This is a genomic window from Microbispora sp. ZYX-F-249 (assembly GCF_039649665.1).
Classification (GTDB): Bacteria; Actinomycetota; Actinomycetes; order Streptosporangiales; family Streptosporangiaceae; genus Microbispora; species Microbispora maris.
In genome coordinates, this window is the sequence record NZ_JBDJAW010000022.1 from 57,672 (window position 1) to 115,342 (window position 57,671).

Below are 57,671 nucleotides of genomic sequence, written 5' to 3' on the forward strand. Positions count from 1 at the left end.
CGCTGTACGACCGGATCCGGGCCGACGGCCCGGCGGCCAGGACGGCAGTCGTGGCCTGGCTCGGCTACACCCCGCCCCATCTGGTCGGCACCGGCGTACTGACGACCGGCCCGGCCGACGAGGGCGCCCGCGCCCTGCGCGCCTTGGTCGCGTCACTGCGCGCGGCCGTGCCGTCGGCGCGGGTGTCCCTGCTGTGCCACTCGTACGGCTCGGTCGTCTGCGGCCGGGCCGCTCCCGGCCTCCGGGTGTCCGACATCGCCCTGTTCGGCAGCCCGGGCACCGGAGCGGCGTCGGCGGCGGCGCTGCGCACCCCGGCCCGCGTGTGGGCGGGACGCGGCGCGCGCGACTGGATCTCCCGCGTCCCCCACGTCAGCCTCTCCCTGTTCGGCGCCACGATCGGCTTCGGCGCGGACCCCGTCGCGGGGGGCTTCGGCGCCCGCGTGTTCGGCGCGGGCGGCGGCGGTCACAGCGACTACCTCGCGCCCGGTTCGGCCTCCCTCGCCAACCTCTCCCGCATCGCGCTGGGCCGCATCACGGAGGTGACCCGGTGACCGGCCCTGCGGCACCGCCACTCGCGAAACGGACCACGGACCTGCGAAAGCTGGTCCGGAGGGTCGACGCCGCCACCCCGGCCGGCCGCGACCGGGCTCTCGACACCCTGCGCGGCCTGGCCGTGCTCGGCGTCGTGACCGGCCACTGGCTGGTCACGGCCCTGGTGGACACCGGGCACGGCACGCTGACCGGCGACAGCCCGCTGCGGCACCTGCCGTGGCTCGCGCCGGTCTCCTGGGTCCTCCAGACCCTCGCGGTGTTCTTCCTCGTCGGCGGGCACGTCGCGGCCAAGGGCCTCGCGGGGGCGCGGCGGCGCGGCGTTCCGTACCACCGGTGGCTGCGTGAGCGCCTCGCGCGGCTGTCCCGCCCGGTTGTCCCGCTCGCCGCCGTCTGGACGGTGGCCGCCGCCGTGCTGGTCGCCGGCGGCGCGGAGCCCGGCACCCTCGGCGCCCTGCTGCGCCTCGTGCTGTCGCCGTTGTGGTTCCTCGTCGTGTTCGCCGCGCTCACGGCGGCCACGCCGATCGCCGCGTGGATCGGCCCGTTCCGGCCCCTGCTCGCCGTCGCCTGCGTGGACGCGGCCCGCTTCGCGCTGGGCGCCCCGGCGTGGCTCGGCTGGGTGAACGTGGCCGCCGCCTGGCTGGTGCCGTACGCGCTGGGCGCATGGTGGGCCGAGGGCCGGTTCGAGCGGCGTGGAGCGCTGTGCGCGCTGGTGTGCGGAGCGGTGGGCGCGGCCGCCCTCGTGGTGTGGGGCGGCTATCCCGCGTCGATGGTCGGCGTTCCGGGGCAGGCGGTGTCCAACCTCAGCCCGCCCACGCTGGCCGCGGTCGCGTTCGGGCTGGCCCAGTGCGGCGCGGCCGTGCTGCTGGCCGATCGGCTGCGCCGCCTCGCCGCCCGCCCGGTGGTATGGGCGGCGGTGGCCCTGGTCAACCTCTTCGCGATGACACTCTTCCTGTGGCACCAGACAGCCATGATCGTGATCACCCTGGCGGGGCTGCCGTTCGGCCCGCTGCCCGGCCTCGGCGCCTCCCCTGACGGCCTCGGCTGGGTCGCGGCACGGCTGTGCTGGCTGCCGGCCTTCGCACTGGCGCTCGCCGTCTGCTGGGCCGCCTTCGGTCCGGCGGAACGACGACCGGAAGGTGCCTGATGTCTAGGATCGAGATCGTGAAGGAGGCCCGCCCAGAAGAGCGAGCCGGTGGGTCGCGCGGCCGGCGGATGACCACGGGCGCGAGTGAGCGCCCCCACGGCGAGCGGGGATCCGGCCTCGCGGGAGCGCTGCGCGCCCTGCGGGCGGACCTGCTCACCCTCGCGCCCCAGCCGCTGCCTCCCCTGCGCAGGCCGCGGCCGTTCAGGCGACTGCCGCACGTGGCGATCGTGGTCGTCGCCGCGCTCCTCGCCTCGGCCGCCCAGGACACGCCCGCGCTGCCGTTCGCGATCGCCCACGCGGCCGTGCTGGTCGTGGCCCTGCGCTGGCCGCTGCCCGCGTGGTGGCTGTCCACCGCGTTCCTGGCCTGCACGGTCACGAGCACCTACTCTCCCGCGCACTCGGGCGAATCGTGGCCATGGACGGTGCACGCGGGCGTCCTGTTCCTCGTGGCGTTGCGCAACCGGCCCCGGGTGGCCGCCGAGACGCTGCTGCTCGGCGTCCCTCTGGCCTGGGGCATGGGGTCGGTCGCGGGCGACACCACGATCTGGCTGGACGTCACCTTCCCCTCGTTCGTGGTCGAGGTGCTGCCCGTCTTCGCGGCCGCCGTGCTCGCCGGCGCGGCCGTACGCGCCCGGCGGGTGGCCCGCGAGCGGCTGGCCGAGCAGGAGACGGCGGTCATCCGGGAGCGGGAGCGGCGGACCCTGCTGGAGGAGCGCGCCCGGATCGCCAGGGAGCTGCACGACGTCGTCGCCCACCACATGTCCGTCATCTCCGTGCAGGCCGACGCCGCGCCGTACCGTGTCCCCGACCCGCCGCAGGAGCTGGTCGCCTCCTTCGCCGTCATCCGGCAGAACGCGCTGGAGGCGCTCACCGAGCTGCGCCGCGTGCTCGGTGTGCTGCGCGCGGAGAGCGCGCCGGACCCGGCCGCTCCCGGTGCTCCGCAGCCCACACTGGACGATCTCGGTGATCTCGTTACGAACGTGCGCGCCGCGGGGCTGCGCGTGGAGACGGACGTCCGCGGCACGCCCGGCGCACTGTCGCCGGGGGTGGAGCTGTCGGCCTTCCGCATCGCACAGGAGGCGCTGAGCAACGCCCTGCGGCACGCGCCGGGCGCACGGGTCCACGTCGAGATCGCCCACACCGCCACGGCGCTGCGCCTGACCGTGCGCAACGGCCCGGGCCGGCACGCCCCCGCACCGTCGCCGGGCGCGGGCCACGGCCTGCTCGGGATGCGCGAGCGGGCGGCGATGCTGGGTGGCGACCTCGCCGCCGGTCCCGTGCCCGGCGGCGGTTACGAGGTCACCGCCGTGCTGCCGTTGTCCGCGTCCGCCGCCGATCCCGCCGACCACAGCGACACCGCTGACCACGCCGACACCGGGAGGGAAGTCCACCCGTGACGATCCGCGTCGTGATCGCCGACGACCAGGCCATGATCCGTGAGGGGTTCTCCGTCCTGCTCGCCGCCCAGCCGGGCATCGAGGTCGCGGGCGTCGCGGCCGACGGGCTCGAGGCCGTCGCCATGGCGGCCGAGCTGCGCCCGGACGTCGTCGTGATGGACATCCGCATGCCGGGCCTGAACGGCATCGAGGCGACCCGCCGGATCACCGCCGACCCCGCGCTGGACGTCAAGGTTCTCGTGCTGACCACGTTCGACCTGGACGAGTACGTGTACGACGCCCTGCGCGCCGGCGCCTGCGGGTTCCTGCTCAAGGACGCCTCCGGGGTGCAGCTCGCCGAGGCGGTGCGCGTCGTCGCCGCCGGTGACGCCCTGCTGGCTCCGAACGTCACCCGGCGCCTGATCGAGGAGTTCTCGCGGCTGGGCGGCAGCCCCAGGCCGCCCGCGCGGATCCGGCTGGAGGGCCTCACCGAACGGGAGACCGAGGTGCTCACCCTCATCGCCCACGGCCTGTCGAACGCGGAGATCGCCCGCCGCCTCGTCGTGGCCGAGCAGACCGTCAAGACGCACGTGGGCCGCATCCTGGGCAAGCTGCACCTCCGGGACCGCACGCAGGCCGCCGTCTTCGCGTACGAGACCGGCCTCGTCTCGCCCGGCCACACCACCGCCTGACCCGGCCGGGAAAAAGCGAAAGGGGCGGGGAGGAAGCATGCGCTTCCTCCCCGCCCCTCTGGCAGACAGTGGAGGTGGCGGGAATCGAACCCGCGTCCTTCAACACCAAGACAGGGCTTCTCCGGGTGCAGCCTGTTGCGCTTTTCTCGGCCCCGGCAATCTCACAGGCGAGTCGCCGACGGGCCCAGTCACTGTTTGATTTCCCGTACGGCCCCGTGACCGGGCCGGACGGTTGAGCCTTCTAGCGATGTCAGTTCCGGGCCGAAGGCACTCCCGGGCTGACAGAGGTTTCTCGCTGCTTAGGCGGCGAGAGCCAGGGAAGCCTGGCTGACCTCAGTGCTCTTGTTATTGGCACTTATTTGTTCGCGGTCACAGTGTTGACGGGGTTATGTCCGCAGTCCCCGACCCGCTTCCCCTGACTTGCAATGTCGAAGTCGAAACCGGTCACCCCCTGTGCAGTTGTCAACCCGGCCCCGGAGGGCCGACGTCACAAGCTTACTCAAGACAACACCGGTGACGCGACTCCAATTCCGCCCGGCCGGCGGGACGCCGAAGCCCCCGGGACGCGGCCTGCGGCGCACGCCCCGGGGGCCGACCGGCAGGGTCGAGCCGGTCCGGACGGCAGGGCTCCCCCCGAGATGGAGCCCTGTCCTCATCACGGCGACTGGGCCCGCAACCCCCCAAGCGGGTCCCAGTCACCTAGAAAGACGCCGGTCATCGCCTCGATGGTTGCTCGCCCTCGCGCCTTTTTCAGGTCTGGGGCTGAGCGGTGCGGAAGAAGCTCCCGGCGATCGCCGGAGCGGCCGACAGGTCGCCGCTTTTGGCCAGCACGGCGACCGCGACGTCCCCCTGCCAGCCCACGAACCACGAGAGCTTCGTGCGCTCCTTCTTGTCCGTCTGGGTGACCTCGGCGGCCACGCCGTACACGGGATCACCGGGGGCGGAGGCTGCGGAGGCCGCGCCGGACGACACACCGGCCCGCATGAGCGTGCGCAGCTTCGCGGTGACCGCGGGGTCGAGCGTCACGGGCTGCGCGGCGGCCGCGGCGGTGCCACCCTCGGCGCCCGGATCGGGCGCGGTGGGCGAGACCACCAGCGTCGGCGGCCGCCACGTGCCGGACCTGACGGCCGCGGCGACGAGGGCCATCGCCAGCGGGCTCACCCGCGCGCCCTGTCCGGCGATGATCTTGGCGATGGCCGCGTCGCCGTCCGGCTCGGCGATCGATCCGCTGAAGGTCTTCAGCGGCAGCTTCCAGTCGCTGCCGATGCCGAACTGGTTCGCGCTGGTGGCCAGCCGCTGGCCGCTGATCCGCCGGGCCAGCGACGCCAGCGCGGTCACGCAGCCCTGCGCGAAGTCGGCCTGGAAGGTGGGCGTCGTCACACCGTCGACGCCGGGCTGCTGGAAGCGCGCCCCGCCCACGGTGCGGTCGGCGCTGCACGGCACCTTCTGCTTCGGGTCGAGGCCCGACTGGAGCAGTCCCTCCGCGGCGATGATCGAGAAGGCGCTGCCCGCCACGTACTTGCCGGCCAGCGCGTCGTCCTCCTGGTGCAGCTGGTTGGTGGAGACGGCGAGCACCTCGCCGGTGGACGCCTGCACCGCGACGAGCGCGGCCGGGCGGGACCCCGCGACCGCGGCGTCCCCGGCGCTCTGCAGCCGGCTGTCGATCGTGGTCTGGACCGACGAGTTCTCCCGCCCCGGCCACGCCTTGAGCTCCTTGACCTGCTGCCCGGTGGCGTTGTCGAGGATGACGACCCGGGTCTCGGTCGAGCCGGTGAGCTGGTCCTGGTAGGCCTGCTGCAGGCCGTCCCGGCCCAGCGTGTCGCCGGCCCGCTGCGGTCCGCCGAGCCGCTGCTCCGCCTCCGGGGTGATGGCCGAGACCACGCCGACGATCTGGGTGGGCGACTTGGGCGCGACCGGCGGATTGTCGGTCTGGAACTCCAGCCCTCTGATCGCCTCCAGCTTGGACCTGATCTGGGCGAACTTCGTCCGGCCGAACGTCGCGAGGGGGACGAAGTCCTGCGGGGGCGACGACAGGATGCGGCTCAGCAGGCGGTCCTGGGCGAAGCCGGTGATCTTCGACAACTGGTCGCAGAGCCGGCCGGGGTCCTTGACCTTGGCGGGGGTGACCCCGGCGACGTGCAGCACGGTCTCGTCCTGCAGCGAGTTGCCGTTGCGGTCGAGGATGGGCTTGCGGCCCTTGGGGACGGTGGCGACCGCGAGCCGCTGCCCGGGGTGCAGGTCGGGGTGGATGACGCTCGGCGACCACCGCACCTTCCACTGGCCGCCGACCAGGTGCAGGGGCAGGTTGCCGTCGTACTGCCAGAGGGGGTTGTTCTCCCCGAGGTCCACCTCGGCGTGGTAGCCGGCCTGCGCCGCGTCGCCGTCCTGGGTGATCCCCCGCAGGGAGAAGCGGACCGAGGCGGCGTCCAGCTGCAGGCGGGCGTCCTCCAGCGCCTTGCGCACCGCCGCCTGGTCGCCGTCGGCCCGTCGCGCGGCGGCCGCGTAGTCCCCCGTCTGCCAGCCGACGAGGAAGTCGCGCACCGCCTCGTGCGGCGACGGCTCCTCGAAGCAGCCGGTCAGCAGGGGTGCGGTCAGGCCCAGCGCGAGCGCGGCCCGTACGGCTCGCGCCCGGGCGACCCCGAATCTTCGGAAGGACACGGCCTAACGGCCCCCCCGGCGGCGGACCGCGTTCGACATGGCCCGCGCCATCTCCCGGTTCGCCTGCTTCTCCATCAGCGTCTGCCGCTTGTCGTAGTCCTTCTTGCCTCTGGCGATGCCGATCTCGATCTTCGCCCGGCCGTCCTTGAAGTACATCGACAGCGGGATCAGCGTGAGGCCCTTCTCCTTCAGCGACGCTTCGAGCTTGCCGATCTCCTTGCGGTGCAGCAGCAGCTTGCGCGTGCGCCGCGCGGCGTGGTTGGTCCAGGTGCCCTGGCTGTACTCCGGGATGTACACGTTGATCAGCCAGAGCTCGCCGCCCTCGACCGAGGCGTAGCCGTCGGTCAGGTTGGCCTTTCCCGCCCGCAGGGACTTGACCTCGGTGCCGGTCAGGACGAGCCCGGCCTCGTAGGTGTCCTCGATGAAGAAGTCGTGCCTGGCACGCTTGTTCTGGGCGATCAGCTTGCGCCCGGTCTCACGTGGCATAAGGGGAGCCTACCGTTGCCGCGAGGGGCGGAAACGAGCTGCGCGACCGGTGCCGGGTCACACCCGCAGGTAGCGGCGCAGGGTGACGAACGAGGCGAGCACACAGATCAGCACGCCGATGGCCATGGTGCCGGTGATCACCCCGGCGACCGTGTCCCAGCCGAGGGGCGCGGCCATGTACGTCTGGATCGACTCGAAGATGAAGACCTTGACGATGATCAGAATCACGCCGGACAGGACGCCGCCGATGAGGCCGGCGATCAGGCCCTCCATCACGAACGGCAGCTGGATGTAGATGTTGGACGCGCCGACCAGCCGCATGATGCCGGTCTCCCTGCGGCGGTTGTACGCCGACAGCCGGACCGTGTTGCCGATCAGCAGGATGGCCGCGAACAACATGAGGGCGGCGATGCCCAGCGCCATGTAGCGCAGCTTGTCCATGAAGCCGAAGACCGATTCGAGCAGGTCGCGTTCGTTGACGACGTTGGAGACGCCGGGCTGCCCCTTGAGGCTCGCCGCGACGGCCGCCGCCTTGTCCGGGTCCTTCAGCTTCACCCGGAACGACTCCGGCATGTCCTCGGCCTTGGTCACCGACAGCAGGGTGCGGTTGCTCTCGGTCTCCTGGAAATGCTTGTACGCCTCGGCCTGGTTCTCGAACTGCACCCGCTCGACGTCCGGGAGCGCCTCGATCGTCTGCTTGAGGTTGGCCTTCTCCTCCTGTGTCACCGCGCCCTTGTTCTTGCAGGGCTCGAAAGGCGCGTTCTTCGTGCACAGGTAGACCGACAGCTCGACCTTGTCGGTCCAGAAGCCGGTGAGCTTCGAGACCTGGGAGTTGATCATCATTCCGACGCCGAGCAGCGCCATGCCGACCGCCACGGTCACGATCACCGCGATGGTCATCGTGAGGTTGCGCCGAAGGCCGATCCAGACCTCGGAGAAGATGAAGTTGGCCCGCATGGTCCCAGTTACTCCTAATACGCCTGGCCGTACACGCCGCGCGACTGATCGCGGACGATCTTGCCGTCCTCGAGCTCGACCACGCGCTTGCGCATGGAGTCGACGATCGCGGCGTCGTGCGTAGCCATGAGGACGGTCGTGCCGGTCCTGTTGATTCGGTCGAGCACCTTCATGATGCCGATGCTCGTGGCGGGGTCGATGTTTCCGGTGGGCTCGTCCGCCAGCAGGATCATCGGCCGGTTGACGAACGCGCGGGCCATGGCGACCCGCTGCTGCTCGCCGCCGGACAGCTCCTCCGGCATGCGGTGCGCCTTGCCCTCCAGGCCGACGAGCTCGATGACCTCGGGCACGACCTTGCGGATGAACCGGCGCGGCTTGCCGATGACCTCCAGGGCGAACGCCACGTTCTCGTACACGTTCTTGTTCGGCAGCAGCCGGAAGTCCTGGAACACGCAGCCGATGCGGCGGCGCAGGTGCGGCACCTTGAAGTTGGACAGCTTCGACAGGTCCTTGCCGGCCACGTGGATGGAGCCGCTGTTGGGCCGCTCCTCCTTCAGCACCAGCCGGAGGAAGGTGGACTTCCCCGACCCTGAAGGACCGACCAGGAACACGAACTCGCCCTTGTCGACGTCCACGCTCACGTGGTCGAGGGCAGGCCGGTTTTGGTTCGCGTAGACCTTGGTGACATTATCGAAATGGATCACGGGCGCATCACGGCTAGCCAGTCTAGGGGGTGGGACGGCCGGTCCGGGGGTCGCCGGTCACTTTGCTCTGGATCGACGTTCCGTTTGGCCGAAGGCCAGTCTAGGGGTAACACTGGCATGGAACGTCCATAACGGAAACAAAACGATTAGCCCTTGGGCGATGGGGCGGTAAAGCTGCTATGAGCTGCGAACACTTGATCTGCGCCGCGTGCGCCGGCCCCGTGGTGGAGGGGCGCTGCCCCGTCTGCCGGGAGGGCCGCGCCAAGGTTCACCACCACGGGTTCATGGGGCTGTCGCCCCTGGTCATCGCGCTGATCGTGCTGCTCGTCGTGGTGCTGGTGGCGCTCGGCCACATCAGCGGTTACTGATACGCCTACTGGGCGGCGTCGCCGGACTCCTGGCGGCGCATCCAGCGGATCTCGCCCTCGATGAACTCGTCGAGGTCGCCGTCCAGCACGGCGGTGGGGTTGCCCGCCTCCACGCCCGTGCGCAGGTCCTTCACGATCTGGTACGGGTGCAGCACGTAGTTGCGGATCTGCGTGCCCCACGACGTGGTCGCCTCGCCGCGCAGCTCGTTCATCGCCGCGGCCTCCTCCTGCCGCTTGCGCTCCAGCAGCTTGGCCTGGAGGACGGCCATCGCCGTCGCGCGGTTCTGCAGCTGGGACCGCTCGTTCTGGCAGGAGACCACGATCCCGGTCGGCAGGTGGGTGATCCGCACGGCCGAGTCGGTCGTGTTGACGCCCTGGCCGCCCGGACCCGACGACCGGTAGACGTCGATGCGCAGGTCGTCCTCGTTGATGTCGATGTGGTCGGTCTGCTCGACCACGGGCACCACGTCCACGCCCGCGAAGGAGGTCTGCCGGCGGCCCTGGTTGTCGAACGGGCTGATCCGCACCAGCCGGTGGGTGCCGTGCTCGCCCCTGAGCGTGCCGTACGCGTAGGGGGCCTTGACCGCGAAGGTGGCCGACTTGATGCCGGCCTCCTCGGCGTAGGAGGTCTCGTAGACCTCGGCCGGGTAGCCCTTGCGCTCGGCCCACCGCAGGTACATGCGCAGCAGCATCTGGGCCCAGTCGGCCGCGTCGACGCCGCCCGCCTGCGCGTTGATGGTCACCAGGGCCTCGCGGGCGTCGTACTCGCCCGACAGGAGCGTGCGGACCTCCAGCGCGCCGACCTCGGACCTGAGCGCGGCGAGCTCTTTTTCGGCCTCGGCCAGCGCGTCCTCGTCGCCCTCCTCGGCGGCCAGCTCGAACAGGACCGGCAGGTCCTCCAGGCGGCGGCCCAGGCCGTCCACCCGGTTGACCTCGGCCTGCAGGTGCGAGAGCCGGCTGGTGACCCGCTGCGCCTGCTCGGGGTCGTTCCACAGGTCGGGCGCGGCAGCCTGCTCCTCCAACTCGGCGATCTGCTTGCGCAGAGCGTCGAGGTCGAGCACGTCCTGAATGCTCTTCAGCGTGCCGCCAAGCTCGTTGATCTCTTCGGCTGGATCGATGACTGCCACGTCTGTAAAGGGTACGCGAATCGGAGACCCTGTCAGGCAGCGCGCCTCGGTAGCATGTGAACCGATTGCATGGGGAGGCTGGCGTGAACGGGGTCGTTCGGAGCGCGCTGGCTCTTGCCCTCCTCACCTGTACGGCCGTCGCCTGCTCGGGCGGGGAGCCCGTCCGGTCGCCGGCCAGCCCGGCGGCGGCCACCTCCGCGCTGCCGAGTCCCGCCGAGAGCCCGTCGCCGTCGCCCAGCCCCCCGGCCGTGACCCTGGAGGAGGCGTCCGAGGCGCTCGACGCGTTCCTGGACACCGACGACGTGCTGCGGCTGGCCGGGGCCGACCGGTGGGCGCTCCTGCTCACCCAGGACGGCCAGCGGCCCATGACGATCGCCGGCATCCACTCCCAGAAGGGCAAGCCCGCCCGCTACACGTGGGACCGCCGCACGGTGCTCGTGCCCCGGCAGAGCGCCCGCCCGGCCGTCTGGTTCGCGGCCACCGCCCGGCGGCGCGACGCGTCCGGCGAGGTCCGCACGGCCGTGTTCACGTTCGTCCGGCAGAGCAAGGACGGGCCGTGGCGCAACAGCTTCGCGTCCCTGCTCTACCCCGGCGAGCAACCGCCCTCGGTCGCCCTCGACGCGGACGGGTACGCCACGGCGCTGGAGTCGCGCGACGCCACGGTGGCCATCAGCCCCAACCTGATGGGCCCGCTGCACGCCACGGTCGCGGAGGAGGGCCCCAAGGGCTACGCCTCCGGGCTGATCGCTCCCGGCCCGCAGACGACGGGCTTCTACGACGAGATCGTCGAGACCAAGGAGAAGGCGAAGACCGACGACTGCATGGTCTACGAGTCGCTCTTCGCCTCGGCGCCCAACTACCCGATCTTCGCGCTGCGTACGCGCGACGGCGGCGCGATGATGCTGTACACGCTGACTCGCACGTCCTCGTGGACCGCCAGCGGCCAGCCGCAGGGCCAGCCCCAGGGGCTCAAGTGCGGCGAAGGGCGTCCCGTGACGGTCCCCGCCGCGGCCCGCTGGCTGCTGAGCCCCACCAAGGACCTGTTCATCCGGCAGAAGCGGCAGATCGTCGAGACCCAGCAGTACGTGAGCGCGGTGCCGCCCAGGGCGTCCACCGCGCCCGCGCACGTCGTCGGCTACGAGGGCATCGTCACCGGCGGCTCCAACCGCTGATCGCCGGGCGTGATCACGCCTCCGCGTGCGGGAGGTTGCTGGTGGAGACCAGCGTCCGCACCGCGCGCAGCGCGACCGACAGCGTCGCCAGGTCGAAGGTGTCGCTCTCCCAGATCTCCGACAGCGTCTGCCGCGACCGCGTCACCGCGGCCTGGTTGGCCTCCGTCCAGCTCGCCAGCCGCTCCTCCGGCGACAGGCCCGGCCTGCTGTGGATCAGCACGTCCCTGGTCAGCGTCGCGTGGGCGGCGTACAGGTCGTCGCGCAGCGCGGACCTGGCCATCGAGTTCCACCGGCTGTCGCGCGGCAGCGCGATCACCCGTTCGCGCAGCCGGGCGAGCTGGAGCCGATCGGCCAGGTCGAAGTAGACCTCGGCCACCTCGCTCACCGGCCTGCCGGTGTACGCCGCGATCTCCACGAGGTCGAACGTGGAGTAGGCCGGCACCATCGCCGCGACCCGCTCGGCCAGCTCACCGGGCACGCCCCTGGCCGCGAAGGAGTCCCTGCGCTCCTCGTACGCCACCAGGTCGGGGCCGGTCAGCAGCTTGGGCAGGTGCGGCAGCAGGCCGCCCGCGCCCTCGACGAAGTAGCGGACGGTGGAGGCGAGGTCGAGCGGCGGGCGGCGGTTGCCGAGCAGCCAGCGGGTGCCGCGCTCGGACAGCTTGCGGCCCTCCAGCAGCATGGCCAGCTGGGTCGCGGTGTCGACCTCGTTGTCCAGCTCCTCGATCTGCCGGGCGAACGACGGCAGGTCGAAGACCTCCCGGGTCACCAGGTAGGCCCGCACGATGTCGGGCGCCGACGCGCCGGTCTCCTCGCCGAAGCGGTAGACGAAGCTGGTCCCGCCGAAGTTGACCACGTCGTTCACGATCCGGGTCGTGATGATCTCCCGGCGCAGCGGATGGGAGTCCATGTACGCGCGGAAGCGGTCGCGCAGGGCCGAGGGGAAGTACGACACCAGCCACGACGCCAGCGACGGGTCGTCGGGGATGTCCGACTGCAGCAGCTCCGCGTCCACCACGAGCTTGGTGTAGGCGAGCAGCACCGCGAACTCGGGGTTCGCCAGCCCGAGCCCGGCCTGGCGGCGCTCGGCGAGCACCTTGTCCGACGGCAGGAACTCCAGCTCCCGGTTGACCAGTCCCTCGCGCTCCAGCTTCCGCAGGTAGCGGGAGTGGATGTGCAGCATCTCCGGCGCCTGGGCGCGGGCCGCCGCGAGCACGACGTTCTGGGCGTAGTTGTCCTCCAGCACCAGCCTGCCCACCTCGTCGGTCATGTCGAGGAAGAGCTGGTTGCGCTGCTTGTCGGTCATGTCGCCATCGCGGACGACCTGGTCGAGCAGGATCTTGATGTTCACCTCGTGGTCGGAGGTGTCCACGCCGGCCGAGTTGTCGATGAAGTCGGTGTTGATCAGGCCGCCGTTCAGCGCGAACTCGATCCGCGCCCGCTGGGTGAAGCCGAGGTTGCCGCCCTCGCCGACGACCTTGCAGCGCAGGTCGGCCGCGTTGATCCGCAGCGCGTCGTTGGCCTTGTCCCCCGCGTCGGCGTGGGTCTCCGCCGACGCCTTGACGTACGTGCCGATGCCGCCGTTCCACAGCAGGTCGACGGGGGCCCGCAGGATCGCGCTGATCAGGTCGTTCGGCGCGAGCGCGGTGACGCCGTGCGGCAGGCCGAGCGCGGCGCGCGTCTGCGGCGAGACGGGGATCGACTTCGCGGTGCGCGGCCACACACCGCCGCCCGCCGAGATCAGTGACCTGTCGTAGTCGTCCCACGAGCTCCTGGGCAGCTCGAACAGCCGCCGCCGCTCCGCGAAGCTCCGCGCGGCGTCCGGGTCGGGGTCGACGAACACGTGCCGGTGGTCGAAGGCCGCCACGAGCCGGATGTGCTCCGACAGGAGCATGCCGTTGCCGAACACGTCGCCGGACATGTCGCCGATGCCGACCACGGTGAAGTCGGTGGTCTGCACGTTCACGCCGAGCGTGCGGAAGTGGTACTTCACCGACTCCCAGGCGCCCCTGGCGGTGATGCCCATGGCCTTGTGGTCGTAGCCCACCGAACCGCCGGAGGCGAAGGCGTCGCCGAGCCAGTAGCCGTACTCCTTGGCCACCGCGTTGGCGATGTCGGAGAACGTCGCGGTGCCCTTGTCGGCGGCGACCACGAGGTAGGTGTCGTCGCCGTCGTGCCGCACGACGTCGGGCGGCGGCACGACCTGCCCGGCGACCAGGTTGTCGGTCAGGTCGAGCAGGCCGGAGATGAACTGGCGGTAGCAGGCCACGCCCTCGGCCAGGAACTCGTCGCGCCCGCCGCCGCCGTCCTTGAGCACAGGGGGCTGCTTGACGACGAAGCCGCCCTTCGAGCCGGTCGGCACGATGACGGTGTTCTTCACCATCTGCGCCTTGACCAGGCCGAGGATCTCCGTGCGGAAGTCCTCCATGCGGTCCGACCAGCGCAGGCCGCCGCGGGCGACCTTGCCGAAGCGCAGGTGCACGCCCTCGACGCGCGGCGAGTACACGAAGATCTCGTATTTCGGGCGGGGCAGCGGCAGCACGCTGATCGCCTGCGGATCGACCTTCAGCGAGATGTACGCCTTGCGCCTGCCGGTGACGAACTGGCTGCCGGCGGCCCCCGCCTCGCGGCCGTCCTCACGCGCGGCCTGGAAGACGTTGGTGCGCAGCGTGGCCTGGATCATCTCGAGGTAGGCCCGCAGGATGCGGTCCTCGTCGAGGGACGCCACCTCGTCCAGCGAGGCGAGGATCTCCTCGGTCAGCGCGTCGCAGACCTCCGCCCTGCCGTCGTCCGGCCGGCGCGGGTCGAGCCTGGCCTCGAACAGCCGCACCAGCAGCCGGGCCAGCCGCACGTTGCCCTGCAGCACCCTTTCGATGTACGACTGGCTGAACGTGGTTCCGGCCTGCCGCAGATACTTGGCGTACGCCCGGAGGATCTCGGCCTGCTCCCAGGTGAGCCCGCCGGCCAGCACGAGCGCGTTGAAGCCGTCGTTCTCCACCTCGCCGCGCCACAGCACGGCGAACGCGTCCTGGAACAACCGCTTGAACTCGTCGCGGTGCACCTCCTCCGAGGGGGTGTACCGCAGGCCGAAGTCGTAGATCCAGGCGTCCTTGGTCTGGGGGTCGTGGTCGCGGTCGACCTCGTACGGCCGCTCGTCCACCACCTCGACGCCCATCCGCGTGAGCAGCGGCAGCACCCGCGACAGCGAGATCGGCGCGCCCAGCCGGTAGAGCTTGAAGCGCCGCTCCCCCTCCGCCGCGCCGTACGGCTCGTAGAGGTTCATGCCGATGGCGTTCGGGTCCTCGCCGAGCGCCTCCAGCCGCTTGAGGTCGGCCACGGCCGTACGGGCCGGGAAGTCGGCCTTGTACCCCTCGGGGAAGGCGGAGCCGTAGCGGCGCAGCAGCCGCGGCGCGTCCTCCTCCGGGCACAGCTCGGCGATCGCGGCGGCGAGGTCGTCCTCCCACGTGCGGGTGGTGGCGGCCAGCCGCGCCTCCAGCTCCTCGACGTCGACCGGCGTCTCGCCGAGCGGCTTGCCGCGCTCGCCGCGGATCACGATGTGCAGCCGGGCCAGGGCCGACTCGCCGATCATCGTGCTGTAGTCGAGCGAGGTGCCGCCGAGCGCCTTCATCAGGATCCGCTGCATGTGCAGGCGGACCTTGGTGGTGTAGCGGTCGCGCGGCAGGAAGATCATGCAGGAGATGTAACGGCCGTAGTCGTCGCGGCGCAGGAACATCTTGACCTGCTTGCGCTCGCGCAGCCGCAGCACGCCGAGCGCGATGGGCAGCAGCTCGTCCACGGAGATCTGGAAGAGCTCGGTGCGCGGGTAGGTCTCCAGGATCTCCATCAGATCCTTGCCGTCGTGGCTGTCGGGCGACAGCCCGGCGCGCTCCAGCACCTCGGCGAGCTTGCGCCGCAGGACCGGGATCCGGGAGATCGACTCGTTGTACGCCACGTGGGTGAACAGCCCGAGGAACCGCCGCTCGCCGATGACCTCGCCCTCGGGCGAGAAGACCTTGAGCCCGACGTAGTCGAGGTAGTGGGGCTTGTAGACGGTGGCCCGGCTGTTGGCCTTGGTGACGATGAGCAGCTGCTTCTCCCGCGCCTTCGCCCGCACCTTCGGCGGCAGGGCCGCGAAGCTGGCCGATCCGGCCTTGTCGGCCCGCAGGATGCCGAGCCCGGTGCCGGGCAGGCCGCGCAGCGCGGCGCCGCCGTCGGTGTCCTCCAGCCGGTACTCCCGGTAGCCGAGGAAGGTGAAGTGGCCGTCGGCCAGCCACCGCAGCAGCTCCATGCCGTCCTCGACCTGCGCGGGGTCGAGCGGCGGCGGGTTGACCGCCAGGTCCTCGGCGGTCTGCACGGCCAGCGCCCGCATCTTGGCGAAGTCCCCGACCGCGCAGCGCACGTCGAGCAGCACCCGCTGCAGGTCGCTCTCCAGCTCCTTGAGCACGCCGTGATCGGCCTGCCGGTCGATCTCGATGTGCATCCAGGACTCGCGGACGACCTGCCCGGTCACGTCCTCCTGGCCCGCGACGAGCAGTTCGCCGGTCATGTCGCGGCGCACCCGCATCTGCGGATGGACGATCAGGTGGGTGCCGATCTCGTGCCGGTCCAGCTCGGTCGTCACCGAGTCGACCAGGAACGGCATGTCGTCGGTGACGATCTGGACCACGGTGCGGCCCGGGTCCCAGCCGCACTCCTCGAGGGTGGGGGTGTAGACGCGGACCAGCGCCCGTCCCTGCGGCCGGTGCTGGGCCAGGTGGCGGTGGGCCATCGCGGGGCCGTACACGTCCACCGGGTCGCGGTCGATCAGGTCCTCGACGGGGACGTTGCGGTAGTACCGCCTCAGGAAGGCCAGGGGGTCCTCGCCCTCCACCTGCAGCGCTCCCGGCGCGTGCGCGCACCTCTCGGCGGCGATTCGGAGAAGCTCATCCAATGCTTCATCCGATTCCTGCCGATCTAGCGCCATTTCGAGCGGCATGTCGCTACTCACTCCCTTGTGAGGATTCAAAGCCAGGCCCGGAGTTCCCACAACAGGGGAAAGAAGTGCAAACGCGTCCGTCCCCTCAAGTACGGTGCCCCGGACGAGCCTCCCGTACCGGATTTCGTGCCGATCTGGCGCTCCACCATCTGCACGTGCCTCATCCGCCAGAGGGCGGTGGTCTCGTCGTGCGTGAGGAGATCTTCGGCCAGGTCCCACAGGTCGTCGTACGATCCCCGGTCCCGGGCCACGGCCAGCAGGGATTCCATGATCTCTTCGTCGGAGACCGGCAGGCCCCGCCGGGAGAGGGCGAGGAGGTAGGCATCCCACAGGGTCGGTTCGGCGAGCCGCCGCCGCAGCCTGGCGATCTCCGCGTCGCCGGCGTCCCTGAGCCGGCCCAGATATGAGGGGTCCTTGACGCCGGAGAGGAACTCCAGCTCACGGAACTGGACCGACTGGAAGCCGCTCGCGGGGGCGAGGACCGACCGGAACTCGAGGAAGTCCTGCGGCGTCATCGTCTCCAGCACCTGGACCTGGTCGACCATGACCTTCTCCACCGCGTGGACGCGGCGGAACAGATGCCTCGCGCGCCACAGCGCGCCCTCGATCATCGCGTCCCTGATCCGCTCCAGCTCGTGCAGCAGGAGCTTGAACCACAGCTCGTAGACCTGGTGGACGGTGATGAACAGCAGCTCGTCGCTCGCCCCGGACCGCTGCTCCTGCTGGGCGAGCAGCTCGGGCAGGCGCAGATAGTCGCCATAGGACAGGCGCCCGCCCTCCTCGCCGAAGCTGCGGGGCGGGGGCAGCACGTCCCCCGATCCAGCTCGGCCGTACGGCGTCGCAGGCATGCGCCACTCCTCCACGATGGGCGCGTCCCTTCCGATCCCCATTGATCGGAAGCCCGGCACCACCGCACCCGATACCACCCCATAACAGCACAAACGTCAACTTCGTCCATGCGTTCACAGCAGGGGCCGGTGCTGCGCCCATTTAACCAGCCCCACCCCCGCCGGGAGCCTCAACTCAACGCATCGACCGGACCCGCTCCCGGCGACCGCGGCACGGCCCTGCAATGCCGGAGGGCCCGCCAGGCGATCTGCCCCAAGCAGAGACCCTCGCCTTCTCCTTGGGCTTCCGCCCTCAGGCCGACCGCCGCTGCTCCGTGTGCGGGTGCCGTAGCCGACCCAGGTCGAGTTCTATACGCCGCCCCCGCACGGTGACCACGATGCCGGCGCTTTCCGCACCCGTCGCCATCAGGTAGTCGAACAGGGTGGAGAGCAACATGTCGCCGCAGTTCTCAAGCCTGGACACCACACCCTGACCCACCCCCAGCTTCTTGGCCACCTCCACTTGCGTCATCCGGCCGGCTTTGCGGATCATCGCAAGGTTCATGGCGTAGGTGCGGTCCATCTCTTCGGCGGCTTCGTGCGCCTGTGCGACCCCGGCGGCGATGTCCGGATCGGAGAGGATCCTGTCCAGGTGCTCATTGCCTCGCACGAATGAACTGCCCTGAGGCTCGGTCATGGCTTCTCCTCGTAGGACGTCTCCCGCCCACACCGAGGGAGTATCGGGAAAGCCGGAACCCTCGGATTACGAAATGGTTCGAACTTCTCGAAGCTGCTTTCGACTCGCGTACGATCATGATTCGTGGAAGATCATCACCCGGCGCGTACGGCCGTCTTCGTGGACCAGAGCGGACGCCGGGCCAAGATCTTGACAGCCGCCGCGGTCGGCGGGGCGATCGTCGTCCTCGCGCTGACGCTCACCCTGGTGAGCGGAGCACTGACAGGTCCCGAACTCCCCCCGATGGGCTGGGTCGGCACGCAGGGACGGCAGGTCGTGGAACGCTCCTCCACGGGCTCCCCCACCCCGTCGCCCAGGTCGGAGCACAGGTCCGAGCACCGGCGTGTCCCCCTGGCGAGCGGCACGCCGCACGCGACGACGGCCCCGGCGCGGCGGGTGACCTCCGGCCGCGGCCTGCCGAGCAGGGTTCCCTCCGCCTCGCCTTCCCCGCGGCGCCGGAGCCCGAAGCCGAGCACGACGCCTCCGGCGGGGCGTGAGCCGGACGTGGAGATCTCCTCGTCCGGACAGGCCGCGCCGCCGCCGTCGCCCGAGCCGGAGGTCTCGCGGACCACGGCGCCGTCCGGAGAGGTCACGCGGACCCCCGCGCCGGAGCCCAGCGCGGTCCAGACGCCTCCCGGACAGCCCGGGCAGACGCCCGGCGCGGCCCAGTGAGACGCCGGCGCGGACCGGCCCAGCACAAGCCGGCCCAGCACAGGCCGGCCCAGCGCGGATCGGCCCAGCGCAGGCCGGCTCAGCGCAGGCCGGCTCAGCGCAGACCTCCCGAGCCGCGCGGTCACTGGCTCCTCGTCGCGATCGCCGCGCTGCTCATGGCCGGAGCGCTGCTGCTCAACGCGTACGCGCACAACGTCGTCGGTGAGACCAAGCCGCCCCCGGCCGACTACGGCGACTCCGCCGAGCTCGAACGGATCCGCTCCGGCGGCCCTCTGGTCAACGTCTCGGGGGCGCGGCCGCTCAGCGCGCGGCCCAAGCCGCGCACGGTGGCGCTCACCTTCGACGACGGTCCCGATCCGCGCTGGACTCCCCGGCTGCTCGACCTGCTCCGCGAGCACCACGCGAAGGCGACCTTCTTCGTGCTGGGGGCGCACGTGGCCGAGCACCCCGAGCTCGCCCGCCGGCTGGTCGCCGAGGGGCATGAGATCGGCAACCACACCTACACCCACGCCGACCTGGGCGCCGTGCCGGCCTGGCGGGCCCGCGTGGAGATGTCCCTGACGCAGAAGACGCTGGCCGCGGCGGCGGGGATCCACACCCGCCTCGCCCGCATGCCCTACTCCTCGGTCCCCGGCGCGGCCGGGTACGGGCAGCTCGCGGCGATGCGGCTGCTCGGCGACGAGGGATACCTGGTGACGTTCACCGACGTGGACACCAGCGACTGGAGCCGCCCGCCGGCGGACGAGATGGTCCTCGCGTCCCTCGCGCGCACGGTCGACGGCGAGGGCGCGGTGATCATGTTCCACGACTCGGGCGGCGACCGCACCCGGACACTGGCCGCCGTCGACCGGCTGCTCACCCGGCTGGAGAAGAAGGGATACGCCGCGACCACGCTCACGGACGCCGTCGGGCTCCCCACGGCGCACACCGCCGCCTCCCCCGGCGAGCGCGTCCTCGGCACGGTGCTGACCTTCGCCCAGCGCGCCTCCTTCGCCCTCGTCGAGGCGCTCGGCTGGTTCCTCGCCGTGGCCGGCGCGCTCACCCTGCTGAGGTCGGCCCTGTTCGCCGCGCTGGCCTGGGCGCACGCCCGCAGGACGCGCGGACGGCCCGCGACCAGCGGTGTCCCCCAGTGGGCGGCCGCGCCGCCGGTCTCGGTGATCGTCCCCGCGTACAACGAGAAGGCGGGGATCGAGGCGACGGTGCGGTCCCTGGTCAGGACCGACTACCCCGGCCAGGTCGAGGTCGTCGTCGTGGACGACGGATCGACCGACGGGACGGGACCGATCGCCGCCTCACTCGGACTGCCGGGGGTCCGGGTGATCCGGCAGCCGAACGCCGGCAAACCCGCCGCGCTCGCCACCGGGATCGCCCACGCCGCCCACGACGTCCTGGTCATGGTCGACGGCGACACCGTCTTCGAGCCGCCGACCATCGGCCACCTCGTACGGCCGCTCGCGGACCGGACGGTCGGCGCGGTCAGCGGCAACACCAAGGTCGGCAACCGGCGCGGGCTGATCGGGCGCTGGCAGCACATCGAGTACGTCGTCGGGTTCAACCTGGATCGCCGCGCGTTCGACCTGCTCGGCTGCATGGCGACGGTGCCGGGGGCGATCGGCGCGTTCCGCCGCGAGGCCGTGGCCTCGGCCGGGGGCGTCAGCGCGGACACGCTCGCCGAGGACACCGATCTGACCATGGCGATCTGCCGCAGGGGCTGGCGGGTGGTCTACGAGGAGCGGGCCCGCGCGTGGACCGAGGCGCCCGCCTCGCTCGGCCAGCTGTGGCGGCAGCGGTACCGGTGGTGCTACGGCACGCTGCAGGCGATCTGGAAGCATCGCGGGGCGATCGTGGAGCGCCGGCCCTTCGGCCGCCGATGCCTCGGCTATCTCGCGCTGTTCCAGGTGATGCTGCCGTTGCTGGCCCCCGTCGTCGACGTCATGGCGCTGTACGGCCTGCTCGTCGGCGACCCTCTTCCGGTGGTCGCGGTGTGGGCCGGCTTCGTCGCGCTGCAGGCCCTCACCGGCTGGTACGCGTTGCGCCTGGACGGCGAGCGTGCCTCGGTGCTGTGGGCGCTGCCGCTGCAGCAGTTCGTCTACCGGCAGCTGATGTATCTGGTCGTGATCCAGTCCGTGGCCACCGCGGTCCTGGGCGCGCGGCTGCGCTGGCACACGGTCCGCAGGGAGGGCACGTTCGCCATGGCGGGCCCGGCCGTCGCGAAGCCTGCCGCCGGGAGACCCGCGGTCCGCCGGGGCAGGACGGTCAGGGGTGCGAACGCTCCGAGGAGACGGAGCCGTCCTTGACGGCGTCGAGCATGCCGGGCAGCTCCTGGGTCTCCAGCGGTTCCGCCCGGCACGGCGCGCATTCGTCCAAGCGCCGGTGGAAGACCGGGTGCGCGATCACGCTTTCTCGCCGAGGGTGACGCGCCGGCGCCGGTACACGTCGGTGCTGAGGTATTTCAGCCCCGAGTCCACCAGCAGGGTGACGATCCTGGCGCTTGGCCCGAGGCGTCGCCCGACCCGGATCGCGGCGAGGACGTTCGCGCCGGACGAGGTGCCGGCGAACAGCCCCTCCTCCCGGGCCAGACGCCTGGCCATCTCCTCGGCGTCGTCGGTGGGGATCGGGATGATCTCGTCCACCGGTGCGGGATCCCACATGGGCGGCAGGTAGCCGATGCCGATGCCTTCGATGCGGTGGGCGCCGGGCCGGCATCCGGACAGCACGGCCGACTCGGCCGGTTCAACCGCTATCACCCGAAGCTCCGGGTTGCGGCGCTTGAGCGGGGCACTCGCTCCGCGCAGCGAGGCCGCCGTACCGATCGACTGGACGAACGCGTCGAGGCGCCCGCCCGACTGCGCCCAGATCTCCTCTCCCATCGGGTGGTAGCCGGCGATGCTGTCGGTGTTGGTGAGCTGGTCGGTCCAGTAGGTGCCCGGCCGGCGGCCGAGCTGCTCGGCGGTCTCGATCATGCTGAGGATCAGCGGCTTCGTGATCAGCCCTCCCTCGCTGGGAATGAGGGTGAGCTCTGCGCCGAACGCCGCCATCTGGGTGAGCTTGTCCTCACTGAAGGCGTCCGAGCTGACGATGCGCAGGCGATATCCCTTCACGGCGCAGACCAGGGCGAGGGAGGCGCCGGTGCTGCCGCCCGTGTATTCGACGACGGTGTCGCCCGGACTCAGCCGCCCGTCGTCCTCGGCCCCGGCGATCATCGCCTGCGCCATGCGGTCCTTCATGCTGCCGGTGGGGTTCCGGCCTTCGATCTTGACGAAGATCTCCGCGCACCCGGGCGGCACGACGCTGGTCAGCCTCACGAGCGGAGTGTTGCCGATCGTTTCCAGTACACCGCTGCCGATGCCCATGACGCCGCCGGTCCTTTCGTCGATGCCCGCGCTCACGGCTCCGATCGTCGAACCCGCGCACCGCCCGCGACAGTTCAACTTCTGAACCCCCCGGCTCCGGCATCCGCGCCTACCATGCACCCGTGAACGGATACGGCCAGTTCTGCGCGGTCGCGCGCGCTCTGGAACTTCTGGGCGAACGCTGGACGCTGCTGATCGTGCGGGAGTTGCTGCTCGGCGCGTCGACCTTCACCGACATCCGCCGCGGCCTGCCCCGCATCCCGCGAGCGACGCTGGCCGCGCGGCTGCGCGCCCTGCGCGCCGCGGGCATCCTCGACGATTACCGGCTCACCGAGGCGGGCGCCGCCCTGGCACCGGTGGTACGGGAACTCGCGCGATGGGCGGTCGCCACCGACAGCGTCGCTCTCTCCGAGGACGATCTCGACACCGCCGCGCTGACCTGGGACATGCGACGCCGTGTGAACCCCGCCGCGCTGCCGGAGCGCACCGTCGTGCTCGCGATCGAGTTCACCGACCGCCCGCCGGCCGACCGCAGATACTGGCTGCACCTGTCCCGGACGAGCGTCGATCTGTGCCGGCAGGACATCGGAGCACCCGTCGACGTCTGGCTCTCCGCGCCGACCGCCGCGGTGACCCGGTGGTGGCTCGGTGACCTCTCCTGGGCGCGATTGCTGCGCCAGCCGGGCGTACGGGTCGACGGCGACCGGACGCTGCAGCGCCAGATGCACCGCTGGTTCGAACGCTATGTGTTCACTCCGGAAGCCCTCGGCCTGCGGCAGGCGTCCCCTTCCGGCTGACGGCGCTCGGCCGCCGGGGAGCGGTGCGGCCACCGGCTTCACGTGACAGGGGCCCGCGAGTAGGAACGAAGTGATGACTCTGTAACCAACCAGTGCGGATGACCCGGCGTCTCAACGAGGTAGATCACCACCTCGGGAGTACGACCATGATCGACAGACGGAGTTTCCTTCGAGTCTCGGCGCTGGCCGGGGCCGGTGCCTTCGCGGGCACGGCTTTCGCGCCCGCGGGCCCCCGTCCCGCCGACTGGTCCGCGCTCGGCCGGGGGCTGGACGGCAAACTGATCCGCCCCGGCGACGCGTCGTACGACAACGCGCGCCGCGTGTTCAACTCGGCCTTCGACTCCGTACGGCCGTCCGGGGTGGCCTACTGCAAGACGGCGGCGGACGTGTCGGAGTGCCTGGCGTTCGCCCGGCGCTACGGCGTGCCGGTGACCTCACGGTCGGGCGGCCACAGCTACGCGGGCTGGTCGACCGGCAGCGGCCTCCTGATCGACGTGTCGCCGATGAGCGGCGTGTCGTATTCGGGCGGCCACGCCACGGTCGGCGCCGGAGCGCGGCTGGTCGACGTGTACGCCAAGCTGGCCGCGCACGGTGTCAGCATCCCGGCGGGCTCCTGCCCGACGGTCGGGGTGGCCGGGCTCACGCTGGGCGGCGGCATCGGCGTGGTGTCGCGGCAGTACGGCCTGACCTGCGACGTGCTGGAGTCGCTGAAGGTCGTCACGGCGGACGGGAAGGTGCTGACCTGCTCCCCGACCTCGCACCCGGACCTCTACTGGGCCTCGCGCGGCGGCGGTGGCGGCAACTTCGGCGTGGCGACGTCGTTCACGTTCCGGACGCATCCGACGCGTTCGGTGACCCTGTTCTTCCTGCACTGGCCCTGGTCGAAGGCCGCGGCCGTGCTGAAGGCCTGGCAGGCGTGGGCGCCCGCCGCGCCCGACGCGCTGTGGTCAAACTGCCATCTCGGCCACGACCCGTCGCCCGACGTGATGGTCGGCGGGCTGTATCTCGGCGGCAAGGCGGCGTGCGAGAACCTGCTGGCCAAGCTCGTCGACCGCGTCGGCTCCGGCCCCGCGAACCGGTACGTCGCGGTCTCGGCGTACGACCACGCGATGATGGTCGAGGCGGGCTGCGCGTCGATGTCCGTGGCCCAGTGTCACCGTCCCGGCACGCTGCCGGGGCAGAACCCGAGCGGCAGGCTCGTCCGCGACTCGTTCTCGGCCAAGTCGCACTTCGCCTACACCCCGCTGTCGTCCGCCGGGATCAAGGCGCTGCTGGCCCAGGTCGCCGCGCCGGGACGGCACACCGTGATGCTCGACGCGATGGGCGGCGCCATCGGCAGGGTCCGCCCCGACGCCACCGCCTTCCCGCACCGCAAGGCGCTGTTCAGCGTGCAGTACTTCTCGCATTTCAGCGGCGCCGCCGCCTGGGCCCGGGCCGCGCACGCCGCCATGCGGCCCCACTTCGGCGACCACGCGTACGTGAACTACGTCGACCCCGAGCTGAAGAACTGGCGGCAGCAGTACTACGGCGCCAACGCCGCCCGGCTGGCCCAGGTCAAGGCGGCGTACGACCCGAACCGCCTGTTCCGCCTCCCCCAGGGCGTCTAGGAGACCGGCGGGCGAGAGACGCCGGGCACGCCTTGCCCTCTCTATCGAATATCGATAGATTTTTATCGTGCTTCGATGGAAGGAGAGGCGATGAGAAAACTGACAGTGCTCGCGTTGCGAGCCGTGCTCGTGGCGCTGCTCGCGGGCTCGGTGTTCGTGCAGGCGGTGATGGTGCCGCTGCTGGCCTCCGACCTGGAGGGGCTCGACCCGGAGTACGCGTACCTGCGCAGCCCGTTCCTCCTGATCACGTTCCTCGGGGTCGTGACGGCCGAGGTCGTCCTGGTCTGCGTCTGGCGGCTGGTGACGATGGTGCGGCGCGACACGGTGTTCTCCCACGCCGCCTTCCGCTGGGTGGACGTCGTGATCGGCGCGTTCGTGGCGGCCGCCCTCCTGATCTTCGCGCTCGGGTTCCTCCTGGCGCCGGGCGAGGCCGTCCCCCCTGGCGTGGTCCTCCTGGTCGGCGGGGTCGGCGTGGCGGCCCTCGGGGTCGCGCTCGTCGTGCTCGTGCTGCGGACGCTGCTCAAGCAGGCCGTCGCCCGCGACGTCGAGGCGGCGCAGATGCAGGCCGAGCTGGACGAGGTGATCTGATGCCGATCATCGTCGACATCGACGTGATGCTGGCCAAGCGGAAGATGTCCGTGGGCGAGCTCGCGGACCGCGTCGGGATCACGCCCGCCAACCTGGCGGTGCTCAAGAACGGCCGCGCCAAGGCGGTGCGCTTCACGACTCTCGCCGCGCTCTGCGAGGCGCTCGACTGCCAGCCGGGAGACCTGCTGCGCTGGGAGTCCGGCACCTCCGCGAACGCCTGAGCCAGCCCTTTCGCGGCTCCCTGACGTTCACGCCTCGGCTACATGTCGTCCGGCAGCGGCCGGAATGCACCACCCTCCTCGTTGCCGATTGTGATAGGTAGATTACCGTCGGCAATCAGTCGGGGGGATAACCATGAGCGTTTCTCGATCTCGTACGTACCTGGCCTGTGGTCTCGGGGCCGCGGGAGCGGCCGTGCTGGGCCTGGCCCTGACGGTCGTCCCGTCGGTGGCCGAGGGGGCGTCGGGCGGTGGTGCGCCCACCAGGCCGGTCGCCGACCCCTCGCCGAAGCAGCCGGGCGGCCACACCGTGCTGACCTGCGCGGTGAGCACCGGCGGTCAGCCGATCACCAGCGACCCGGCCGTGAGCAAGGACGCCCGCACGGTGACCGCCAAGGGGGTCCTGACGCTCACCGGCTGCGCGTCCCCCGACGGCAGCTTCCCCAACATCCGCTCGGGGACGGCCACCCTCCAGGGCAGCGCGCAGGCGTCCTGCACCGGCGTCCAGAACGTCACCGGCGTGGGCACCATCGCGTGGAAGGACGGCCAGGGCCAGTCGCTGGGCAGCTCCACCATCCGCCCCAACCTCGACGCGATCAACGCGTACAACCCGGGCGACATGATGCTGGTCGGCGAGGTCACCGACGGGAAGATGAAGGGCAAGCGGATCGCCGGGAAGGCGGCGCCCACGTCGGACGTCAGCCAGTGCTCGAGCAAGGGCGTGAGCAGCGTCCAGGGCAGCGGCACGGTCGCCTTCATCGCCGTCGACGCGCCGAAGTAGTCGATGCCGTCGGATGAGCCCGTGCTGCGGGTGCGGGACGTGTGGAAGGGCTACCGGGGCGGCCCGGTCCTGCGCGGGGTGGATCTCGACCTGCCGCCCGGCCGGGTGATGGGGATCGTCGGGGAGAACGGCGCGGGCAAGACCACGCTGCTGCGCGTCCTCGCCGGCGACCTGCGGCCGGACGGCGGGTCGGTGCGCCACGGCGGGCGCGTGGGTCACTGCCCGCAGGAGACCGTGCTGCACGAGGCGTTCACGGTCGAGCAGCACCTGCGGTTCTTCCAGGTCGCCTACGGCCTGGAAGACCTGCGCAGGGCCGAGGAGCTGATGGAGGCGCTGCGCTTCTCCGGCTCCCGCCGGGCGCGCCCCGCCACCCTGAGCGGCGGCACGCGGCAGAAGCTGAACCTCGTCCTGGCCCTGATGCACGATCCGGACGTGCTCCTGCTCGACGAGCCCTACCAGGGCTTCGACTGGGAGACGTACGTGCGGTTCTGGGACCTGGCCGGGGAGCTGCGCGCGCGTGGCCGCTCGGTGCTGGTGGTCTCCCACCTCGCGTACGACGCGGCGCGCCTCGACGCCCTTCATCGGCTGGAGGGCGGCGTGCTGCGGGTCGCGGACAGAGCCACGGACAGAGCCACGGACAGAGCCACGGACAGAGCCACAGACAGGGTCGCGGACAGGACCGGTGTCTCATGAGGGGTCACTGGACCTGTTACGCCACCGCCGTACGCATGACGTTCGTGGAGCACCTGCGCAACCGGCTGGCACTGGTGATCGTCGTGGTCTTCATCCCGGTGTGGGCGGTCCTCATCTATGCCCTGTCCCTGGAGATCGCGCTCCCCTTCCACCTCCGGGCCGCCGGCCGGACCGTCACGCTGCCGGCCAACGTCCTCAACCAGCTCGGCGGTGCGCTGCAGATCTCGGCGCTGATCACCGGGTTCATGATGTTCGTGACCACCCTGGACTCGGCGTCGTTCGACCGCCGGCTGGTGCGGGCCGGATTCCCGCGGCTGTGCCTGATCGCGGCGAAGCTCACCGCCCTGGTGGTGGTCGCGCTCTGCGTCGCGCTCTACGCCACCGGCCTGATCTGCCTGACCCACCCCACCGCGCAGCCCCTCCTGCTCACCGCCGCCCTCGCCGGTGGCGCGCTGATCTACGGCGGGATCGGCATCGCGCTCGCCGCGGTGCTGACCACCGATCTGGCCGGCCTGGTCCTCGTCACCGTGATCTGCTCGATCGACCTGGCCCTGCAGAGCCCGCTCGCCACTCCGGCCGCGGCCAGCGTGATCGTGCGCTACCTGCCCGACTACGGGCCGATGCAGTGGGCCGTCTCGTCCGTGGCCCTGGACACCGTGCCCTGGAGCGCCGCGGGCCCGGCCGCGTGCTGGGCGCTGGTCACCGCGGCCCTCGGCGTCTCCGCGTTCGCCGCCCGTACGCGTGTCCACCGGCCGCTCGGTGAGCCGGCGTCCGTGAGTCCCGTCAGGAGCCACCCATGACTACGCAGTCCTTCCCCGCCGTGGAATCCGACCTGGGGCGAGTGCGGGAGATCCTCGGCCTGACCGGGGTGCCGGGCCGGCCCGAACTGGCCACGCTGACCAGGCAGCCGCCGGGCGGCCACGGCCGCCTGATCCGGCCCACTCTGGCGCTGCTGTCGTATTACCTGCTCGCCGGTGCGGACCGGGCCGCCGGCGTCCGCGCCGTACGCGCCGCGGCGGCCGTCGAGCTGCTGCACATGGCGTCCCTCTATCACGACGACGTCATCGACGACGCGCGGCAGCGCAGGGGCAGGCCGAGCGTCAACAGCGTGTGGGGCGCGCGCATGGCGGTCCTCGCCGGTGACCTCCTGGTCGTCAGCGCCAGCCGGATCCTCGCCGAGCTGGGCGAACGCGAGGCGCTGCTGGCCGCGGAGGCCGGCGAACGCGCCTGCTCGGGGGTGATCGCCGAGACCGCCGACCGCTTCCTGCTCTCCCGCACCGAGGACGCCTACCTGGAGGTGACCGGCGCAAAGACCGCCGAGCTGCTGTCCCTGGCCTGCCGCCTGGGCGCGATGCAGGCCGGGCGTGGTCCGGAGGAGGAGGACGCGCTGGCCCGGTTCGGCTGGCATCTCGGCATGGCCTATCAGGTGCGCGACGACATCCTCGATCTGACCGCGACGGCCGGAAGCCTCGGTAAACCGGCCAACTCCGACATCGTGGAGGGCGTCTACACGCTCCCCGTGATCAGGACCCTGGCCCGCGAGCCCGCGCTCGCCCGGCTGCTGCGCCGCGGCCTGACGGCGGCCGAGGCCGAGACCGCCCGGCGCCTGGTCCTGTCGTGCGGGGCGGTGGACGAGGCCCGGCGAGTCGTCGACGTGCACATGGAGGCGGCTCTCGGCCGGCTCGAGGGCCTCGGCGATCCGCGATCGCGGGACGCGCTGGCCGGGTACGCGTTGTCGATCATGAACACGGACAGGCATGCCGCGCCGGCTCTCGCCGCCGTGCCCGGGCCGTCCCCCGCTCCGGCGGGCGTCGCCGGGCAGCTGCGAGAGCGGGTGCAGGAGCGGCTGGACGCCTGGTTACTGGAGACCGGGCTCGCCGCAACCCCGGAGGAGGCCCGCCATCCGCGGTGGAGCGGCATGGCCTCGGCCGCCGCGCGGTTGTGGCCGGACGCCGACGCCGGGCAGCTGGAGAGGCTGGCACGGTGGATGCTGGTGTGCTACGTGCTCGACGACCTCTTGGAGGACCCCGGGCTCACCGACCCCGCAGAGGTCGTCCGGCTGCGGCACCGGCTCACCCGTCTGATCCGCGAACTCGACAAGCCCCGCGAGCTCGACAAGCCCCGCGATAAGCCCCGCGAGCTTGGCGAGCCCTGCGATCTCGGCGAACTCGGCGAGCCATCCGGACGTGGCGAGCCCTGCGGGCTTGGCGAGCCTGGCGACACCCTGCGGGGTGGTGGGGCGGTCGCCACGGCTCTCGCCCAGGCCTGGGCGGGGATCCGCGCGGCGCAGCCGCCCTCGTGGCGGGCACGCGCACTCGACCACCTGGCCGAATGGCTGGAGGCGTGCGAGCGTGAGGCGTGCCACCGGCTCAGCGGGTTCGTCCCCGGCCTGCGTGACCAGCTCCCGCTCCGCCTGCGCAGCGCCGGTCCCGACCTCGCCCTGGACCTCTTCGAGGTGACGTACGGCAGGCGGATCGACCCGGCCGTACGCGACCATCCGCTCTTCCGCCGGGCGCTCGACCTCGGGCTGGCCACCGCGCTCACCGAGAACGACCTGCGGACCCTGGAGCAGGACGAGGCCATCGGCGCCCCCTACAACCTGGTCAGGGTGCTCCGCCACGAGACCGGCTGCACCAGGCGGGAGGCGATCGACGAGGTGACCCGGCAGATCGAGGACGGCCACGCCCAGCTCGACGCGATGCTCGCCGCCGCCCCCGCGTTCCTGCGGGCCGCCGCGGGCGGCACGGCCTCCGGCCCGGACTACGGTCTCCTGCACCTCGTCCAGGAGCGGCTGCCCGGTTGGCGCGGCTTGCACGGCACCGACCGCTACAGCCGTACGGCGACCGGAAGCGGACCCGACCTGGCCCGGCTGCGCCGGGAACTCCTGCCCGAGTACGCCGAGACCGGCCTGACACGCTGACGCCGCCGCCGAGATCTCAGCCGGATCGGTCGGCGGCCAGACGGTCGAGCCATTCGCCGAGCACGTGACGTTCACCGTCGGTGAGAGCCGTGGCGTCGGGCAGCGCGGCGCGCAGTGCCATCGCCGCCGCGGCGGGCCCGGGGGCCTCGACCACGGGGACGTCGGTGGTGATGGCGGCTATCGCCGCGTCGCGGGCCACCTCGGACAGGCGCGGGTCGCGCCGTTCCTCGGGCATGGCGAGCAGCGCGAAGACCGTGCCGCAGCCCGCGGCGTGCACGAGGTCGGCCGCCAGGCGCTCGCCGACCCGCAACCGGCCGGCGGCGGCGATGGCGCGGATGCGCTCCCCCAGCATGCGGAAGGCGGCGACGGCGGCGGGCGACCGCCGATCCGGCGTGGGATCGCCGTACATGAGCGAGAACAGGGCGGGGTTCGCCAGCCCGAACCCGACGTGCAGGTCCCATCCGGCGCGCAACCCCTCGACCGGGTCCCCGGCGGGCGGGCTCGCCTTCTTGTCCCGCAGATATGAGCCGAAACCATACTCGGCGACCGCGTCGAGCAGGCCCTCCTTGTCGCCGAACAGGCGGTAGATCGTGGGCGCCTGCGTCCCCGCCGCGGCGGCCACCGCCCTGGTCGAGAGGGCGTCGCGCCCGCCGCTCGCGAGCAGCCGCGCCGCGACCGACACGATGTGCGCCCGCGTCCTGTCGCGGCCGCTCGCCGTCTCGCTCTCGGGATCACTCATGCTTCCAACGATAGCAGCGTGTTGCTATCGATGAATTTCCAGTGTTAGCGTGCGCTCGATATCAGCGATAGCAATGGAGTGAGATCATGATCATCATCACCGGAGCGACCGGTCAGCTCGGCCGCGGCGTCGTCGAGCGGTTGCTCGCACGCGTTCCCGCCGACCGGATCGGCGTCAGCGTCCGCGACGTCTCGCGGGCCGAGGACCTCGCCCGGCGCGGCGTCCGCGTCCGGCAGGGCGACTTCGACGACCCCGCGAGCCTGGCGTACGCCTTCGAGGGCGCCTCACGGGTGCTCGTCGTCTCCGGCCCGGCCGACGCCCGCCCGCACCGTACGGCGATCGAGGCGGCCCGGGCGGCGGGAGCCGGGCGAATCGTCTACACCAGCCACATGGGCGCGAACCCGGCCTCCCCCTTCCGCCCGATGCCGTCCCACGCCGAGACCGAGCAGGACCTGCGCGCATGCGGGGTGGCGTTCACCGCGCTGCGCAACGGCTTCTACGCGACCACCGCGCTCCACTTCGTGCGGCAAGCGGTGGAGACCGGCACGCTCGTCGCGCCCGAGGACGGCCCGGTCTCCTGGACCGCCCACGCCGACCTCGCCGATGCGGCCGCCGTCGCGCTGACCGAGGAGGGCCGGCTCGACGGGGTCACGCCCCCGCTGACCGGCCCGGAGTCGCTCGACCTCACGGACGTCGCCGCGATCGCCTCCGAGCTGACGGGTCGCAGGATCACCCGCGTCACCGTCCCGGACGACGAGTGGGTCGCGGGCATGGTGACACGCGGCGTGCCCGAGCAGCAGGCCCGGTTCCTGCTGGGCATGTTCGAGGCCAGCCGCCGAGGGGAGTTCGCCGAGGCCGGCCCGGCGCTCGGCGACCTGCTCGGCCGTAAGCCGACCCCGCTCCGCGACCTGCTCGCGAACCGATAAAAGGGTTGCCTGCCGGGCCGGGCCGCGCCACCCTTCGGCGTATGAGCGAGGAGCGGCGGAGGTTGACCGACGCTGAGGGCGTCGTGGTGCTGAGCTACCGGGAAGGCGTCCATGACGGCCTTCCCTGGGCCTACGCGCTCGAGGACATCGGCCCGGGCGCCGCTGCCGTTATCACGTCACGGCTCAAGGGCTGGGCGGTTTCCGCGCCGGTCGAGCTCGGCCGGGAACTGGTGGAGCGAGGCGCCCGGCTGCAGCGGCACGCCACCGTTATGCGGTGTGATCTGCCGATCGCCCGGCCCGTCGAGGGCGCCGCCCCCGACGGCTTCCGGCTGGTGCCCTGTGACCGGGCGCCCGCCGACATCTTCCCCGCGTGGTTCGCGGCCTACCCGCCCGGCCATCCCGACCACCGTCCCCGGGACCCCGGGAAGGCCCTCGAGGAGGAGCTCGTCCCGCTGCTCAACGGCGAGGAGATCGGCCCGCTGCTTCCGTGCAGCGTGCTCGCCGTACGGGACGGATCTCCCGGCGAGGTGGTGGGCGGCGTCTTCGTCAACGACTCGGCCCGGGGGCCGGGAATCGCGGACGTGTTCCGGCACCCCGAGCGGTCGCCGCGGGGTCTCGGCGCGCTCATGCTGTCGACCGCCTTGGTCCGTGCGGCCGCGGACGGGCTGACCTCGCTCGGCCTGGCGGTGACCGAGGGCAACCCCGCCCGCCGCGTGTACGAAAGGCTCGGCTTCCGCGTGGTCGACGTCTCGATGACGGTCCTGATCTGAACCAGCCGGCCCCGTTTCGATTCCACGACATCCCGAGACCTCGTCAAGGTCCGGATATACAGTGTCAGCGGATCTTGTAAGGAGGCCGGGAATGCTCGAATGGCTGGCAGCGGCGGTCGCGGCGGGCGGAACCGCGGTGGTGCAGGCCGCGGGCACGGACGCGTGGGTGATCGTGCGGCAGCGGGTGGCGAAAGTGCTCGGCCGCGACGATCCCGAACGTGAGCAGGCGGAACTGATGCGGCTGGACCAGACCGCGATGGACCTCGCCGAACTCGCGCCGGAGCGAGCGGCGCTGGTGCGGGCACGGCAGGAGGCGTCCTGGGCGGCCCGATTCGAGATGCTGCTGGAGAGCCTCGGCGAGGCCGAACGCGAACGGGTCGCCCGCGAGCTGAACGACATCGCCGAGCAGGCTCGTCAGGCGTCGGTGGGGGGAGTGTCGGGCAACGTCTTCCACGGACCGGCCGCATTCCAGGTCGGCAACGACAACCGGCAGGACAACCACTTCGGGCCGGGGGCATGACCCGCGACGCCGAGCCGGGAAGAGACGAGCCGGGAAGAGACGCAGTGTCGGGAAACGTCTTCCACGGCCCGGCCCCCTTCCAGCTCGGCGATCGCAACGTCCAGATCAATCACATCCACCATTCGGCGCCGCCGCGCCGGCCGCTGGTCCTCGCGGGTGCGGCGGTCACGACCCGGGAAGAACTGGCCGCCGCCATCCGCGGCGACTGGGCGGCCGCGAGGCGTCAGTTCTTCGAGGGCGCGCGCACGAGCGGCGCCCCCTCCGACGGGTGGCTCGGCCTTCTCACCTGGCTGCGCGAGCTCGACGGTCTCACCGCCGACGACCTGACCGCCCAGATCGAACTCATCGACCATCGGCTCCGGGACGACGGACTCCCTGCCGACCTCAAACTGCTTCACCTGCTGGGCTGGCTGGATCCACGGGGCGAGGCCGTCTGGCGAGGAAGGGTCGTGACCCCGAAGTCGCTTTCCGAGGCATGCAGGATCGGTCGTCTGCGGGAAAGCGGCCCGGAATGGGAGCTCTACCGCGACCTCTGCGAGGGCGGCGTGCTGGAAGCCCTGGCCGGGTTCACCGGTCTGAGCGCGCTGCGGGGAACGCAGCGGGCATGGGACGAGACCTGGCATTCGTGGCGGCGGTTGGCGGCTCAGGTTCCCGGCCTGCCGCCGGAAGCCCGGGAATGGGCCGAGAGCGGGGCACGCGGGCTCCTGCTGGCCGCCCTCCTGCCCTACCCGGAGAGCACGACGTGGTTGCGCGCCGGCTGCGAGCGCGTGGCGCCTCCCCCCACCGGTGAGATCGGCTGGTACGACTGGTTGCGCGCGCGGGACGGCGGCTCCGACACCCCGATCGGATGGCTCGTACGCGCCGACTTCACCGCCTTCGCCGCGGCGCAGGCGCGACAGCAGCGCCAGCAGGCGGCGGCCGACCGGCAGAACCAGCGCCTGTCGACCGCGCTGGACGCCGCCTCCGCCCTGCGCGACCGGCAGTGGGCCGACTACGAGCGCCGCCGGCTCTCGCCCACCGCCCGATCGGGAGCGGCCGTCCGCGCGGCGCTGTGGCTCGGAGGCTGGGGCGCGGCCACGATCCCGGTGCCCTGGATCATGTGGGGCTGGGCTCGTCCGGACATCGCCGCGACGTTGTCCTGGTATCTCGTCGCGCTGACCCTGGCGGCGTACGCGGGCCTGCTCCCCCGAGTCGTACGGCTCGGCGCGGCGTACCAGCCCCCGCTGCGGCGCGTGCGCGCGTGGGCCGAGGAGTCCCGGACCGACCCCGCGAGCGTCCGGAGGGGTCTGATCAGGGCCGGCAGCGTGGTGGGAGCCGTCCTGCTCCTCGGGGTGCTCGTGCACGACGTGGGCGTCATCGTGACGACGGTCCTCCTCGTTCCCCTGCTGGCCGCGGCCTTCCACTTCGCCCGCATCGGGGCGCTGCGCGACTGGGCGGACGAGCATCGGGACCGCCTGCGGGACTACCGGTCCGGGCGACCCGGTTCCGGCGTCGCCCAGGACATCGCCCGGGGTGTCCGATCGCCGTCGGCCGGAGTCCGGGCCGACGCCTACCAGGCGTACCTGCGGCGGTTCACCGGCCTCGACCACAGCGGGCAGGACGAGACCGACCGAGAGAACGGCCGCCGCGACCACTGATCCGGCGCGCACCGGCCAGGAAAATCGCTATCCCCCGCAACAGCACGGTGGTAGACAGCCGGGGTGGAAAACGCTGTGCAAAGCGCTCTGGAATTCCCCGATCTGCTGCGGCTGATCGACGAACGGTCGACCGCCTTCTGCGCCGCGGTCGCCTCCGCGCCCAGTCTCGACGCGCAGGTGCCGACCTGCCCCGAGTGGACACTGTTCGATCTGGTGCGGCACCTGGGCGAGGGGCGCCATGCCTGGGCCACCATCGTCGCCGCGGGACCGGCCTCCGCCCGCCCGGACACGTCCGCGCCGGAGGGGGCACGGGCTGTGCCCCGGGAGCGCGAGGCCCTGCTGGCCTGGATGGCCGCATCGACGCAGCGGCTGGTGGACGCGCTGCGGGAGGCCGGCCCGGATCGCGGCTGCTGGACGTGGTGGGGCACGTCGCAGGCGCCGCAGACGTGCGGTGCCGTGGCCCGGCACCAGCTCCAGCAGATGGTGGTCCACACCTACGACGCTCAGGTCACTGTGGGCGCCCCGCAGCCGCTGCCGGTCGAGGCGGCGCTCGACGGCGTCGAGGAGTTCCTGTTCACCTGCTGCGCGACGACGTCCGCCTGGCCGCACGAGCCCGCCATCGTCGACTACCACGCCACCGAGGGCCGCTCCTGGCGCCTGTGGCTCTCCGCCGACGGCGCACGGGCCGCCCGCCTGCCCGAACCCGGCACCACGCCCGCCACCGACGCCGACGAAGACCCGGCCGACGCCTCCCTTCGAGGCACGGCCGGCGAGCTGGTCCTGGCCCTGTACGACCGTATCCCGGCGGACTCCCTGAAGCTCGACGGCGACCCGCGTCTGTTCGACCAGCTCCAGGCCTGGGACCCGGATGAGTAGGACCCGACGGTCAGGAAGGGCTCGGGGCGAGGCGCCGAAACCTCCATCGGCCGCGATCGTCCACCAGCGTGTCCACGCCGCTCACGCCGCCGAGGACGGCCTCCGGGATGGCGGTACGCGACTCCGGACAGCAGCTCGTACATCTACGACGTGACGGTGTCCGCGCTCTGCGTGCAGTAGCGCCGGCACCGCGCGTCGCCCGCTCCCGCAGTCAGGCTCCGGAGGGGTGCTGTCTGCGGGAGCCGTCGGCCGCGATCGGGAAACTGCGCACCGACAGAGCACTCGGCGGAGGCAGGGCCCCGTGAGCCGCCTCGGCGCGGAACGACTGGAGCAGGTACGCCACCAGGCGCCGGGACGCGGCAGCGTCGTGCGGCAGCGCGGTGACCAGACCGCAGTGGGACAACACGGCCACGGCGAGGTCGGAAGGGTGGAAATCGGCTCGTAGCGCGCCCGCCGCCTGGGCTCTGCGGACCAGGGTCATGAGGTCCCGCTCAGCCCGTTCCCTGGCCTGGGTGTGTTCCGCCATGCTGCCCGGGAAGGCCGCGACGAACGCGGCAGGGAAGCCCTGTTCCTGCCGCTGAAGCTCGCAGATCGTCTCGAACAACCGCTGGAAGCCCTGCCAGGGGTCGGGGTCGGCCAGCGCCTCGGTGAGCGCTCGGGCGCAGGTCTCCATCTGCTGCGCGAACGCGGCCCGCACCAGGGCGTCCCGGGTCGGAAAACGCCGGTACAGCGTCGCCACACCGACCCCGGCCCGCCGGGCCACGGTCGCCATGGGCGCATCGATGCCGTGCTCGGCGAAGACCGCACGGGCGGCGACGAGGATGCGCCCCAGGTTGCGCCGCGCGTCGGCCCGCAGCCCCGGGCCGGCGATCCGAGAGGATTCCTCCACCACTGTTTCTCACTTCCGGTGTAAACGGACGATGCCGTCCGCTTGTGAGCCTACGCTCGGGCCGGATCCCCCACACGTCCACTGGTGACGAAGGTGAGAACGATGGACGACCGCATGATGAGAGCAGTGCTTTTCGACCGCTACGGCGGCCCCGAGGTGCTGTACGTGGGCCGGGTGCCACGCCCCGAACCGGCGCCCGGCGAGGTGCTCGTGCGGGTGCGCGCGTTCAGCGTCAACGGCGGTGAGCTGGCGGCCCGCTCCGGCAGCCTCCGTCTCCTGACCGGGCGGAGGTTCCCGCAACGCGTGGGGCTGGACCTCACCGGCGAGGTCGCCGCGCTCGGCTACGGCACGACGGACGTCGCGGTCGGCGACCGGGTGTGGGGCATCGTGGGCCGCACCGGATTCGGCACCGCCGCCGAATATGTGACCGTCCGGGCCGAGCGGCTCGGCCGCGTCCCGGACGGGCTGGATCTCGTGGAGGCCGCCGCGCTGCCGGTGGCGACCACGGCCATCACGGCGCTGCGCGACAAGGCCGGACTGCGCCCCGGCGAACGACTGCTCGTACGCGGGGCGGCGGGCGGGGTCGGCAACGCCGCCGTCCAGCTCGGCCGGGCCTATGGCGCCGAGGTCACGGCCCTGGCCCGCGCCGCCAACCTCGACTTCGTCCGTACGCTCGGCGCCCACCACGCCGTCGACCACCGGACCGTCCCGCCGGAGGAACTGGGCTCGTTCGACGTGGTCCTCGACACCGTCGGCACCGACCTGCGGGCCTTGCGGCGCCTGCTGTCGCCCGGCGGGCGCATGGTCACCATCGCCTTCGACCTGACACGGCTCGCCGCCTCACTCGGCTACATCGCCGCCAGCGCCGTACACGGGCGCGGCCGGGTGCGCTTCTTCAGCGGCAACCCCAGACGGGCGCTCTTCGACGACCTCGCCCGCGAGGTGGCGGAGGGGAGACTGCGCCCTGCGGTGGACACGTGCTTCCCGCTGGAGGAGACGGCGGCGGCACATCGAGCGCTGGAGGCGGGCGGGGTGCGGGGCAAGTACGTCGTCAGGGTCGGCTGAAGACAGTTCCCGGGACGGCCGGCGTTCCTCCTCGCGGGACCGTGATGGCACGTGTCCGGCCATGGCCGCGCCCGGCGGCGCTCAATAAGATCCGTAGGGACCTGACCTTCCGGACATCACAGCGGGGGCGATGTGAACGGCGGCAGCGAGGCGGGGGGCTTACCGGGGCGGCACGAGTCCGCCCTGCGGGCGGGTGACCCGGCCCAGGTGGGGCCGTACCGGCTGCTGCGCAGGCTGGGTCAGGGCGGGATGGGCACCGTCTACCTGGGCGAGGCGCCGGACGGCACTCACGTGGCGGTCAAGCTGCTCCACCACACGATCGCCGCCGACCCCGGCTTCCGCCGCCGGTTCCGGCGCGAAGTGGAGGCGGCCAAACGGGTCGCCCGTTTCTGCACCGCCGCCGTCCTGGACGCCCAGATGGACGGCGAGACCGTCTATCTGGTCACCGAGTACGTGCCCGGGCCGACCCTCCGCGAGGCCGTCGAACGAGACGGACCACTACGCGGCTCGAACCTGGACGGGCTCGCGGTCAGCATCGCCACCGCCCTGCGCGCCATCCACGCCGCCGGGATCATCCACCGCGACCTGAAGCCCGGCAACGTCCTGCTCTCCCCCATCGGACCCAAGGTCATCGACTTCGGCGTCGCCCACCTGACCGACATGGCCGGACACATGAGCAGCGCGGTGGTCGGCACGCCCTCGTTCATGTCCCCGGAGCAGTTCGAGGGCGGCCCCCTCACGCCCGCCTCGGACGTCTTCGCCTGGGCGAGCACGATCACCTACGCGGGCACGGGCCACGCCCCCTTCGGCCACGGATCGCTCCCCGTCGTGCTCAACCGAATCGTCAACGGGACGCCCGACCTGACCGGCCTCGACGGGCCGCTGGGCACGCTCGTCGCCCGCGCCCTGGCCAAAGATCCGGCGCGACGGCCGACCGTACAGGAGATCCTCGACGCGCTCACCGGTTCGACGACGCCGTCCGTCGTCACCCTGCCCGGGACCGGGGGGCGGCGCCGCGGCCTGGTGATCGGGACCGGGGCGGGCGCGCTTGCGCTGGTCGCGGCGGTGACCGCAGCCTGGGTCGGCACCTCGTCGGGCCCGGCCACGTCCGGCTCGTCCGCCACCTCGTCCGCCACCCCGGCGGCCTCCGTGACCTCTGCGGCCGCCGCGCTCCCGTCCGCCTCCGTCGCCGGCTCCGGCGGCAATCCGCTGCGTGAGCCCGGCGTACGGTTCGCGTACAAGCAGGAGCCCGACCCGCGGCGCCAGGCGGACGTCTGGGAGGCGCAGGGCAGGAAGGCCGATGCCGCGCTGATGCGCGCGCTGGCCGCGGTGCCGCACTCGGTGAACCTGAACGGCTCGATCACTGAGGTCGGGAACACGGTCACGTCCACGATGCGGCTCGCCGCGGCCCACGATGCCGTACCGGTGTTCCTCACGGACAACATCCCGCTGCTCGACTGTTCCGATCGGGGCGCGCCGGACGAGCGGGCGTACCAGGACTGGATCGACCAGGTCGCGGCCGGCATCGGCGCGGGCCGGGCGGTGGTCGTGCTCGAACCGAACAGCCTCGCCGAGCTGCCCGGCACCGACGACTGCCCGCCGGGCGGGAAGGCGGGGATGGCCGAGCGTTACCGTGAGCTCGGCTACGCGGTGGACCGCCTGGGGGCGCTCCCGCACACGGCCGTCTATCTCGACGGCGGCATCCTGGGCTGGCCCGACTTCGCTGAGATGGCCGACCGGCTGGTGAACGCCGGGGTGGGGCGGGCCGACGGCTTCTACCTGAACAGCTCGGACTTCCAGGCGACCGAAGACCTCCTCTGGTACGGGAACAGACTCTCCCGCTGCGTCCATCTGCTGGCCACCGACGGCGGCGGCACCTGCGCGGACGCCGAGATCGACGCCGTGCCGGCCAGGGCGCCGCTGCCCCATTTCGTCATCGACACCAGCCGCAACGGCAAGGGCACGTGGGAGGTGCCCGAGGGGAAGTACGCCGACCCCCAGTTGTGGTGCAACCCTCCGGGGCGGGGCATCGGCCTGCGCCCGACCACCGACACCGGCGACAAGCTGGCCGACGCGTTCCTGTGGATCCGCCACCCCGGAGAGTCCAACGGCCGGTGCCTGCGGGGCGGTCCCGGGCCGGAGGATCCGGTGCACCACCAGGTGGACCCCGTCGGCGGCACGTGGTGGCCCGCCCTCGCCCTGGAACGCGCCCGCAACGCCGTCCCGCCGCTGCGCTGACTCACTTCTCTGCGGAGCCGGCCTTGCGGAGGCGGGAGCGTACGGTACGCCGTACAAGTAGATCGACAACTCGAGAGGATTCTGTCTAATGGCGACTTACGTGTTGATCCACGCCGCGGCGGTCGATTCCTGGTATTGGGGACCGCTCTCGGCCGCCCTGCGAGACCGGGGCCACGATGTGGTGGCGCCGGACCTGCCCTGTGATCAGGAGTCGGCCGGGCTCGCGGAGTACGCGGACACGGTGGTCGAGGCGATCGGCGGGCGCACCGATCTGGTCGTCGTCGCCCACTCGTTCGGTGGGTTCACCGGCCCGCTGGTGTGTGACCGGGTGCCTGCCGACCTGCTCGTGATGCTCCAGGCTCAGATCTCGGCTCCCGGCGAATCGCCCGGCGAATGGTGGGGCAACACCGGCTACTGGGCGGCACGGGAGGAAGCCGACCGGCGCCGAGGCGCCCCGGGTGGCACGGAGGAGGACACGCTTTCCCTCGTGCTGCACGACACCCCGGCAGACCTGGCCGCCGAGTTCGTAGCCCGACACCAGCGGCACCAGGCGCCTACCCCATTCGGCACGCCGTGGCCGCTGGCATCCTGGCCGGACGTGCCGACCAGGTTCCTGCTGGCCGCCGGCGACCGCTTCTTCCCAGCCGAGTTCATGCGCGGGATCGTCACCGAGCGTCTCAGTTTCCAGCCGGACGAAATGCCTGGTGATCACTGTCCGATGCTCGGGCACCCGAGGGAACTGGCCGACCGCCTTGAGGCGTACCGCACCGGGCTCTGACCAGGGACAGGCACTACTCAAGCGGTTCCGGCTCGTCAAGCGCCGTTGGCCTTGCGGAGGCGGGAGCGTACGGTGCGGCGGACGATCGGGCCCATGTCCTCCAGGACGGCGACCAGGCCGGCGAGCTGCTCCAGGCTGTCGAACGCCCGCTCCGCGCCGTCCTTGTCGACGCCGTCGTACAGTTCGAGGCCGACGAAGGCGGCGGCGGTGGCGCGGGCGAGCCCGGCGACGTCCACGAACTCCGCGAGCGGGCTGCCGGTCAGCACCCGTCGCAGCACGTCCTCCACCTCGGCGACCCACAGGGCGAGCCCTCCGGCGGTGGCGGGGGCGAGCCGCTCATCCGCCTGACTCCCCGCGAGCATCTGGGCGAGCACGGCCAGATTCCCCGCGGCGCGCTCCTCGGTGTGCAGGGAACGGCCGAGGTCGAGCAGCTCCTTCAATGAGGTCACGGACGCGAACCGCTCCCGGTAGACGGCCACCCGCTGCTCCGAGCCGTACCGCAGGGCCGCCGCGAGCAGCTCGTCGACGCTGCCGAAGTGGTAGAAGACGAGCGCCTGGTTGACCCCGGCGGCCGAGGCGATGGCCCGCGCCGAGGCCTTGGCGATGCCCTGGGTGCGCAAGGTCTCCAGCGCGCCGTCGAGCAGCCTCGTCCGGGTGTCGCCCATCGTCCCCTCCCTCAGCGGCGTACCTCTTCGCGCCGCGGCATCACCGTAGCGGGCACGCCGTGCTGTGCGACGTCGACGTAGCCGACCTGGAAGGCGCCCGAGTAGCCGAAGAACGGGCCCAGCCTGGAGTGGGAGACCGTCACCTCAATGCGGAACTCCCCCGCCTCGTCGTCGTACGACTCCCGCACCAGGGCGTTTCCGGTGACGGCCTTCGGGAGGCGGCACGAGAGCCACCCCTCGTGCAGCCGGAAGCCGCCGGTGCGGAAGACCAGCCCGCCGCGCTCGTCCACCCGCAGATCCAGGTCCACGGACAGGTGCTGGTGCGAGCCGACGTACTCGAGGATGCCGTTCCTCGTGGGGTCGTACACCATCGTGGCGTCGAACCGTCGTCGCCGGCCGGACAGGTCGAAGCTGCGCACGAAGGTGAAGGCCTCCCGGCCGTGGGAGTCGACGTACGGGTAGTTCTCGATGGTGAACGGCACCTGCCGGCCCTGCTCGGGGACCAGGATGTTGCGCAGCGCGCCGAGGAGGAGGAACGGCCGGGTGAAGCCCGCGTGCCAGACGTGCGTCATCACCCCCGTGCCGACGCAGGCCCGGCCGTTCGCGGCGCTCAGGTCATAGCGGCGCTGCAGCTGCGGGTGCATGCGGGCGAAGTCGTTGCCCAGGGCACGTTCGAAGATCGAGCCCGGATTCATATGCGTGCCTCTTCGCGCCGCGGCTTGATGACGGCGGGCACGCCGTGCTCGGTGACGTCGACGTAGCGGGCCCGGAACGCGCCCCAGTAGCCGAACATCGGCCCCAGCCTGGAGTGCGAAACCGTCACCCCGACGCGGAACTCCCCTGCCTCGTCGTCGTACGACTCCCTGACGACGGCCGTTCCCGTGGCCGCTTTGGGCAGCCTGCACGAGAACCAGCCCTCGTGGAAGCGGAACCCGCCGGACCGGATGACCATGCCCCCGCGCTCGTCCACCTGGAGATCCAGGTCCACGGCGAGGTGCTGGTGCGAGCCCAGGTAGTCGACGATGCCTCTGGCGGGGTCGTACACCATCTGCGCGTCGAACCGCCGCCGTTTTCGCGGCAGGTCGAAGGTGCGGACGAAGCTGACCGTCTCCCGCCCGTACGAGTCGACGTACGGGTAGTTCTCGATCGTGAACGGCACCTGCCGGCCCTGCTCGGGGATCAGGATGTTGCGGGTGCCGCCGAGGGCCAGGAACGGCCGGGTGAACCCGGCGTGCCAGATCTGCTCCATCACCCCCGTGCCGACGCAGGCCTGCCCGTCGGCGACGTTGACGCCGAAACGGCGTTGCAGTTGCGGGTGCAGGCGGGCGAAGTCGGCGCCCAGGGCACGTTGGAAGATCGAGGTCATCGGGTCTCCATGAGGGTGTGCGGGGGTTGTGCCGTCTGCCGGTCGGGCGGGCGGCGCAGGCATCGGCGGGCCGCCGGGGTCGACGGCAGCGGCGGCAGCAGGACCGCCGCCACTCCGATCAGGCAGGCGACGGCGGCCGGGGTGGTCGTGATGGCGATGGCGGTCGTGAGGGTGCGCAGGCAGAGCTCGGCGAGGGCCTGCCACAGGGAGCGCTCGGGCGTCTGGCCTGTCTCCAGCCAGAGGCGGAGCCGGTCGAAGGACCAGGCCGTCGCCCACCCGATGAGCGGCCGGAAAAGGAGGTCGACGGCCCTGCCCCAGCCGGGGCGGTAGCCGTACCGCGTGATGAAGCGGACGCCGTCGGGGGTCTGGACGTACCGCCAGTAGCCGGAACCGGAGCGGATCAGCGAGATCGGATGGCCGGAGGCGAACCGCAACGCCGACGTCCTGTCGTCGGTGTCGTGACGGTCCCCGGCCGTGACGCCGGCCCCGGTGATGACCAGCCCGGGCAGGAGCCGGAAGGCATACCGGAACCGCTGCGGCTCGCCGTCGGCACGCGGCAGGTAATCGATCTCTGTGAACCGCAAATCCCACCGCTGATGCAGCTCAGGCCGCTGCGTCCGCTCCCACAAGGCCTCCATGTCGGCCCGGACCAAGCACTCCACATACACGAACCGCGCCATGCGCCCTCCAGCGTCTTGAGCGATCGCTCAAAACCGAGAGTAGGCCGATTTAAGCGACTGCTCAAGTTCCCAGCGCATCGGGTGGGCATGGCCGCTGTGCAGAATCGAACTCTGCTGCGAGCCGCGCCCTAAACTGGGCCCGAGGTCGTGACGAACACCATGGGAGATGGCGGGATGACGGCTCTGCCCGACGACAGCTGGCTGCACCACCTCCGCCCGCAGCCCTCCCGGGTTACGGCCGAGGAGTACGAGGCCCTGCCGGAGGAGATCTGCCGGGCCATCGAGATCGTTGACGGCTACGTGGTCTACTGCGAGGCGCCGAGCCCCGAGCACCAGACGGCGGCCCGTAGGCTCGCGAACCTGATCGAGCGGGAGGCCAAGGCCGCGATGGGCCGGGGGCACGGATGCCTGACGGTCAACACCGACGTGGACCTACGGCTGCGCGACGTGCCGCTGCTCAACCGACGACCGGACGTCGTCCTCTACCGCTGCCTTGATCGGGAGCGAGGTGAGCGGCTCCGGGCCGAGCATGCCCTACTCGTCGTGGAGATCGTGTCCCCCGGATCGGAGACGCAGGACACCACCGACAAGTTCGGCGAATACGCGAAGGCCGGGGTCGAGCACTACTGGATCGTCCGGCTCGACGGCACCGGGGTGTCGGTCATCGAACGCTATCGGCTCGACCACGCCTCCACGCTGTACAAGCACATCGAGACCTTCATGAAGGACGAGCCGGGCGACCCGCCCGTCCTCGCTAACCCCATTCCCGTCACCATCAACTGGTCCGAGCTGGAGCTTTAGCGCACTTCCCGGGCAACCGTTGAGCCGGACTGCTGATTACAGGCGGGCATGCACGGCGCATACCTTCGGCCAGGCCGGTGACAGGTGCAATGCAGAAAGCTACGATCCTGAAGCTCCAGCCCGCGACAGGCGGACACCGTCCGCGGGCACCTTGTGATTCACCCGCATTGTTAGCGCTGCGAACACCTCCCTCCCCACAACTGTGCACCTCGCCACGGACGAGTCGAGATTGTGAGCGCCGGTGAACTTCGAGCACTCATGGCATCGAATACTGCGAAAACGGGCGAGAGTAGGCTCGCAGCCTGCCCCAGCGCAGCAGGAACTCGCGCTGTGCAGGACGATCTGTTAGCTAGAGAGGCTCTCCACAACTACTGCAAGTGAATTCGCCGTCCTCATAGATCATTTCACAACAGTACTTTACGCCACCTCCATCTTCATCGCCCCAGTCGGGGCATACATGCGAAACCATAAGGCACTTCCTTTGACATGGACTGGCAGCACTTTGGTCATCGCGTGCTGTTAAGCGGCATCCCCGATCAAAAGCCTTTAGCCGCTACTAGCTTCATACCTCTGCAAAAAAGCCCAAAGCTGGATTATCTCGTACCCCAACCAGAAGGGCACGATCAAGAAGGGCGTTGAACTCCTCACAACTGGTCTCAGGAAGCAGTACGCACGAATGACAAGCCGCACGATTCAAGTTATCGGTGCCGCTACTGTCTGACTCAATGCACAGGGGATCCGCCGAGCACCACGAGGTCCTTTCGAGTGCAGTACGGATGGAAGTTGCAAGCCTACCCGATTCCACTTGCGCAACAATCCCACCGAGACTGCCGGCCGAGTCGCTAGTGGCCGTATAGATAAGGAACCCCGACATCTCATCCGATACGTAGAGGCGCTCACGCAAGGAGGCAGCAGGGTAGCCGGAGTCGAGACTCCACTCGTTGATGACTGCATGAGTAAGAGTGTGAATCATAACCAGGCGAGGCGTGATCTCGCGATCCGGCGGTAGACCAAAGCGTGTGAATCGCTTTTGGTACGCTGCATCCATCGGCGCGACACGCGCCAGAACATCTGAACGTTTTTCCCATTCTACAAGCCGAGCGCCATCCAGGCGCAAGAAGACCCCTTCGCCGATGACTTCGATCGCCGGCAACCAGTCGGGACGACTCTCCGCCGCGTAGAGCGACGCCCGTTGACGCGGATTCGCGGAGCTGGGGGCAGCCAGACGACTGAATCCCCGAAGCACCCGAACCTCCCTCAACCGCTTCACCCTCATGACCTGATCGATAGCCAATTCCGTACCGACCGAATCGTCGTACCATGGTACGCAGACAAAGTCCTGCTTCTCGGGCTTTTCCTCAGTGGTCCTGTTAAGTGCCTGGTACTCCTCGGATTTCAAGGCCTCCTCGGAGGTGTCCGTGTGACCTGCCTCGTCCTGACGGCGCCTCTCTACGGCCTGAATAATCTGCTCAACGCTGTACATGCGATTCGCCAGTTCAAGCTCTTCGATGCGATCGCGAAGGTCAGCAGCCCTCCTAAGCGAGTTCCAGTTACGCTCCACAAGCTTCTGAACGCCTTCTGACCACGGAGGGATGGACAGTGCGGAGCGGACGTCGGAAAACCAGACCCCTGACGCACCTCGCTGCATCGCTCGTGGAAGCTCCTGGCATTCCTCCTGCGGAACGTCGCCCAGCCATGGGCGCCTGCCCGTGCATGAACTGATCCCACTCAAAGCACCCTTGCTAAGGGCGCCCTCCATCGTGACTGGGCGGACGCCACAGGCGCATGAGATTTCGATGTCCCCGAGCGATGCACTGCGTCCCGACGCTTTCAGTTTCAGCTCATGCTTGAGCCCATCGCTAGCAGACGAACCACCGCCCTTGTGCAACCAGCGATAGTAGGGAAAGTCGTCGATATGACCAGCGGCGCAGCACACGACGAACCTGGATGGTACTAGCTCACGAATACATTTCTGGCACTTCGCCGGACTGCGCGTAGCGCCGAAGAACCGAGCCTGGGCGAGCCGATTACAGCTCGGGCAGGACAGAATCTCCGGGAACCGGACGACCGGGATGTCACCGTACTTTTCGCTGTCGGACGCTGGAGGGAGGCGGAACCTCTTGACTCCAAGTTCCCTCTCAAGCCGTCGTTCGTGGATGATTTGATCGTAGGGACCGAGCTCAGGCCAGAGGTCGAGTCCGGCGACCATGAAAGACTCGCTGCCGACCGCGATCAAGGAGCCGACCCCATAGGTAGTGATGAGTTGGGCGCGGCGTACGCCCCCGATGGGCTTCCCCTTCACCGTGTTCCCCTGTTCAGGTAGAGGGTGGACTCAACGTCCACATCCCGCAGACTCCAGAGGGTCTCGAAGGAATAAGCCAGCTGATCGTCTGACTCGTCCCACCGGCCGGCATCCACGAGGAGCCCGGGCTGCCGGTAGGTGCCGTACTTCAGTTCCGGGTCCGCCTCCGCCGCCTCTCGCCACCGTGCAATGATCTCGTCGATCTGTTTGGCCGTCATGTCGCGCTCGGTTTGCCCGGCAGTCCTCTCCACGCGAGCCAGAATCTGATCGCAGTGCTTCCGCAGGTCTTCCTCAAACTCGGCAATAAGCGCGGCCGCCTCTTTGGGACGCGCCATGGGAATCAGTAGGCGCGCCAAGCTGACGACGACCGCGTGCAGGCCACGGTCACGGGCGCGGGCGGAGAACGGCGTCACGCTTGTCGCTTCAACCTGGCGATACAGGGCTGAGTGGTAGGCGGTGAAGTTCTCGTAGTGCGAGCGGTCCCTAGATCTGGCTGCGTTGAACAGAGTAACCACCAGGCCTGGCCACTTTCGTCCGACACGGCTGGTGGCCTGGATGTATTCCGAGGTGGACTGAGGCTGGCCCATCATGACCATCAAGCCCAGCCGATCGACGTCGACCCCCACGGAGATCATATTCGTGGCGAGGATCACACCGAGAGCGTCAGGTAGGGGGGTGGCCATGTCCTGGAGGTGGCCCGGTATAGCACTTGACGGCTCCCGACTGGTCAGCTCGATATCACGGCCGATGTCACGTCGCCTCTGATGTAACCCCACACTCAACAGATCGAGGCGGTCATTGACGTCGTCCTGAATCTGAAGCTTGGCGCCACCGAGGACCCGCAGACTGTTGAAGTATCCGAGGAGCGTCCAATACGCATCTCGAACTGCGTCGTCCCCTTCTATCGCCTGGGCATGGTGAAGAAGCGCGGCGTAGGTCCGTACCATCAAACTGGCTTGGCTGGTCGCCGGCGCCATGAGGCCCACATACAGCCTGCTCGCCTTCCGGGACGGCGCCGTCTCGACCGAGAAATAGGAGTCACGAGCGTCGAGTCCAGGCGGTGGAAACTGCGCAACCTGGCGATCGAACAGCGCACGTCCCTGGTGCACCGCACGGCGGATGGTGGCCGTCGACGCTACCACCTTCGGGCGACAGCCGACGACGTCGATTGCCGTCTCGTAGAGGCCGGCCAGAGTGCCCAAAGGACCGGAAATGAGGTGCAGCTCGTCTTGGATGATCAATTCAGGAGGAGGCTCGGCACTGAAGTGATTGAAGAGGTGCCCAATCTCCGGTTTCCAAGGCAGCCCGGCAAACTTGTCCGCCGTCGCGATGATCAGTGTGGGCCGGGCAGCGTAGATGACCTCGTCTACCACATGGATCGGAAGGCCGTCAGCAAAGTCACAACCCGACGTACCACAGGCAATGACCAGACGGTCGTCCGAAACCTTGTAGTTGTAGTGATCGAGGGCAGTCCCACACCAGCTGCAGGATCGAAGCTGGACAGGGTTCTCTTCCTGCACCACTTCATTCTTCGCCAGCTTTCGAAGCGACCGTCCCGCTTCGTCCAGAGTATTTGGAGTGGAACCGCGACCCACCCACATACCGATGGAAATCTCACTCCACCCCAGGCGGTCAGTTCGATCCCGACGGAGCCGCTCCATACAACACATGAGGAGAGCCGCACGTTCGAACTGCTGAACCGTGAGCAGGCGGAGCGTATAGCGCATGAGAACAGTAACGCCACCACCGTGTTTCGGATCACGCAGTCGCCTCAGGAACGTCGAGAAAGCGATCAGGCCCAGGTAAGCCTCCGTCTTGCCACCACCCGTGGGAAACCACAGCACGTCGGCGATGTCACGATCGGCGGACTCCCGCTCAGCCAGACCACGCAGCGACAGGAGAATGAAGGCTATCTGAAAAGGCCGCCATACGCCTTCTTTATCGTTAGGAGACGCACTCTTCCGTGCAGATGACCTCAGCCACTCCGTCCGAGATCGCTGCATGGCCATCGCTTGATTGGCGAGACGAAATGCCTCCATAGGGATCGGGTCTGCAGTGTCTGCGAGAAGTTCGATCCCCCTCTCCATGCGATCGCAAGCTGCGTTGCACCTGTCCAAGTGCTCCCTAGCGGTCTTACGGAGGCTCTCGGTGGCGATGCCTTCAGCCTGAGCGGCCCTTAACCTGATCCACTGCCGATAGCCGGCCGTGAGCGCCTTCAAGGCGGAAACAACCTCGGCATCAGATGACGTTGCCAGATGATGCATTCCAAGTCGGCGAACGTCGATGGTTGGGTTGGAGTCAGCCAGCCGAAGATCGTGTTTCGGAACGAAGGTCGTGCGTATCCAGCCGGTCGAAGTAACCGAATTCATATCATTGATTGCAACTTCGGAAGGTTGCCATTCCACAGCGCATCCGTGGCCTGTAGCGAACGTCGGCGCATACTGGTAGAGAAGTCGGTAGGAGTTGAGTTCCTCGTCCGCATCGGTCGCCAATCCTGTTGATGGGCGTTCCACGAAAGGAGCAGAACCGTCGGCCCCTCTGACTGTGATTCGAGGTTGAAAGAAGGCCATAACATCTCGGTCAGCGGTTTTCGCCGCCGATCGATGCTTGTTCACAAGCGCCAATGTGACGGCCGCAACCATTTTGGAATCCGCAGGCCTCACACGAACGAACAGTTCCAGATGGTCCGCAAGTGGTATCTGGTCCTCAAACGCGGCCGAGACCCTGATTATTTGAGGCGCGATCGAGAGGGGCTCACGCCGCCAGGAACCCTCTGCGAGAGTACCGGTGCGCCTACGACTCTCTTCAAGAGTCGTCTCGGGCACATAACGTGCGGCCTCCACATCGACGAGGATCCTGTCCGCTGCCTTGAGATCAACTGAGAAGGTCATTCCCATCGAGGAGGGGTACCGGATGTTGGCCATAGTGATGGCCGGGTCGGGCGCCTCGCCCGGGTGCTTGTTCTCTGGCTCCTCGTCCAAGGCATTGACGTCGGCTACCACGTCCTGGGACTGAGGAAAGAGGATACCGGCCGCGTACTTGGTGATCGGCGGGTCAGTGATCGTCTCGCTTAAGGAGCCGCTAGGTCCGATCAGGTCTTGTTCCAGCCTGGAAACCAGTTCCTGCCGAAACGCATAGTGCTTGTCGAAACTCACGCTTGCCCACCAGTCCAGTCAAAACGCCCCAATCCCCCGATTCGTGGCCAAAGCCATACACCCGACCAACCAAGGCCCGCGTTGAGGGCAGCCGCTTCCCGCCCGATAACAGTCTCCACATCGTCCACCCGAAGGTCCTCGATGGATGGAGGCAGCCGGCGGCCCTGGCCGGGAACAAGCGTCCAGAGCGCTCTGGCGAAAGAAGCGGTGGTCACACCGATTCGTTGGCCCTCATGCTCCACGATGTATTGGGGAGCCTCTTCAGAGGCGCGTTCAGGCGCCGCAACGAACCTGACCAGATCACCGCTCCGCACCCTGGTGGCCAGATAGTTCTGGATCTCTCGGGGATCCTGTACATAGCCGACCGTACCTGCAGGTTCCTCCGCATTCACGTCCTCTGGACGGATTTCCATGCCCAGATATCGCCCAGGTTTGAAACCCAGTTCCGCCCACCGGCCGTCATTTTGCCGTTTGAGATAACCAGCGGATAGTTTGCCGACCGGTTTCACATACATCAGCAGGTCCCTGGGGCGAGTCATCGCCACATACATCAGGCGTGCACGCTCGGCCTGCTCTACAGGGTCGTCGTCTGGTGCGTCACCTGGATCAACGAGAACGACCTGATCGAACTCAAGGCCTTTAACCCGATGGATGGTCGAGACCACGAGTCGTTCTGGAGGCTGCTGAGGAAACTCCCCGCCAAGCAACCACTTACGGACTGTCGTGAGGTCGAGCTTCTCCCCACGGCGATTCGGATCCATACGGCGTAGGATCTGCCAGCCTTCTTCCGCTTCCATGCCAGCCTTGCTGATCACCGCCAGAACATCGTCCTTGGTCGGCTGCTTGGAGTCGAGTTCGCGGAAGATCGCAGCAACCCACGACGGAATTGCCTGCTCCTGAGCGGAGCGTTGAAGCCGATGGGCCACGCCAAGCGCGTGAAGCCGCCGTGAGACCAGGAGAACCTGATCGTTTGACCGGCAAAGCACCGCGGTCGGCACCACCACTCGCGACAGCACCTGTGCGGCCTGGTCCAGCGTACCGAGGGAATCGCCTTCCAGAAGCGCGGTCCGCAGCCCTCGTTGGATGGTGGCGAAGGGGGCGTCGACCGCACCCAGCGCGTCGCCGAACGAGAGCGCTACCTCGGCCTCTGGCTCGCGGGCACGGAAGTTGCCGCGGAGAGAAATCTCCTCAAGCTCGGTTCCAAAGCTACTGCGCACGTACTGATACAGCCGAGCCGCCCCGGTCAAGCGCTCCTGTGGATCGTCGAGTTGGAAGCCGTATATGCCTTGGGCTGGATCACCCAACAGGGTGAAGCCGTCAAGATCGGTCTCGAGAAGCGCCTGCACGAGCTGTGCTCGAACGCCAACCAGATCCTGGACTTCGTCCACTACCAGGTGCCTAACTTCACCTATCTGCTCTGCTCCCTCCGGATTCTCCTTGATCAGCCGAGTCGCCTCGCGGATGCGTTGATCGAAGCTCAGGCGTTGCCAAGGGCCATCCGGTTTGAGCTCTGATAAGAGCCAGGTCGCATAGGAGTCAAATGTTCGAACTTCGACCTGGGCGGCAGCACTGTCGAGCGCAACGAGCCTCTTCCTTATCTCGCGGACCGCTGCCCGGGAGAAGCTCAGGACCAGAAGTTCTGATGGTTCCAGCCCTTCCTCGTCGATGAGGTACGCAAGACGGTGAATGAGCGAAAAGGTCTTGCCGCTACCTGCAGGAGCCGTCACCAGGAGACGAGCATAAGCCGGCTCCTCGATCAGCCGCTGCTGCGCCTCCGTCCAGTGCGCAGAATCGATCATTGGGTCTTCCACAGGTATTCGAATTGGCGGAACGCCAGCTCCTCGCCATACTGCGCGATGTTGTCAGCGACGTTGATGATCAGGCACTCATCCTTGCCCCCGTTCAGAGGTCCACGTAGCCCTCGTCCGATCATCTGCTGATACACATTGGGGCTGTAGGTGGGGCGGGCTACAATCACCGCTCGTGTCGCAGGCGCGTCGAAGCCTTGGGAGAGGACGTTGTAGTTGGTGAGGACTCGAATACCCCGATTCTTGAACTGATCGATGACATATCGCCGCTGGCCAAGGTCGGTGTCGCCTGACACCGCGGCGGCAGTGACCCCCCTGCGGTTGAGAAGAGCCGCCATGGCCTGGGCATGGTTGACCGAAGTGGCGAAGAGCAGGATCTGCCAGTCATCCGGCAGGGCAAGAATCTTGTCGATCAAAATTTTGTTGCGGGCACTGTCAAGGCCCAGTCGCTCCTCCGCCGTAGGAGGAAGGCGACGCAGTTGTTGCAGCGTGTCGCGCTCCCGAGCAGTGAGGTCGAGCGTCGCGCCTGGCAGCTCCTCATGCCTGACGCGAGCCAACACGCCGAGCTCCTGTAAGGTCCGGTACGGCTGAGGGCCCAGGATCTCGGTGCCGTCCCGATTGTGATCGAGCCGGTTCCTCCCGTAGCGAGCAACCAAACGTTCGGTCTCTACTGTGTTCGCTCCGCGGAAGGGCGTCGCGCTCAATCCGATGAGCGGGCAGCGGGATCGGTGCGGAGTCAGTCCCAGAGCAGCAAGCACCTGCGTGTAACGAGGACTGATTGACGTGTGAGCCTCATCGACGATCACGGCCTGAGTTCGTCGTAACCATGCGTATTCATCGGCCTCGATTATCTTCTCTAGCTTGGCGTCGGTCGCGACCACGAGATGATAGCCCTCCACGACGGGGTCAGCCTCGTTCGTGCTCCATAGCCTGCTGATCGTTAGCTGCTGTGCTGGGCCGATGTGGCGCCAAATTGACTGCCAGTTCTGCACGGCCTGCTCACACAACTCCTCTGTCTGAGCCACCCAGAGGACTGGAACCGAGATAACCTCAGGTGGAAGCGTCCGTAGCCGTCGGATGAGAGCCTCGACGGCCACCCGCGTCTTGCCTGCCCCTGTGGGGAGACTAACCATTCCTCGTTGCGCCGGCCGGCTCTGTAGCACCTCCAAGATCCGTCCGACCATGAGTTCTTGGTACTCGTGGAGGGGTGGGAAATCCGCAGGACCCTGAACAGTCAGCAAGGGCTCAAGCCCTGGCTGCCGGAACCCGGCATATTCCGCAGGAAATCCAAGATCGGAAACAAACGCCTTGGCCTGATGACTGCCAGCCATCTGGACTGGCACTGGGAAGCCCTTTTCCTCCAACTCCTGGCGGAACTCACGCAGCACACCGGGGCCGTAAACGGCCATCGCTAGTTCGGCAATTCCCCGATCGTCAATCGGTCCTTCCTCGGACTCGACAGCATCGATCAGGCCATACGGCAGTCGTTCACGGAGCACGTCACCACCGAGCATGGTCACCAGCTTGTCTCGTAGATCCGGCATTTGCCGGACCTTGACAATCTGCTGGTCTCGCTGGACGTCCTTACGGTGCCGAAGCACCTCTCGGCAACGCTCTTCCGACAGCCCGAGTCGGAGTAGGTGGTTCAACTCCCTCAGCAGGGCCAGATCGTCCCCGCGATCGTGCCAGTAGATGGTGTCTTCACGACGGCCGATTTCTACCGGTTCCGAGGTCTGGCCGGACGGGGTACGGACGAGCTGGTCCAACTCGTCGCACCGCACGAGGGCGAGACCTCGCAGAGGACGCCCGGGCTCGAACTTGAGCTGAGGAAACACGTCTTCAAGGGGAGTCGGCTCACCCTGGCGGGTCGCGCGCAACTCGGTGATGTAGACCTCGTCAAAGGTTTTCATCCCCCACGCGTCTACGAGCACTGCGACATCGTCTGACTGCGGGACCAGGATCGCGGCGATGCCACCGGCTTGCAGACGCCGGTACTGCACGGGATCCGCAGTGGCGACCACTTCCCCCGGAGGAGAGGACACCCACTCAGAGCCCTGCTGGCAGCGAATTTTAGGAGGCGCGCTCAATTGCGTCGCCGCAACCGCGTAGAAGCTGCCCAGCTCTATGTGGTTCTCACTTGCAAGTGCGTCTTGCAAGAGGGAGAACCACAGAGCCCCCTTGATGGCCTCCAACGTGTTGGGCAGTCCCAGAGCACGAGCTAGACCTGGATCGACGTCGGCGACCGGTAGCACGCGAGCGTACTCCTCCAAGGCCGGGCCTACGCAGTCGGCAACGCGGCGAATTCCCATCGAGGTGGTCAGTCTGCCGTTTTGTTCAATGACCCATACCAATGGCGACGGTATGGACAGCGGGGCTTCATTCGAGCGAGTCAGCGCGTAGACGGTCCAGGTCGTCACCAATCCTTCAGAAGGGAGCTGCTGGATGTAACGAGCACGCGCACCGGGTGTTAGGCCGTACAACAGGCCCAAATGGCCGGCGGGATGGGGACCTGTAACTACGATCTTACCGGTCTGAGGCCTGCGGACATCTGGCGGCAGAGCCTTGTAGTACCGCTCAATCATGCTCGACCGGTAGTCGTCGTACCAGGAGGCGGAGGATGGATCCACGCCGGCGCTGGGGCTGTCGGACATGCCGAGGAGGCGGAGCATCCTCATGTCATCGTGATGGAAGTCCTCATCAACCACGAAGTCACCGTCGTCGGGACTTCCGGTAGGAATCACGGCGCCGGGAAGAAGGACCTGGCTCAGCCGCTTGTATGTCCCAGAGCGGTTGCGGACTTTGAGTTGTGTGCTCACGCCTTGGCTCGTGAGGTGTTCCACTGCCCGCTCCGCCCCGGTCTGCCGTGCGAGTAGCCAGAAGCGATCCCAGTCGGCGTTCCGGTAGGAGACAAACCCTCCGGAGACGGCAGCAGCGAAGCGCCCGAAGGCGTCGGCCTCACGAATGCCGAGAATGTCGAGGAATCGAGATGTCGCGGAGTCGTTCTCCAACTCGGAGTCGACGTACACAGTGACTTCACTGGACGGGTCCATGGAGGTGCGTCTGAACACGCGGTCCCCCTGTGGGGGAACCATTTCTCCCTTTGCCGTCCTGAGAATGGCCGACTCCCGTGCCTGTTCCGCGTACGGATGTCCCTCTGCGACCATCTCCGCCACGATGGACAGTGCGACGGCCGAGGCCGCGGCGGTTCCGTCGGAGACCAGTGCCTCCAGCCACTCCTGGACGCCACTCACGCTGCCACCGGCCGACTCGATCAACGAGTCGGCGCGGGCTCGGCGGGTCGCGGTGCTCTCAACGGTGGGATGGCACCAGTTGGTTGGACGACCGGGGTAGCCAGCCCATCTCTCGACCCAGGTCTTCCAACGTCTGTCATCTGACGCTGTGCCCCGAGGGTGGATCTTGATCGCGCTCGGACGCTGAAATCTACCCAGCTGATCAGGCAGCGAGGGGTTTCGTGTGGCCTCCTCGTGGACGCAATTGGTAAGCATCGCGTCTGCCCAGTTCCGCGTCTCTCGTCCACGTGCCGTCATGAGCGACAGAGGCCGCGCCGGGTCTTCCGGGGTAGAAAGCGCGGGAAGCGAGGCCACAACGAGGCGAGCGGCCTCTCTCATCAAAGCTTCATTGAAGCGGTTTCCTTCAAGAAGATGTTGGCGATCCTCGTTGGTCTTCCACGCGGCGTTCAATACTCCGCGGAGGGTGGTCGCATACGTAGTGGGGAAGAATGCCCAGAACTCCCCCAGTTCCCGTTCCCGAGACCCGGAAGACGGAACTGCCCACGCTATGGGCACTTCGATGCGGTTACGATACTCACCGGCATCGGCCCAGGCTTCGTCAGAGGGCTGAAAACTGCTCTCGAAAACCGTCCACTCTTCGGATACGTACTCGCCATCACTCTCACGAACTCTCAGCGACCGACGGTAGCCTTCACCGCTAACGGTGATCTCCCTGACTTTGGAAGCCTGTCTGTTCTCCAGGACCACCTGACCGGCATGTGGGGAAAAGACGGCAAAGACCGCAGGAAAGAGTTCGAGGTCCTCAGCAAGGCGAGTAGCGTGGTCACGCGTCGCCAGCGGAAGCTTGATCACCGTCGAGGCCCAGGTCATTAGTTCGTCAAGCGTCTTATCAGCGGTGCGCTCCTCCTCAGCATCGAGAAGGTGAGCGATGCGGAGCACGGGAGTGGGGCCCGTTCCCGGAACACGTTCCCGGATACGCTGCGCAGACAGCTTGGCGGACCAACCGAAGGACCCGCTACGGCTGAAGAACTGAGGCTGATCGGAGACGCTCAATACAGACTTGAAACCGAGGCCGAATCTTCCGATCTCCGCACCCTTCTTACGCGACAGGTGCGAGGCCAGGATCGTTCCAACTCCGGATGGGGTGATCGGCCTACCGCGGTTCGCGCAGTAAAGCGTGTCCGCTGTCAGGACAACATGAATGAGCCCGCTGGGCGTTTCCCGGAGCTCGTCGGCACCGTTCTGAATCAGCTCGTACAGCTGCCGGTGGCCGTAGCCACCCTCCTTCACGGAGCGCTCGATGTTCGCGTGCTCCTCAATCAGAGCAGGGTTTGCCTTGTACGACTGGAGGCAGGCTTCTGACTGTCGGAGGACGACCTGCGAGACAGGGCTGTCCGCGCCGGCCCAGTCGGAGGAGCCGGCCGCGAACTTGTCACCGTCTGGATCGACCACTGAGACTCGCTCTCCTTGCCAATGCACACTCGTTGGCCTAGGACCCTACGCCAACCGCGAGGGCAGACAAAAGCGTAGGACTCGACCTAAGCCTCAAGATTCACGAGCCGATAGTGACCAGGCGGGACATCGGGGTCGTCGTCATGCGACTGAATGTGCCACCCTCCCTGGTCAATGAGCTCCCGGACCTCCTGCCGCCACGTGGGTGTCTTGGCGACACGTTCGAGCTGTTGCGGGCTTGCCGGCCAAGGGCTGATGTGAAGGAGATACTCAATCAGTCGCTCTGCAGGGCTTCCACCGCCGATCGACTCGATGGTTTCCTCGCTTGAAGCGACGGCTTCGTCCAGCTGGGACACGTTGAGGCGGTAGGGGGCGCCGGCGCCTGCTCCCAGGGTTTCGATGTCCCAGCCGACCTCGCGAAGTTCCCTGATGCGTCGCGCCCACGCACGAATCGCCGCGACCCCCTCCAGTTGCTGCGGCGATAGAGCTTCCCCCGGGTGATTACGGAAGTAGAGAAGAAGTGCCGTTCGAGCGCCGCCAAGTAGGTCTTGACGTACCTCGGCTAATGCCTCCCTGGACTCGGCGAGATGAGTCCCGACTCTGGCTGCTGTCTCCAACCACTCCTGCGGCTTCAACTCCTCCTGAGCAGCCTGCACAATGGCGAGAGCGTCCTTGAGTGACTTTTCGAGCCGCGCGAGTTCCACACGCTGTCGTCCGTGAGTGTTTCCGCCTGACACTGCCATGATTCACTTAGCCCTTAAGTCCGAGACGGCTAGCGGATTCCCCAGCCTCTGAGGAGTTTCTACTCGGGTCGCGGCACGCTTACGGAGAGCCAGGTGACTTATCGTCCAGAAACATGGCTCGTTGTCGTGGCGTCACGCAATCCAGTTAGGCGGTCCGGCCTTCAGGCTTCTAGCTCATCCGGGCAGAACATTTAGTGCTCTCGAGGAACACCTGCTCTGCAGACTAGATGGTCATCGCAAGAGATGTCAAGACATGGTAATTCGGACGCCACTCACGATCGGCCGCATGGGGCAAAGATGCACAAAATGGGCATGCGACCCCCAACAACCGATTTAAGGGTGCTGTATGCCACAAGGTGTATCTAGGGCGTATTTCGCGAACACCACTTGTGCCCACCCTCCAGGTAGGTCATTCTGCTGAACGTATCCACGGCGTCGCGGGGGTGGCTGTGGATGATGTGAGTAATGCCATTGGAGGAAAGGGGCACCTTGGAGCACTACTTGGTCGGGCGTGAGCCGAAAGTGGCGTGCTACAAGAACCTCGACACCCAATGGCAAAATACTGTCCGTCTCCGAGATCCAGCGAGAAGGGTGTGGTGTAGAGCCATGATGACTCCGTGCCGGGGAGTTTGAAACGCCGAGTCGGCGCAGCGCGTAAGGCTATTCAACCTACTGTGGGAGTCGCGGGGTACTCCCTGACGTCCCTCTTATCAGGCGCACCGCCATCCATATGGGCACTTCTTGTTGTCGGCCTGGCGTGCGCGATTCCCGAGACCGTCGAGAAGATTTCCTACTTACTGCTGGGGGCCATGGTCATCAGGAGGTTCCCCAAGAAAAGCGATGCCAAGGATTACATCGCGATGTTTCGCGAGCTCTTCAAGCCATCACGAGGCGACTAGGGGAGCGTTCACAACTCCGACAAAATCCCCTGATATCTCCCGAATCGACTACGGGCGTCCGGAGGAAAAAGCCAGGTCATATACAAATTGGGCAAGCTTCTGGCCAAGTAAGGGTGGCACCGCGTTGCCGATCTGACGGGCAACCTCGATCTTCGAGCCCACGAACACGAAGTCGTCCGGAAAAGACTGGATCCTCGCGGCTTCGCGGTGAGTGATGGGGCGATCATGAACGGGGTGCAGGTAGCGCCCTTTTTCCGGCTTGTAGAACTCGGTCCGAATCGTCACACTGGGACGATCCCACCACAGCCGCCCCATGACGTCAGTTGTTCCCGTCGCCTTATCAGCCCAGCAACGAGGCTCCAGGTCTGGCCGATTTCGTCTGAGATCGAAGCGATTTCCGCCAGGAGGGATCGCACGGTATCGCTCTAGGGATTTCTGTGTCGGAGTCCGGCGGATATGGAGGTCCTGCCGGCCGGACTCATCGACCGTTATTTCTGTTCGCTCGGGATAGTCGGGTAGATCTGCAATAGTGGCGCTTAGAGATACATAAGGTGTGTTATTAGGCGAGTTCGGGCCGTGGGTCGGTTCTGGAGGCCAGGGAACCTCCTCGACGTCGCGTACGGCGACGAAGATTCCCCGCCTCCTGTTCTGCGGGACCCCATAATCAGCCGCGTTGAGGACTCCGTATCCGAACTTGTAGTCCTTGAGTTC

46 protein-coding genes and 1 other RNA gene (2 of these 47 cut by a window edge) are annotated in these 57,671 nt (G+C 68.9%); 25 read left to right on the forward strand and 22 right to left on the reverse strand.

Annotated features, from left to right (window positions below; all coding sequences use genetic code 11):
• The 4 genes in view from AAH991_RS24610 to AAH991_RS24625 are tightly spaced (each overlapping or abutting the next) and all read left to right on the forward strand, a layout consistent with a single transcriptional unit that may run on beyond the window.
• Window positions 1-551, forward strand: the 3' portion of a protein-coding gene (locus tag AAH991_RS24610; RefSeq protein WP_346228265.1) for an alpha/beta hydrolase. Its footprint begins 430 nt before the window's first position; 551 of the gene's 981 nt are visible here — the last part of the coding sequence; the start codon falls outside the window, past its left edge; its stop codon occupies window positions 549-551.
• Window positions 548-1,696 (forward strand): acyltransferase family protein, encoded by a 1,149-nt coding sequence (locus tag AAH991_RS24615; RefSeq protein ID WP_346228266.1) that lies wholly within the window; start codon window positions 548-550, stop codon window positions 1,694-1,696. Before AAH991_RS24610 ends, AAH991_RS24615 begins: the two co-directional genes overlap by 4 nt.
• A complete protein-coding gene (locus tag AAH991_RS24620) occupies window positions 1,696-3,093 on the forward strand; it encodes a sensor histidine kinase (protein ID WP_346228267.1) in 1,398 nt (465 codons plus the stop codon). Before AAH991_RS24615 ends, AAH991_RS24620 begins: the two co-directional genes overlap by 1 nt.
• Window positions 3,090-3,764, forward strand: coding sequence for a response regulator (locus AAH991_RS24625; RefSeq protein ID WP_346228268.1), 675 nt, complete (start codon window positions 3,090-3,092; stop codon window positions 3,762-3,764). The genes AAH991_RS24620 and AAH991_RS24625 overlap by 4 nt, the downstream gene beginning before the upstream one ends.
• Window positions 3,765-3,830: 66 nt before the next feature.
• Here AAH991_RS24625 and ssrA read toward each other — a convergent pair.
• From ssrA to ftsE, 5 genes are all read right to left on the reverse strand, one after another.
• Window positions 3,831-4,216: a transfer-messenger RNA gene (gene ssrA, locus AAH991_RS24630) on the reverse strand.
• 298 nt (window positions 4,217-4,514) lie between these two features.
• Window positions 4,515-6,422 (reverse strand): penicillin-binding transpeptidase domain-containing protein, encoded by a 1,908-nt coding sequence (locus tag AAH991_RS24635; protein ID WP_346228269.1) that lies wholly within the window; start codon window positions 6,420-6,422, stop codon window positions 4,515-4,517.
• A 3-nt stretch (window positions 6,423-6,425) separates the two neighbouring features.
• Window positions 6,426-6,908: an SsrA-binding protein SmpB gene (gene smpB, locus AAH991_RS24640; protein ID WP_182906179.1), complete on the reverse strand. Its 483-nt coding sequence runs from the start codon at window positions 6,906-6,908 to the stop codon at window positions 6,426-6,428.
• Window positions 6,909-6,965: 57 nt separating this feature from the next.
• Window positions 6,966-7,865, reverse strand: coding sequence for a permease-like cell division protein FtsX (ftsX, locus tag AAH991_RS24645; RefSeq protein WP_346228270.1), 900 nt, complete (start codon window positions 7,863-7,865; stop codon window positions 6,966-6,968).
• Window positions 7,866-7,879: 14 nt separating this feature from the next.
• Window positions 7,880-8,569 (reverse strand): cell division ATP-binding protein FtsE, encoded by a 690-nt coding sequence (gene ftsE / locus AAH991_RS24650; RefSeq protein WP_079315626.1) that lies wholly within the window; start codon window positions 8,567-8,569, stop codon window positions 7,880-7,882.
• A gap of 179 nt (window positions 8,570-8,748) precedes the next feature.
• Between ftsE and AAH991_RS24655 the strand changes: the two genes are divergently transcribed.
• The gene (locus AAH991_RS24655) at window positions 8,749-8,937 is read left to right on the forward strand and encodes a hypothetical protein (protein ID WP_346228271.1); all 189 of its coding nucleotides are present in this window, start codon (window positions 8,749-8,751) and stop codon (window positions 8,935-8,937) included.
• Between the two features lie 5 nt (window positions 8,938-8,942).
• Here AAH991_RS24655 and prfB read toward each other — a convergent pair whose 3' ends face one another.
• Window positions 8,943-10,064 (reverse strand): peptide chain release factor 2, encoded by a 1,122-nt coding sequence (gene prfB / locus AAH991_RS24660; RefSeq protein WP_346228272.1) that lies wholly within the window; start codon window positions 10,062-10,064, stop codon window positions 8,943-8,945.
• Between the two features lie 83 nt (window positions 10,065-10,147).
• Here prfB and AAH991_RS24665 point away from each other — a divergent pair, with 83 nt between their 5' ends.
• Entirely contained in the window at window positions 10,148-11,236 is a 1,089-nt protein-coding gene (locus AAH991_RS24665) for a DUF8094 domain-containing protein (RefSeq protein ID WP_346228273.1), read from the forward strand.
• Between the two features lie 13 nt (window positions 11,237-11,249).
• Here AAH991_RS24665 and AAH991_RS24670 read toward each other — a convergent pair whose 3' ends face one another.
• The 3 genes from AAH991_RS24670 to AAH991_RS24680 form a co-directional block, all read right to left on the reverse strand.
• Entirely contained in the window at window positions 11,250-16,208 is a 4,959-nt protein-coding gene (locus AAH991_RS24670; RefSeq protein WP_346228274.1) for an NAD-glutamate dehydrogenase, read from the reverse strand.
• Between the two features lie 26 nt (window positions 16,209-16,234).
• Window positions 16,235-17,056: a tryptophan 2,3-dioxygenase gene (locus tag AAH991_RS24675; RefSeq protein ID WP_346228275.1), complete on the reverse strand. Its 822-nt coding sequence runs from the start codon at window positions 17,054-17,056 to the stop codon at window positions 16,235-16,237.
• A 292-nt stretch (window positions 17,057-17,348) separates the two neighbouring features.
• On the reverse strand, window positions 17,349-17,732 hold the full coding sequence (locus AAH991_RS24680) for a helix-turn-helix domain-containing protein (protein ID WP_346228276.1): 384 nt from the start codon (window positions 17,730-17,732) through the stop codon (window positions 17,349-17,351).
• Between the two features lie 123 nt (window positions 17,733-17,855).
• On the opposite strand from AAH991_RS24680, the gene AAH991_RS24685 reads away from it, so the two are divergent.
• Complete coding sequence (locus tag AAH991_RS24685) at window positions 17,856-18,443, forward strand: hypothetical protein (protein ID WP_346228277.1); 588 nt, start codon at window positions 17,856-17,858, stop codon at window positions 18,441-18,443.
• Window positions 18,440-20,740, forward strand: a complete 2,301-nt coding sequence (locus tag AAH991_RS24690) for a bifunctional polysaccharide deacetylase/glycosyltransferase family 2 protein (protein WP_346228278.1) — start codon at window positions 18,440-18,442, stop codon at window positions 20,738-20,740. The genes AAH991_RS24685 and AAH991_RS24690 overlap by 4 nt, the downstream gene beginning before the upstream one ends.
• A 96-nt stretch (window positions 20,741-20,836) precedes the next feature.
• Here the strand turns inward: AAH991_RS24690 and AAH991_RS24695 are convergent, their stop codons facing one another.
• Window positions 20,837-21,832: a PLP-dependent cysteine synthase family protein gene (locus AAH991_RS24695; protein ID WP_346228279.1), complete on the reverse strand. Its 996-nt coding sequence runs from the start codon at window positions 21,830-21,832 to the stop codon at window positions 20,837-20,839.
• A gap of 86 nt (window positions 21,833-21,918) precedes the next feature.
• Between AAH991_RS24695 and AAH991_RS24700 the strand changes: the two genes are divergently transcribed.
• The 8 genes from AAH991_RS24700 to AAH991_RS24735 all read left to right on the forward strand — a co-directional run bounded on the left by AAH991_RS24700 (window position 21,919) and on the right by AAH991_RS24735 (window position 29,400).
• Window positions 21,919-22,593 (forward strand): winged helix-turn-helix transcriptional regulator, encoded by a 675-nt coding sequence (locus tag AAH991_RS24700; protein WP_346228280.1) that lies wholly within the window; start codon window positions 21,919-21,921, stop codon window positions 22,591-22,593.
• A 146-nt stretch (window positions 22,594-22,739) separates the two neighbouring features.
• Complete coding sequence (locus AAH991_RS24705; RefSeq protein WP_346228281.1) at window positions 22,740-24,200, forward strand: FAD-binding oxidoreductase; 1,461 nt, start codon at window positions 22,740-22,742, stop codon at window positions 24,198-24,200.
• A 90-nt stretch (window positions 24,201-24,290) separates the two neighbouring features.
• Window positions 24,291-24,788 (forward strand): DUF2975 domain-containing protein, encoded by a 498-nt coding sequence (locus AAH991_RS24710; protein ID WP_346228282.1) that lies wholly within the window; start codon window positions 24,291-24,293, stop codon window positions 24,786-24,788.
• Window positions 24,788-25,009, forward strand: a complete 222-nt coding sequence (locus tag AAH991_RS24715) for a helix-turn-helix domain-containing protein (protein ID WP_346228283.1) — start codon at window positions 24,788-24,790, stop codon at window positions 25,007-25,009. The genes AAH991_RS24710 and AAH991_RS24715 overlap by 1 nt, the downstream gene beginning before the upstream one ends.
• A 133-nt stretch (window positions 25,010-25,142) precedes the next feature.
• Window positions 25,143-25,787 carry a hypothetical protein gene (locus AAH991_RS24720; RefSeq protein WP_346228284.1) on the forward strand — a complete coding sequence of 215 codons (645 nt, stop codon included), beginning with the start codon at window positions 25,143-25,145 and terminating at the stop codon, window positions 25,785-25,787.
• A gap of 3 nt (window positions 25,788-25,790) precedes the next feature.
• Window positions 25,791-26,480 (forward strand): ABC transporter ATP-binding protein, encoded by a 690-nt coding sequence (locus tag AAH991_RS24725; protein ID WP_346228285.1) that lies wholly within the window; start codon window positions 25,791-25,793, stop codon window positions 26,478-26,480.
• Window positions 26,477-27,280: an ABC transporter permease gene (locus AAH991_RS24730; RefSeq protein ID WP_346228286.1), complete on the forward strand. Its 804-nt coding sequence runs from the start codon at window positions 26,477-26,479 to the stop codon at window positions 27,278-27,280. The genes AAH991_RS24725 and AAH991_RS24730 overlap by 4 nt, the downstream gene beginning before the upstream one ends.
• Complete coding sequence (locus AAH991_RS24735; protein WP_346228287.1) at window positions 27,277-29,400, forward strand: polyprenyl synthetase family protein; 2,124 nt, start codon at window positions 27,277-27,279, stop codon at window positions 29,398-29,400. Before AAH991_RS24730 ends, AAH991_RS24735 begins: the two co-directional genes overlap by 4 nt.
• A 16-nt stretch (window positions 29,401-29,416) precedes the next feature.
• On the opposite strand, the gene AAH991_RS24740 is transcribed toward AAH991_RS24735, so the two are convergent.
• Window positions 29,417-30,139 (reverse strand): TetR/AcrR family transcriptional regulator, encoded by a 723-nt coding sequence (locus AAH991_RS24740; protein ID WP_346228288.1) that lies wholly within the window; start codon window positions 30,137-30,139, stop codon window positions 29,417-29,419.
• Window positions 30,140-30,225: 86 nt separating this feature from the next.
• On the opposite strand from AAH991_RS24740, the gene AAH991_RS24745 reads away from it, so the two are divergent.
• The 5 genes from AAH991_RS24745 to AAH991_RS24765 all read left to right on the forward strand — a co-directional run bounded on the left by AAH991_RS24745 (window position 30,226) and on the right by AAH991_RS24765 (window position 34,868).
• Window positions 30,226-31,065 (forward strand): NmrA family NAD(P)-binding protein, encoded by an 840-nt coding sequence (locus AAH991_RS24745; protein WP_346228289.1) that lies wholly within the window; start codon window positions 30,226-30,228, stop codon window positions 31,063-31,065.
• Window positions 31,066-31,127: 62 nt separating this feature from the next.
• Window positions 31,128-31,835 (forward strand): GNAT family N-acetyltransferase, encoded by a 708-nt coding sequence (locus tag AAH991_RS24750; protein ID WP_346228290.1) that lies wholly within the window; start codon window positions 31,128-31,130, stop codon window positions 31,833-31,835.
• Window positions 31,836-31,926: 91 nt separating this feature from the next.
• Window positions 31,927-32,355, forward strand: a complete 429-nt coding sequence (locus AAH991_RS24755; RefSeq protein WP_346228291.1) for a hypothetical protein — start codon at window positions 31,927-31,929, stop codon at window positions 32,353-32,355.
• 44 nt (window positions 32,356-32,399) lie between these two features.
• On the forward strand, window positions 32,400-33,992 hold the full coding sequence (locus tag AAH991_RS24760; RefSeq protein ID WP_346228292.1) for a hypothetical protein: 1,593 nt from the start codon (window positions 32,400-32,402) through the stop codon (window positions 33,990-33,992).
• 75 nt (window positions 33,993-34,067) lie between these two features.
• Window positions 34,068-34,868: a maleylpyruvate isomerase N-terminal domain-containing protein gene (locus AAH991_RS24765; RefSeq protein WP_346228293.1), complete on the forward strand. Its 801-nt coding sequence runs from the start codon at window positions 34,068-34,070 to the stop codon at window positions 34,866-34,868.
• Between the two features lie 211 nt (window positions 34,869-35,079).
• Here AAH991_RS24765 and AAH991_RS24770 read toward each other — a convergent pair whose 3' ends face one another.
• Window positions 35,080-35,757 (reverse strand): TetR/AcrR family transcriptional regulator, encoded by a 678-nt coding sequence (locus AAH991_RS24770; protein ID WP_346228294.1) that lies wholly within the window; start codon window positions 35,755-35,757, stop codon window positions 35,080-35,082.
• Window positions 35,758-35,859: 102 nt separating this feature from the next.
• Between AAH991_RS24770 and AAH991_RS24775 the strand changes: the two genes are divergently transcribed.
• The 3 genes from AAH991_RS24775 to AAH991_RS24785 all read left to right on the forward strand — a co-directional run bounded on the left by AAH991_RS24775 (window position 35,860) and on the right by AAH991_RS24785 (window position 39,838).
• The gene (locus tag AAH991_RS24775) at window positions 35,860-36,822 is read left to right on the forward strand and encodes an NAD(P)-dependent alcohol dehydrogenase (protein ID WP_346228295.1); all 963 of its coding nucleotides are present in this window, start codon (window positions 35,860-35,862) and stop codon (window positions 36,820-36,822) included.
• Window positions 36,823-36,954: 132 nt separating this feature from the next.
• Window positions 36,955-39,060 (forward strand): glycoside hydrolase family 6 protein, encoded by a 2,106-nt coding sequence (locus AAH991_RS24780; protein WP_346228296.1) that lies wholly within the window; start codon window positions 36,955-36,957, stop codon window positions 39,058-39,060.
• Between the two features lie 88 nt (window positions 39,061-39,148).
• Entirely contained in the window at window positions 39,149-39,838 is a 690-nt protein-coding gene (locus tag AAH991_RS24785; RefSeq protein WP_346228297.1) for an alpha/beta hydrolase, read from the forward strand.
• 35 nt (window positions 39,839-39,873) lie between these two features.
• On the opposite strand, the gene AAH991_RS24790 is transcribed toward AAH991_RS24785, so the two are convergent.
• From AAH991_RS24790 to AAH991_RS24805, 4 genes are read right to left on the reverse strand one after another with little or no spacing between them, the layout of a single operon-like run.
• Window positions 39,874-40,503 (reverse strand): TetR family transcriptional regulator, encoded by a 630-nt coding sequence (locus tag AAH991_RS24790; RefSeq protein ID WP_346228298.1) that lies wholly within the window; start codon window positions 40,501-40,503, stop codon window positions 39,874-39,876.
• Between the two features lie 11 nt (window positions 40,504-40,514).
• A complete protein-coding gene (locus AAH991_RS24795) occupies window positions 40,515-41,198 on the reverse strand; it encodes a DUF4166 domain-containing protein (protein ID WP_346228299.1) in 684 nt (227 codons plus the stop codon).
• Window positions 41,195-41,869 carry a DUF4166 domain-containing protein gene (locus tag AAH991_RS24800; RefSeq protein ID WP_346228300.1) on the reverse strand — a complete coding sequence of 225 codons (675 nt, stop codon included), beginning with the start codon at window positions 41,867-41,869 and terminating at the stop codon, window positions 41,195-41,197. The genes AAH991_RS24795 and AAH991_RS24800 overlap by 4 nt, the downstream gene beginning before the upstream one ends.
• Window positions 41,866-42,549 carry a hypothetical protein gene (locus AAH991_RS24805; protein ID WP_346228301.1) on the reverse strand — a complete coding sequence of 228 codons (684 nt, stop codon included), beginning with the start codon at window positions 42,547-42,549 and terminating at the stop codon, window positions 41,866-41,868. Before AAH991_RS24805 ends, AAH991_RS24800 begins: the two co-directional genes overlap by 4 nt.
• Before the next feature lie 174 nt (window positions 42,550-42,723).
• On the opposite strand from AAH991_RS24805, the gene AAH991_RS24810 reads away from it, so the two are divergent.
• Window positions 42,724-43,350, forward strand: coding sequence for a Uma2 family endonuclease (locus AAH991_RS24810; protein ID WP_346228302.1), 627 nt, complete (start codon window positions 42,724-42,726; stop codon window positions 43,348-43,350).
• A 562-nt stretch (window positions 43,351-43,912) separates the two neighbouring features.
• Here AAH991_RS24810 and drmB read toward each other — a convergent pair.
• The 6 genes from drmB to AAH991_RS24840 form a co-directional block, all read right to left on the reverse strand.
• Entirely contained in the window at window positions 43,913-45,652 is a 1,740-nt protein-coding gene (gene drmB / locus AAH991_RS24815; protein WP_346228303.1) for a DrmB family protein, read from the reverse strand.
• Window positions 45,649-48,807, reverse strand: a complete 3,159-nt coding sequence (locus AAH991_RS24820; RefSeq protein ID WP_346228304.1) for a helicase-related protein — start codon at window positions 48,805-48,807, stop codon at window positions 45,649-45,651. Before AAH991_RS24820 ends, drmB begins: the two co-directional genes overlap by 4 nt.
• Window positions 48,804-50,606: a UvrD-helicase domain-containing protein gene (locus tag AAH991_RS24825; protein ID WP_346228305.1), complete on the reverse strand. Its 1,803-nt coding sequence runs from the start codon at window positions 50,604-50,606 to the stop codon at window positions 48,804-48,806. The genes AAH991_RS24820 and AAH991_RS24825 overlap by 4 nt, the downstream gene beginning before the upstream one ends.
• Window positions 50,603-55,318 (reverse strand): DEAD/DEAH box helicase, encoded by a 4,716-nt coding sequence (locus AAH991_RS24830; protein WP_346228306.1) that lies wholly within the window; start codon window positions 55,316-55,318, stop codon window positions 50,603-50,605. The genes AAH991_RS24825 and AAH991_RS24830 overlap by 4 nt, the downstream gene beginning before the upstream one ends.
• An 86-nt stretch (window positions 55,319-55,404) precedes the next feature.
• Window positions 55,405-56,022, reverse strand: coding sequence for a KpnI family restriction enzyme N-terminal domain-containing protein (locus tag AAH991_RS24835; RefSeq protein ID WP_346228307.1), 618 nt, complete (start codon window positions 56,020-56,022; stop codon window positions 55,405-55,407).
• A 986-nt stretch (window positions 56,023-57,008) separates the two neighbouring features.
• Window positions 57,009-57,671 carry the 3' portion of a DNA cytosine methyltransferase gene (locus AAH991_RS24840; protein ID WP_428834018.1) on the reverse strand. It continues 420 nt past the right edge of the window, so only the last 663 of its 1,083 coding nucleotides appear in the window; the start codon falls outside the window, past its right edge; the stop codon is at window positions 57,009-57,011.

What these genes read in the sequence shown, in the direction of transcription:
- AAH991_RS24620 (WP_346228267.1), top strand. Translation starts at nt 1,696, where the DNA reads ATGTCTAGGATCGAGATCGTGAAGGAGGCCCGCCCAGAAGAGCGAGCC.
- smpB (WP_182906179.1), bottom strand. Translation starts at nt 6,908, where the DNA reads ATGCCACGTGAGACCGGGCGCAAGCTGATCGCCCAGAACAAGCGTGCC.
- ftsX (WP_346228270.1), bottom strand. Translation starts at nt 7,865, where the DNA reads ATGCGGGCCAACTTCATCTTCTCCGAGGTCTGGATCGGCCTTCGGCGC.
- AAH991_RS24655 (WP_346228271.1), top strand. Translation starts at nt 8,749, where the DNA reads ATGAGCTGCGAACACTTGATCTGCGCCGCGTGCGCCGGCCCCGTGGTG.
- AAH991_RS24670 (WP_346228274.1), bottom strand. Translation starts at nt 16,208, where the DNA reads ATGCCGCTCGAAATGGCGCTAGATCGGCAGGAATCGGATGAAGCATTG.
- AAH991_RS24675 (WP_346228275.1), bottom strand. Translation starts at nt 17,056, where the DNA reads ATGCCTGCGACGCCGTACGGCCGAGCTGGATCGGGGGACGTGCTGCCC.
- AAH991_RS24680 (WP_346228276.1), bottom strand. Translation starts at nt 17,732, where the DNA reads ATGACCGAGCCTCAGGGCAGTTCATTCGTGCGAGGCAATGAGCACCTG.
- AAH991_RS24705 (WP_346228281.1), top strand. Translation starts at nt 22,740, where the DNA reads ATGATCGACAGACGGAGTTTCCTTCGAGTCTCGGCGCTGGCCGGGGCC.
- AAH991_RS24710 (WP_346228282.1), top strand. Translation starts at nt 24,291, where the DNA reads ATGAGAAAACTGACAGTGCTCGCGTTGCGAGCCGTGCTCGTGGCGCTG.
- AAH991_RS24715 (WP_346228283.1), top strand. Translation starts at nt 24,788, where the DNA reads ATGCCGATCATCGTCGACATCGACGTGATGCTGGCCAAGCGGAAGATG.
- AAH991_RS24720 (WP_346228284.1), top strand. Translation starts at nt 25,143, where the DNA reads ATGAGCGTTTCTCGATCTCGTACGTACCTGGCCTGTGGTCTCGGGGCC.
- AAH991_RS24725 (WP_346228285.1), top strand. Translation starts at nt 25,791, where the DNA reads ATGCCGTCGGATGAGCCCGTGCTGCGGGTGCGGGACGTGTGGAAGGGC.
- AAH991_RS24730 (WP_346228286.1), top strand. Translation starts at nt 26,477, where the DNA reads ATGAGGGGTCACTGGACCTGTTACGCCACCGCCGTACGCATGACGTTC.
- AAH991_RS24735 (WP_346228287.1), top strand. Translation starts at nt 27,277, where the DNA reads ATGACTACGCAGTCCTTCCCCGCCGTGGAATCCGACCTGGGGCGAGTG.
- AAH991_RS24740 (WP_346228288.1), bottom strand. Translation starts at nt 30,139, where the DNA reads ATGAGTGATCCCGAGAGCGAGACGGCGAGCGGCCGCGACAGGACGCGG.
- AAH991_RS24745 (WP_346228289.1), top strand. Translation starts at nt 30,226, where the DNA reads ATGATCATCATCACCGGAGCGACCGGTCAGCTCGGCCGCGGCGTCGTC.
- AAH991_RS24755 (WP_346228291.1), top strand. Translation starts at nt 31,927, where the DNA reads ATGCTCGAATGGCTGGCAGCGGCGGTCGCGGCGGGCGGAACCGCGGTG.
- AAH991_RS24775 (WP_346228295.1), top strand. Translation starts at nt 35,860, where the DNA reads ATGGACGACCGCATGATGAGAGCAGTGCTTTTCGACCGCTACGGCGGC.
- AAH991_RS24785 (WP_346228297.1), top strand. Translation starts at nt 39,149, where the DNA reads ATGGCGACTTACGTGTTGATCCACGCCGCGGCGGTCGATTCCTGGTAT.
- AAH991_RS24790 (WP_346228298.1), bottom strand. Translation starts at nt 40,503, where the DNA reads ATGGGCGACACCCGGACGAGGCTGCTCGACGGCGCGCTGGAGACCTTG.
- AAH991_RS24795 (WP_346228299.1), bottom strand. Translation starts at nt 41,198, where the DNA reads ATGAATCCGGGCTCGATCTTCGAACGTGCCCTGGGCAACGACTTCGCC.
- AAH991_RS24800 (WP_346228300.1), bottom strand. Translation starts at nt 41,869, where the DNA reads ATGACCTCGATCTTCCAACGTGCCCTGGGCGCCGACTTCGCCCGCCTG.
- AAH991_RS24805 (WP_346228301.1), bottom strand. Translation starts at nt 42,549, where the DNA reads ATGGCGCGGTTCGTGTATGTGGAGTGCTTGGTCCGGGCCGACATGGAG.
- AAH991_RS24810 (WP_346228302.1), top strand. Translation starts at nt 42,724, where the DNA reads ATGACGGCTCTGCCCGACGACAGCTGGCTGCACCACCTCCGCCCGCAG.
- AAH991_RS24825 (WP_346228305.1), bottom strand. Translation starts at nt 50,606, where the DNA reads ATGATCGATTCTGCGCACTGGACGGAGGCGCAGCAGCGGCTGATCGAG.